This is a genomic window from Streptomyces tauricus (genome assembly GCF_014650955.1).
Taxonomy (GTDB): domain Bacteria; phylum Actinomycetota; class Actinomycetes; order Streptomycetales; family Streptomycetaceae; genus Streptomyces; species Streptomyces tauricus.
Genome location: NZ_BMVY01000033.1, coordinates 1 through 56913, shown reverse-complemented (window position 1 = coordinate 56913; position 56913 = coordinate 1). Strand labels below are relative to the sequence as shown.

Genomic DNA, 56913 nt, shown 5'->3' with positions numbered 1-56913 from the left:
ACGCCGGGGCTGCTGCGGGCCTGGGACCTGCTGCACGACAGCGTCTACGCTTCGGAGGGGCCGGGACCGCCCGGCTCGGTGGTCATCGGCAGGCCCACCCTGGACGGCGATCTGCGGCACGAGCTCCCCGTCCACCTCGCCGACCCCCCGTCGCCCGACGTACCACCGGCCCTGGCCGAGGCCTGGGCGCTGCTCGCCGACGAGACGACCCAGGAGGACAGCGCGGGACCGCTCGGCCGTGACCTGTGCGACGTCACCGCGCAGGTGCTCACCCATGTGGCGTGCGAACGGCAGTGGCGGGCGGCGGACGCGGCCCTGGCCCGGGACGCCGACGGCTTCCACCGGGCCGCCCGCGAACTGCTCGCCACCATCGAGGACCTGGACACGCTGCTGGCCACCCGGGCCGAACAACGACTGGACGCCTGGCTGGCCGACGCGCGCGGCTGGGCCACCACCCCGGCGGAGGCCGACCTGTACGAGAGGGACGCGCGCCGCCTGCTCACCCTCTGGGGCCACACCCACAGCAAGCTGCACGACTACTCGGGCCGCCACTGGGCCGGCCTGGTCGGCACGTTCCACCTGCCCCGCTGGCGCTCCTGGTACGAGCACATCGCCGGAGCGCTCGCGACCGGAACCCCCTACCGGGCCGAGGAGTTCGAGGCGTCGCTGCTCGCCCAGGAGGAGCGGTGGGTGGCCGGCCGGAACGGCACGGCGGCACCGGAAGCGGACACCGCCGGAACGACCCTGGACGTGGTGCGTACTCTGATGCCCCGCTACCGCGTCCTTCGGGGGCGGCGGAGATAGCGCAGACAGCGGACAGGTGCGAACCGCGGGGTGAATGTGACGGTCGAGGACAGGCTCACGAACGACGGCCAGACGACGGACTCCTTCAAGCATGAGGCGCTGCGGCGGCGTCTCCAGGCCGACATCGCCCGGATGCGGCCCGACGAGGCGCTGCCCACCGAACGCCGGCTCGCCGAGCGGTACGACGTCAGCCGGGCCACCGCCCGGCGCGCACTCCAGGCCCTCCGCGAGGACGGCCTCATCCGCAGCGTGCGCGGCGTGGGAACGTTCGTCTCCCATCCCCACGTCACCAAGACGTCGACGCTCACCTCGTTCTCCGAGGACCTGCGCTCACGCGGCTACCGGCCCAGCGCCGAACTCCTCGCCGCGGAACTCGTCGAGGCCGACCTGCACCACTCCACCGCCCTGGGCGTCGACCCCGGCACCACCCTCCACCGCATCGAACGGCTGCGCCTCGGCGACGGCTTCCCCATCTGCCTGGAGACCGTCTACCTCTCCGCCGAGCGCTTCCCCGACCTGGACGAGTCGCTGCTCAGGGGCTCCCTCTCGGAAGCCCTGCAGATCACCCAGGGCGTGCGGGTCGTACGGGCCACCCAGCAGATCCGCGCGGTCAACGTGACCGGCCGCCAGGCCGGGCTGCTCGGCGTCAAGGAGGGCTCCGCCGCCCTGCTGGTCCGCCGCACGGCGTTCGACGAGACGGGCCACGTCGTCGAGTACGGCGAATCGCTGTGCCGCGGCGACCTGTACGAGTTCTCGCTGGTGGTCACCAAGTGACGGCCCCGCGCCCGCTCTGCCGTCGGCGAATCTGCTGAGGGCCGAGATTCCTTCCGTGCCGCCACCGGCGGACCGAGGGTGGGGACACCGCGGCACACCGGGCCGCGCCACCACCAGGAGGAGCGATGGCACTCAGCAGCACCGGATTCCACCCGGGCCCCCGGGCCGAGGAGGGGGACACCCCTCCGTCACGGTTCGACGACCACCTCGCCGCACAGCTCCTCAACCAGCGCATCATCTTCCTCGGCACCCAGGTCGACGAGGTCTCCGCGAACCGCGTCTGCGCACAGCTGCTCCTGCTCTCCGCCGAGGACCCCCGCACCGACATCGGCCTCTACGTCAACAGCCCGGGCGGCTCCGTCCACGCGGGCCTCGCGATCTACGACACCATGCGGCTCATCCCGAACGACGTGTCGACCCTGGCCATGGGATTCGCCGCGAGCATGGGGCAGTTCCTGCTCACCGTGGGCACCCCCGGCAAGCGCTACTCGCTCCCGAACGCGCGGATCATGATGCACCAGCCCTCGGCGGGCATCGGCGGCACCACCGCCGACATCGCCATCCAGGCCGAGAACCTCCAGTTCACCAAGGAGACCATCGAGCGCATCACCGCCGAACACACCGGCCAGAGCGCGGAGACGATCTCCCGCGACGGCGACCGCGACCGCTGGTTCACCGCCGAACAGGCCAGGGAGTACGGCATGGTCGACCGGGTCGTCGAATCGCTCGACGACGTCCGCCCGGCCTCCTCGAAGCGACGGATGGGACTCTGACATGGACCGGTACACGCCGAGCATGAGCTCCTACACGATCCCGAACGTCGTCGAGCGCACCCCGCAGGGCGAGCGCGCGTACGACATCTACAGCAAGCTGCTCGCCGAGCGGATCATCTTCCTCGGCACCGAGATCGACGACGGCGTGGCCAACGTCGTCATCGCGCAGCTGCTCCACCTGGAGTCGGCGGCCCCCGAGCAGGAGATCGCGGTCTACCTCAACTCACCGGGAGGCTCGTTCACCTCGCTCATGGCGATCTACGACACGATGAGCTTCGTCAGCGCGCCCATCTCGACGTTCTGCGTCGGACAGGCCGCCTCGACCGCGGCGGTGCTCCTGGCGGGCGGAGACCCGGGCCGGCGCTTCATCCTGGAACACGCGCGGGTGCTGCTCGGCCAGCCCGCGAGCGGCGGTGCGCGGGGAACCGTCTCCGACCTGGGCCTCCAGGCCAAGGAGATGATCCGGATCCGCTCCCAGGTCGAAGAGGTCCTGTCCCACCACACCCACCACTCCGTCGAGACCCTGCGCGCCGACATGGACCGCGACAAGGTCTTCACGGCACAGGAGGCGGTGGCGTACGGACTCGCCGACGAGGTGCTGAGCCGGCGCCTGGCCGCTGCCGCCGCCTGACGCGCCTGCGCCTGAAGAGGCTGACGGGCCCGGGAGTCCGTCTCAGGCGGCGAGCCGGACCTCGCCGTACCTGCTGCTCGCCTCCGTGCGCCGCGGCGCGGTGCGGGACCTGAGGGGCCGGGGCTGCGCCCGGTGCACGAGGCGGCGGTGTGACAGGGCGAGCAGATCGGCGAGACCGAGCCCGAGCGCGTGCGCGGCGGCCGCGAGGACCTCGGAGGAGGCCTCCTTGCGGCCGCGCTCCAGCTCGGAGAGGTACGGCATCGAGATCCGGGCCGCCTCGGCGACCTCCTTGAGCGTCCGCTCCTGCGCGAGCCGCTCCCGCCGCAGGACCTCACCCACGACGTCCCGCCACAACGGCTCCCTGGGCTCCGGATCCACCGGTGCGGCCGGCTCCGAAGGCGCCGCCGGCTCGGCCGGGACGGGTCGCAGGGGAATGACGCGGGCTCGGTTCGACGCGTGGCTGCTCACGCCACCACCCTAGGAAACGCGGCCCGGTTCGGGGAGCCCGTGACGTTCTGCCCTCGGCGAATCACGGCTCCCGCCCCGGAGCCGGGCTCAGTGCAGGTGCGGTTCGTCCCGGTGCACCGGACCGTGCGCCGCCTCGCAGTGCGAGTCGTCGGCGGGGCCGCCGCCGGTGCGCACGTCCAGGACGTCCTCCGGGGCGTGGTCGACCTGGAGGGTGGTGTGGCTGACGCCGTAGTCGCACTGCAGGATCTTCTCCAGGTCCCGGCGCACGGTGTGGCAGTCCGCGACGGGTTCGACCAGGACGTGCGCGGACAGGGCGGGCGTCCCCGACGTGATGGTCCACACGTGCAGGTCGTGCACCTCGGCGACCGAGGAGTGCGCGGCCAGCCGGTCCCCGATGGCATCCGGGTCGAGATGCGCGGGCGCCGCCTCCAGGAAGATCCGCCCCGACTCCCGTACGAGCGCGTAGCCCGCCTTGAACATGAGGGCCACCACGACCAGGGTGGCGATGGCGTCGGCGCGGGCGAAGCCGGTCAGCAGGACCACGAGGCCGGCGATCGCGGTACCGATGAACGCGAACAGGTCGTTGAGTATGTGCTGGTAGGCGCCCTCCACATTGAGCGAGGTGCGGTTGGCCTTCGAGATGCACCAGGCCGCCGCCACGTTCACCGCGATGCCCGCGAGCGCCGTGTAGAACATCAGCCCGCCCTCCACCGCGGGCGGATCGAACAGCCGCCGCACCGCCTCGTACGCCAGCCAGGCACCGAGCAGCAGCAGCGTCAGCCCGTTCGCCTGGGCGGAGAGGATCTCGGCCCGCTTCAGGCCGTACGTGAAGCCGCCGCGCGCCGGACGCTCGGCGAGCCGCATCGCGATGAGGGCCAGCACGATGGAGACGGCGTCGGTGAGCATGTGCGCGGCGTCGGAGATCAGGGCGAGCGACTGGGCGATGACGCCGATGACGACCTCGATCGCCATGAACGTCGCGATCAGCGTCAGCGCGATCGCGAGCCAGCGGCGGTCCGCGTCCGCGGTGACACCGTGCGAGTGCCCCGCGTGCCCGCCCGGCCCGTGCTCGTGGCCGTGGTCCGCGCTCATGAGAGTCCCCCTCGTTGCGATGTCCGACGGGTGTCCGACACCCGCAGTGAAGCGCACCTCGCGGAGATCGGCAAAGGCTGCACCGGTGACCGTTGTCATCATCGTTAACATGCCTCTGACCTGCGACGATGTACAGCGGCGGCGGGGCTGTGGCGGGGGATCGGCGTCAGGCGCCGAAGAGCTGCGTCCAGTACGTGCCCGCCGGGCCGCCGCCCGCGAAACCGACGCCCAGGTGGGTGAAGGCGGGCTTGAGGATGTTGGCGCGATGTCCTGGACTGTCCATCCAGCCCTGTACGACCTCGGCGGCGGAGCGCTGGCCGCAGGCGATGTTCTCGCCGATGGTGCGGCGGGCGCTGCCCGCGGCGGCTGCCCGGTGCCAGGGCTCGCTGCCGTCGGGGGAGGTGTGGGAGTAGAACGCGCGCGCCACCATGTCCGCGCTGTGCGCCTGCGCCGCCCGGGTGAGCGGGGGGTCCTCGGCCAGCGGGAGCAGACCGGCCGCACGCCGCTCGGCGTTGGTGAGCGCGAGGACCCCGGCGGCGGTCCGCGCCAGTGCCCCGGGGGTCAGGGGGCTTGCCCACAACGCCGTCCAGTAGAGCGTGCCGGACCGGCTGTCGGGCACGCAGGCCACACCGGTCCCGGTGAAAGCGGGGTCCCGGACCGTCCGCCGGGTCCGCTCGCCCGAGAGGCAGTACTCCACGAACTCCGCCGCGTCCCGGGGCCCGGAGACGAGGTGCTCGCCGACCGTCAGGTACGCGTAGCCGGCGGCGGTCACGCGCTGGTGCACGGAGAGCCCGTCCGCCCCTTCCGAACCGAGGCGACCGCGCGCCGCCATGTCCGCGGCGTGGGCCCGCGCGGCGGCGGTCAGCCGCCTGTCGAGGACGACGGCGGGGGAGCCGACGGCGGCGCGGGCGGAGTTGACGAGCGCGAGGAAGCCGTCCGCGAGGGGTCCGCCCCCAGGGCCGTCGGCAGACCCGCCGGTGCCATGGGGGCGGTACGCGGAGGGGAGGCCGTGGGTGCCTCCGGAACGTGCGTCGGCCCCCAGGCTGAGGCTGCTGAGGGCCGACCCATGGGCGGGGCCCGTGTCGGTGTCCTCGGCCACCTCCACGCCGAAGTCCCGGGCGATCCCGGCCAGTCCGTCGGCGTACCCCTGGCCCAGGGCGCGCAGCTTCCAGGTGGTCCCGCGGCGGTAGATCTCCGCGAGCAGCAGTACGGTCTCCCGCTGCGGACGCGACGGTGTGAACCGGGCGAGGAGGCGACCGCCGGGTCCGGTGACCCGCAGGGTCGGGGCGGGCAGCCGTCCCAGCGGGGTGCCGGGCTCGGCGGGACTGACGACGACGGTGACGCGGCTCGCCCCGGCCCGCAGCGCGTTCGGATCGACCGTGAGGGTCTGCCCGCTCAGGCGCGCGCCGGGGGCGGCCGGCTGGTTGTAGAACACGAAGTCGCCGTCCCCGCGCACCGTGCCGCTGTCGTCGGTGACGAGCGCCGACACGTCGAACGGGCCGGGTACCTCGAGGGTCAGGGCGCCGCCGGGCAGGGGCAGATTGCCGCCGGGTACCAACTCGTTCATCGTGCCGCCTGTCCGGGTGCCGGATCACTGTGCGCGCCCCGTGGGGCGTCGAAAGGACAACGCCCCACGGGTGTGCGCGGGTTCCTGACACCTGCTGTCGCGGGACCCCTGGTACCGGACGGCCGGTACCAGGGGTCCCGGCGCCGGTCAGTCGAGGGCGACCTCGGGAGCGATGTCCTCGTACCGCTCCACGGGCGCCTGGCCGCGGGCCGCCGCGGCCTTGGCCGGCTTGCCGCAGAAGGCGGACTCCAGGGTGCGGGCCATGGTGTTGAGCACGGTCCCGTTGTTCGAGGTGTTGGCGAGCGCCGTGACACTGCGCGAGCCGTCCTTCGACGTGAAGGAGTACGTGTAGTAGCCCTGCACGGTGCCCGTGTGGCCGTACACCGAGACCCCGCACGACAGATCGCGCCGGCGCAGACCGAGTCCGTACCCCTGCGTGCTGTTGACGGGCGTCCACTGCTGCATCTGCTCAAGCTGTGCGGCCGAGGTCAGCCTGCCGCGCAGCAGGGCCGAGAAGAAGGTGTCCAGGTCCCGGGTGCTGGAGATGACCGCGCCCGCGCTCTGCGCCCACGAGACGGTCTGCTCGGTCGAGTCGACGAGCGTCCCGTCGGCCACGTCGGGCGGCAGGTAGCCCTTGGTGTGCCGGCCGGCGATCGCCGTGGTCGGGTGCACGTAGGAGGTATCCTTCAACCCGAGCGGCTTGATGATGCGGCTCTTGTACGCCGAGCGCACGGACTTCCCGGTGAGCTTCTCGATGAGCATGCCCCCGACGACGAAGTTGGTGTTGGAGTACGAGTAGGCGGCGCCCGGCGCGTTGCCGAGGGGCTGCTTCAGGGACAGGTCCACCAACTCCTGGTAGCTGAAGACCTTGTTGCGTACGGCCTCGAAGCCCGGGACCGTGTTCGCGAACATGTCGTTGGTGTAGTCGTACAGACCGCTGCGGTGGCTCAGCACATGGCGCACCGTGATCCGGTCGTCGGGCAGCAGGCCCGGGAGATAGGTGTTGACCGAGGTGTCCAGCGCGAGCACGCCCTCGTCGACCAGCTGCAGCAGGACCACGGCCGTGAAGCTCTTGGTGACGCTGCCGACGCGGAAGCGGTCGGCGTTGTCGATCGCCCGTCCGGTGCCCCGGTCCGCGACGCCCTCGGCGACCTTGTGGACCGTGCCGTTGTCGTCGATCCGCGCCATGGCGCCGGGCGCTCCCTGCGTCAGCGCCGTCCGCAGCACCTCGCGCAGCCCTTCCACGTCGGGCGCCGCCAGGTCCTGGGTCGCCGTCGAACTGCCGCTCACGGCACGGTCGTCGGCGCCGGCGGGTGCCGCGATCGCGTCGTGCGCCGGAAGCGCCAGCACGGACAGCAGGACCGCCCCCAGCGCCGCCGTGCTCCTCGCCGTACCCCTGCCCATCATTCTTGAGACCATCTGTGTGGTTCTCCCCGTAGTCGTCCGCAGTGCGGAACACGTGCGAGCGGCACCGCGGATCACGGTGCCGTCATCATCTCTACGCGCAGGACTCACCCGCGGGTTGCATCGGCGGGAGTGAATTTCCGCCGGTCGGTGTGCCGGTTCAGTGTGCCGCTCGGGCCAGCAGGCCGGACATCAGGACTTCGAGCGACTCGCGCAGGGCCGTGGTGAAGTCGATGCGCAGGACCGCCAGTTCGGGCTCGGACTCGTAGACCGCGAGCACGGCGGGCGACGGATGCGCGTGCGGCCAGGCCGCCGTGACCACCATGAGCCCCCCGGCGACGAACCGTACGGCGTCCCGCTCGTCCAGTTCCGGCACGTACAGGCGGACCCGGTGCGCCAGGGCGAACGCGTGGCCGACGGAGGCGCGTTTGTGCTCGGCGGCGACCTGCGTCGACACGTTCCGCTCCAGGACCGCGGCCTGGGCGCTGACCAGGTCGCACAGCACCGGGCGCGCGGCGAGGGCGTCCGCCAGGGCCGCGGCGACCCGGTCCCCGCGCTCGACGACGGGGGCGTCGGCGTCGACGGCCTCGGCGAGCGCGGTGTCGAGGTGATCGAGCAGCTCCTGCGAGGCGGTGGCGAGCAGCTCCAGCAGGACGGCCTCGCGGGACTCGAAGTAGCGCAGCACGTTCGACTTCGCGAGCCCCACCCGGCGGCTCAGTTCGTTCAGGCTCACCTGTGCCACCGGCATCTCGCCGAGCATCGCGGCCGTGGTGTCGAGGATCGCCCTGCGGCGAACGGCGCGCTGCTCCTCGCTGCGGGCGCGTTGGAAGGTGTCTGCCATGGCCGCAGTGTACAGAGCGGTGACCTGTGGACACGTTGCAGCAGACCCCCGGTCTGTTGTTATAAGACTGGCGGTCTGCTAGCGTCGAATGACAACAGACCACCGGTCTCCTGTGTCTGGGAGTGCCGTGCCCACCGAAGGAGTCACCGTGCCCACCTCGTACGTCGTCCCTGATCTGACGGGCAAGTCCGTCGTCGTCACCGGTGCCAACAGCGGCACGGGCAAGGAGGCCGCACGACGCCTCGCGGAAGCCGGAGCGCGCGTGGTGCTCGCCGTCCGCACCGTCGCCAAGGGGGAACAGGCCCGCACCGAGATCCTCGCCCGGCATCCGCGCGCACAGCTGGAGGTGCGGCGCGTCGACCTCGCCGACCTGGCGTCCGTCGAGGCGTTCGCCGACGGGATCCTCGCCGACGGCGCCCCGCTCGACCTGCTGGTGAACAACGCCGGAGTGATGGCCCCGCCCACCCGGCTGACCACCGCGGACGGCTTCGAACTCCAGCTGGGCAGCAACTACCTCGGCCCGTTCGCCCTCACCCTGCGCCTGCTGCCGGCCCTGCTCGCCGCACCGGCGCCCCGCGTGACGACCATGAGCAGTGGTATGGCCAACTTCGGCCGCATCCACTTCGACGACCTCCAGTGGGAGCGCCGCCGCTACAGCCCCAACCTGTCGTACGCCCAGTCCAAACTCGCCGATCTGGTGTTGGCCGTGCACCTGGCCGACCTCTCCGCCGAGCGGGGCTGGAACCTCCTCAGCACGGCCGCCCATCCCGGCTACACCATGACCAACCTCCAGACCGCGGGGGCCGCCCTCGGCCGCGACAAGCCCGCGCGCACGTTCATCAACCAGCTCGGCTTCCTCCTGCCCCGGCAGCAGGTCGAGGAGGGCACCGAACCGCTCCTGTACGCGGCCACCAGCCCCGAGGTGACGGCCGGCGGCTACTACGGCCCCGGCGGCAGGTTCGGCCTGGTCGGCCCGGCCGCCACCACCCGCGTCACCCGGCGCGCCCTCGACGCCGACGTGAAGCGCAGGCTGTGGACCGTGTCCGAGCGGCTGACCGGCGTGGCCCTGCCCGCCGCCGTCGCCTGAACGGCCCCCTCGCCCGGGGGCGGCGTCCGGCACAGCGCCGGCCGGGTGCCAGACTGACCCCATGGACGAGCGCGAATTCAGCAGGTCAGGACAGCACGCATCGGTCGTCGGACTCGGCACCTGGCAACTCGGTGCCGACTGGGGCGACGTGGACGACAAGGACGCCCTGGCGGTCCTGGAGGCCGCCGCGGAGTCGGGGGTGACGTTCTTCGACACGGCGGACGTGTACGGCGACGGGCGCAGCGAGGAGACCATCGCCGCGTTCCTCAGCGGCCGCCCCGATCTCCATGTGCTGGTCGCCACGAAGATGGGCCGCCGGGTCGACCAGGTGCCGGAGAACTACGTCCTCGACAACTTCCGTGCGTGGAACGACCGTTCGCGGCGCAACCTCGGCGTCGACCGGATCGACCTGGTGCAGCTGCACTGCCCGCCGACCCCGGTGTACTCGTCGGACGAGGTGTTCGACGCGCTCGACACGCTGGTCGAGGAGGAGCGCATCGCGGCGTACGGCGTGAGCGTGGAGACCTGCGACGAGGCGCTGACGGCGATCGCCCGGCCGGGCGTGGCCAGCGTCCAGATCATCCTCAACCCGTTCCGGATGAAGCCGCTGCAGCGGGTGCTCCCGGCGGCGCGGGAGGCCGGGGTCGGGATCATCGCCCGGGTGCCGCTGGCCTCCGGGCTGCTGTCCGGCAAGTACACGAAGGACACGGTCTTCGCGGCGAACGACCACCGGACGTTCAACCGTCACGGTGAGGCGTTCGACCAGGGGGAGACGTTCTCGGGCGTCGACTACGCCACCGGTGTGGAGGCGGCGGCGGAGTTCTCCGCGCTCGCCCCGGAGGGGGTCACCCCGGCGCAGCTCGCGCTGGCGTGGATCGTCCAGCAGCCGGGCGTGACCTCGGTCATTCCCGGCGCGCGCACGCCGGAGCAAGCGCGGGCGAACGCGGCGGCGGGGCGGCTCGCGCCGCTGCCGGCGGCTACGTTGGCGGAGATCTCGGCGCTGTACGACCGCCGCATCGCCCCCCAGGTCGAACCGCGCTGGTAGTCCCACCACCACACCCCGCGCCGCCCTGGGCGGGGGCCGCCGGCCTCGTACACGGCTGCGGGCCGGTGGGGGCTGATTGCGCCGTTCCCCGCGCCCCTCAGGGGTGGGGAACGGTGGGCTCGTACTTGGCTGCGGGCGGTGGGTGCTGGCCGCGCAGTTCCCCGCGCCCCTAAGGGGCGCGGGTCCCGGCGGGGTCGTGTGCGTAGCCCTTTCGGGTGGGGAAAGCGTGGGCGCGGGCCAGGCCCACCACCACGAGCGCCGGCACCAGCAACACCCCCGCGCTCCAAGGGAACGCCCCCGCGCCGAAGTGGTCCAGGAGGACGCCCCCCACCACCCCGCCCCCCGCCATCGCCGCGTTCCACAACGTGACCAGCATCGCCTGGGCCGCATCCGCGGACTCCCCGCCCGCGTCCGCCACCGCCGTCTGCAACAGCGTGGGCGCGCCGCCCCAGCCGAGCCCCCACAGCGCCGCCGCCGCGTAGACGAGCGCCGAGCTGCCGACCGGTACCGCCAGCAGGCCCGCCGCCACCGCGACCAGCAGAGCGCTCGCCAGTGTCAGAGCCCGCAGCCACCGGTCGATCCGCGCCCCCACGAACCAGATGCTCACCAAGGACGCCGCACCGAACACCAGCAGCACCACATCCGTCGACCCGCCCATGCCCAGCCGGTCCAGGAACGTGGCGATGTACGTGTACAGGATCGTGTGGGCCAGCACGAAGACCAGCGTCACGAACAGCACCGGTGCGACACCGGGCACCCGCAACGCCCCCAGCATCGGCTCCCGCCCCTGCCCCCGCCGGCCCGGCAGATCCGGCACCGCCACGGCGATCCACCCGATCAGGACGACGGCGAGCACGGTCATGAGCGAGAACGTCACCCGCCAGCCGAGCACCTCACCGAGAAAGGTCCCCGCGGGCACCCCCAACGACAGCGCGACGGGAATCCCGGTCATCACCACGGCGACGGCCCGCCCCTGCTGAGCCACCGGGACCAGCCGCCGCGCGTACCCCGCGAGCAGCGCCCAGGCCAGCCCCGCGGCCACCCCGGCGACGAACCGCGCCACCATGGTGAGCGGATAGTGGGCCGACATCGCGGTCACCGTGTTGGCGGCGGCGAAGCCCGCCATCGCCGTCACCAGCAGCCGCTTGCGCCGCCACCCCGCGGTGGCCGCGGACAGCGGGATCGCGGTGAGCGCGGTCCCGGCCGCGTAGACGGTCACCGACTGCCCCATCGCGGACTCGCCGACCCCGAGGTCGGCGCTCATCGCGGGCAGCACACCCGCGGGCAGGGTCTCGGTGAGACTGGTGACGAACACAGCGGTGGCCAGGGCCAGTAGAGCGGCCAGGGGAGTCCTAGTAGTCATGCCGCGTATGCTCGAACCCTCACATCGGTGTGAAGGTCAAGTGGCGAAGTGCGAGGTCGGTCGCATGCGGATCGGAGAGCTGTCGGAGCGCACGGGCACGCCCCCTCGGCTGCTGCGCTACTACGAGGAGCAGGGGCTGATCATCCCCGAACGCTGTGCGAACGGCTACCGCTCCTACGACGAACGCCTCGTGGACCGGGTCCAGCAGATCCGGGGCCTGCTCGACGCCGGACTGCCGACCCGCATCATCAAGCAGATCCTGCCCTGCCTCGACAAGCCCAGCACCATCCATTTCCCCGACCCGACCCCGGAGATGCTGGCCACCCTCGAATGCGAACTCGACCGTATGACACGGCGCATCGACTGTCTCGCCCGTAACCGTGATGCCATCGCCGCGTACCTCGCGACGGTACGCGGCGATGGCGTCACGGTTGCGGAGCCGAGCAGCGCCGAACAGGACCCGGCCCAACAGGACTGAGCCCAACAGGACTTCTACGAACGGCACTTCGGGGCTCGGCCGTCACGGTGGGCGGCGGCAGATGGGCCGCGTCAGGACGGGCCCCGTCAGGACGCCCGTTCCCGCGCCCGCCGCGCCGCCTCCCGTACCGGTCCGCGGTGCACGGGCCCGTGCCCGGGCAGCAGGACATCGCCCGACAGTGCCTCGAACGCGTCGAGCGAGGCCAGCGCCCCGCCCCGGTCGTGATGGAACATGACAGGCAGCAGCTGCGGCCCCGCCACGCGCGAGGTGGGGTGGCCGTTGACCAGCCCGTCGCCCGATATCACCACGCCCGCCTCCGGCAGATGGAAGGCGCAGTGTCCGGCCGTGTGCCCCGGGGTGTGCACGGGAACGGGACGGCCGGGCAGGTCGAGCGCGCCTTCGGCGGGGAAGGCCCGCGGCCGGGCGACCGGTACGTGAGCGGTGCCGCCGGATCGCAGCGCGTGCACGGCCCACGGCACCACACCGGGCCGCCAGGCGTTCTTCAGGACCTGTCCGACGGTCACCTGGTGGAGGAAGTCCCGGCGTGCGTGCGGGACTTCGGCCTCGTGGGTGTAGACGGGTGTGCCGTAGGTGCTGCTCAGGTATTCCGCCGACCCGAGATGGTCGTTGTGGGCGTGCGTCACGAGAACGGCCGTGACGGCCTCGGGTGAACTGCCCACGGCGGAGAGGGACGCGAGCACCTTCTCGCGGTCACCGGGATAGCCGGTGTCCACGAGGGTGACGGCGTCCCCCTCGGTGAGGATCACCCAGTTGGTGTTGCTGCCGTGCACGAGATGGATGCCGTCGGCGACCTGACGGATGTCTGCCTGCATGATCGTCCCGAACCTAGAGGTCCTTGTCTGACGGAGCCAGCCAAGCAGACTCGCGGGTGCCCCGGCGCAGCGGGGCGGACGAAGCGCGCATCGACCTCAGCGCCAGCAGCAGTACGGCGATGTCGTCGAAATAGGCCGGGTCGGGCATCAGGTCGGTCGGCAGCACGACATAGGCGATCGCTCCCCAGAAGACCCAGCGGGGGCCGGTCGGCAGCCCGGCGCGGCGCAGGTTCCGCCGGGTGCGGACGAGGCGGACGGTCAGCACGACCGCCGCCGCGAGTGCCGCCGCCAGTACGACCGCGGCGACGATGACCAGAATCCACAAGTTGGTGTCCATGAGCCCTTCCCTGACGCGTCCGGTGCTGCTGTCCGGATGCCCAGGTTCACCCTGTCATCACAGCAGGGCCGGTCCGACACGCGGCGCGGTGCGTCGGAGGGCCGCCCGCCGCACCCCTACTCTTTGCTGTCGATCGACGACTTTCAGTGACTCTCGACTGATGAATGGGGGATGTGCGCGTGAAGATCGCCTGCGTCGGCGGCGGGCCCGCCGGCTTGTACTTCTCGATCCTGATGAAACGGCAGGACCCGGACCACGAGATCACCGTCCATGAAAGGAACCCGGCCGGATCGACCTACGGATGGGGGGTGACGTACTGGGGGAGCCTGCTCGACAAACTGGAGGCGGGAGACCCCGAGTCGGCGCGGGCCGTGCGGGAGAACTCGGTCCGCTGGAGCGACGGTGTCGCACACATCGGCGACCGTACGACCACGCACCACGGCGACGAGGGGTTCGGCATCGGACGCGGACGACTGCTCGACCTCCTCGCCGAGCGGGCCCGCTCCCTGGGCGTACGCGTCGAGTTCGAGGACGAGGTCGCCGACACGGCCGCCCTGCCCGACGCCGACCTGGTCGTCGCCTGCGACGGCGTACACAGCGGGGTGCGCGGGCGCCACGCCGCCCACTTCGGCACCGAGGTCGCGCTCGGCCGCAACCGGTACATCTGGCTGGGCACCACGAAGGTCTTCGACGCGTTCACCTTCGCCTTCGTGGAGACACCGCACGGCTGGATCTGGTGCTACGCCTACGGTTTCGGCGACGACCGCAGCACCTGTGTCGTCGAGTGCTCGCCCGAGACGTGGACGGGTCTCGGCCTCGACCGGGCCGACGAGGCCGAGGGGCTCGCCCGCCTCGAAGGGCTCTTCGTCAAGCTGCTGGACGGCCACCGCCTCATCGGACGGGCGACCGCGGGCGGCAGCGCGCAGTGGCTGAACTTCCGCACCCTCACCAACCGCACCTGGTCCCACGGGAACGTCGTCCTGCTCGGCGACGCGGCCCACACCACGCACTACTCCATCGGCGCGGGCACCACCCTCGCCCTGGAGGACGCCATCGCCCTGGCCGCCGCGCTCGGCACGCGAACCGGCACCGGGTCCGGGTCCGAGTCCTGGTCCGGCACCGAGTCCGGGTCCGGGCGGACCGCGCTCGCCCCGGCCCTCGCCGCGTACGAGAAGGTGCGCAAGGCCGAGCTGCTGTCCGTGCAGAGCGCGGCCCGCCACAGCGCCCAGTGGTACGAGAGCCTGCCGCGTTACATCGACCTGCCGCCGGCGCAGATGTTCGCGCTCCTCGGCCAGCGGCACTCACCGCTGCTGCCGTACGTGCCGCCGCAGCTCTACTACCGGCTCGACCGGGCGGCCGGGCGGCTCGAATCCCTGCGCAGGCTCAAGCGCTGGCTGGGCCCGAAGCTGGCCCGGACCCTGCACGGCAGTAGTACCGGCAAAGGCTGACGCCTCGTCAACACGCGGCCCGGTGGCGGGAATGGCGGTGTTGCCCACGGGCCGGGTGATGCGCGAGCGTGCTGAGTCATGGACCGAGACCCGGGCGACGCCGCCCTCTCCCTCTCCCTCTCCCTCTCCCGCCGCCGGCTCCTCGCGGCCGCGGGCGCCGCCGGTGCCGTCACCGCCATCGGCCTCGCACCCGCCGCCGCACGGCCGCGTACCGGGCTCTCCCTGTCCTTCTCCGGAGCCACGAACGGCTCGGCGACCCTCGCGCCCGGCGGGGACCGGCTGATCGCCGAGATCCAGAACGTGCTGTGGTCGATCCCGCGCACCGGCGGCGAAGCCGTCCCGCTCACCCCGGCGGGCCTCGAACCGAACCGGCCCGTGTACGCGCCGGACGGCGGCCTCATCGCCTTCTGCGCCTACCGGGGCGGCGGCTTCCACCTCTGGACGATGCGGCCCGACGGATCCGACGTCCGCAGGCGCACCGACGGGCCCTTCGACGACCGCGGCCCGGCCTGGTCGCCCGACGGCACCCGTATCGCCTTCGCCTCCGAGCGCGGCGGCGACCCGGTGGCCGGCAGCCCGTACCGCATCCACGTACTGGACCTGCGCACCGGCGGCATCCGCCGGGTGACGGGTCTGCCCGGGCAGACCGGCCCGGTGCAGGACGGGGCCTGGGAGGACTTCGACCCCACCTGGTCGCCGGACGGGGAGCGCATCCTGTTCGTGCGCGCGAAGGGCGTCACCACCGCGAACGGCGCGGGGCTCGACGCCCGGACCGTCGCCGCCGTCCCCGCCTCGGGCGAGGGCCCGGTCGTCGTGGAGCACACCGACACCACGACCGCCCAGCTCATGACCCCCGCACTCGCACCGGACGGCCGCCGGCTGGCCTATCTGCGGACCACCGCCGCCCCCAACGGTTCCTGCACGCTCGTCGTCGACGGCGAACCCGTCGCGCTCGCCGGGGACGTCGCACCGGTACCGCCCCGCTGGACACCCGCGGGCGAGCTGCTGCTCACCGTCGACGGCGACTTCACCCTCGTACGACCGGAGAAGCCCGCGGAGAGGGACACCATCCCCTTCGAGGGTGTGCTGCCCGTGGACCGGCCGCGCTACGAGGTCAAGGAGTACGACCTGGGGGAGGGGCGAGCCCGTCCGGTACGGGGGATCCATCTGCCCGCGCTGTCGCCCGACGGCCGGCACATCGCCTTCGCCGCCCTCAACTCGCTCTGGCTGGCCGACAGTTCGGGAGGCAAAGCACCGAAGCGGCTGCGCCGGGCGGCGGCCACGGAGTATCTGCTCGGGCCCTCGTGGTCGCGCGACGGACACGCGCTGCTGTACGCGGACGACCGTGACGGCCTGCTCGGTGTGTACCGGCTGGATCCGGCCACCGGCGAGGAGAGCGCGCTCGCGACCGGCGGGCGGGTCCATCCCGCGCTCTCGCCCGACGGGACACGCCTCGCCTGCCTGGACCTGACCGGACGGCTCGTCGTCCGTGATCTCGCGGACGACACCGAGCGGGTGTTGGCGAACCCGCTCGGCGCGGGAGGGCTGCCCGGGCGGCCCAGTTGGTCACCCGACGGCCGGTACCTGGCGTTCTGCGACCGCAACCGCCTCAACCTCCGTTTCCGGGAGGGCTACAACCTCGTCCGCGTCGTCGACACCACGACCGGGCGGGACCGGCTGCACGCGGTGGCCCCTCATGTGTCGATCGCCGACCGGTACGACTCGGGCCCCGTCTGGTCGCCGGACGGCCGCTGGATGGCGGTCGTCGTCGAATCCGCGCTGTGCCTGCTGCCCGTCACGCCCGACGGGACCCCCCGCGGCGCCCCGCGCACCCTCACCACCGAACCGGCCGACCACCCCTCCTGGTCAGGCGACTCACGGACCCTGTTGTACCTCTCCGGAGCCAGGCTGCGGCTGATCGGCGTCGACGGCGGACCGGCCCGTACCGTCCGGGTGCCGCTGGACCTGCGCCGACCCGAACCCGCCGACACCGTGGTGCACGCGGGGCGGCTCTGGGACGGCACCGGCGACTCCGTACGCGAGGACGTCGACATCGTCGTACGCGGCGGACGCGTCACCGCCGTCGAACCGCACCGCAGACGCGCCGCGACGACCGGCGTCGACGCCTCGGACAAGACGGTCGTCCCCGGACTGTGGGACACGCACACCCACCCGTGGCAGGTCACCTACGGAGGCCGTCAGACGGTCGGCCAGCTCACCTACGGCATCACCACCGCCGTGTCCCTCGGCGGATTCGCCCATGAACAGGCCCGCATCCGCGAGGCGGTGACGGCCGGTCAGCTCGCCGGTCCACGGTTGCTGACCACCGGCGAACTCCTCGACGGGTCCCGGGTCGCCTACAGCATGGGACGCGCCCATCGGACGAGGGACGGGCTGCGGCGCTCGCTGGAGCGGGGCGCCGCGCTGGACTGGGACTTCGTCAAGACCTATGTGCGGGCGCCGAGTTGGGTGATGGAGGAAGCGGCACGCTTCGCGCACGAACGGCTCGGCGTGCGCTCGGGCAGTCATCTGCTCTCGCCCGGCGTGCAACTGGGCCAGGACCTGACGACCCATCTGCAGGCCACCCAGCGCTACGAGGTCGGGCACGCGACCACGTCGACGGGGCGTGCCTACCAGGATCTGCTGGAGATCTACACCGCGCGGGGCGTCGACTTCGGTCTGATCGCCACCCCCTTCACCTCCGCGCCCCTGCTAGGTGCGGATCCGGGGCTCGCGGACGATCCCAGGGTGACCGCGGTGATGCCGCCCTGGGACAGCGCCCTTGTCCGCCAGGGGGCGACCGTGCCGCCGACCGCGGCCCAACTCGCCACCCTGCGCACGGAGACCGACATCTACCGGCGGATCCTGGCCGCGGGCGGACTCGTCGCCCTCGGCACCGACCAGCCGCTCGTCCCGGTCGGCCTCTCCCTCCATCTCGGGCTGCGCGCCCTGCACCGGGGCGGCCTGTCCCCGGCCGAGGCCCTGCGTACGGTGACCGTGCTGCCCGCCCGGCTCTTCGGCCTCGAAGACGACCTCGGCACGGTCAGGCCCGGCCGGCTCGCCGACCTGACCGTGGTGGACGGCGACCCCTTCACCGACTTCGACGCACTGGTGCGTACGGTCGGCGTGCTCCGGGGCGGGGTCCCGTACACGACCGACGACCTCGTGGCCGCGTACGAGCCGGTGTCCGTGTCCTCGCCCGCCGCCCGTCGTGCGGCGGGCGAGGTGGACTGGCTGGAGGCCGGTCGGCTGATGCGGCTGGAGGGATGCTGCGACGCGGGTTTCTGAGTCACGGCTTCTGAGTCAGGGGCTTCTGGGACCGCCCCGCGCGCTCAGGGCCGCGGCGGACGCGTTGTCAGGCCGTGTCGAACGTGTAGTGGGCCGTGTGGTCCAGCAGATCCGCGGGCGCGGAGTCGTTCCACGGCTTCATGGGTTCGTCGCGGTCGACGACGTCCGGTGTGCCCGCGAGCGGAAGGTAGCCGGAGCCCGGGTGCCGGCGCTGCCACTCGGCCCACAGTTTGTCGACGTAGGCGTGGTGCAGCCAGAAGACGGGGTCGTTGGGGGAGACCCCCGTGGCCATCTGCCCGCCCACCCACACATGGACGCGATTGTGCAGGTTGACCCCGCGCCACCCCTCCAGGTGGTTGCGGAAGCCGTCGGACAGGCTGTTCCAGGGAGCCATGTCATAGGCGGACATGGCGAGTACGGAGTCGACCTCGGCGGCGGTGGGCAGTGGCCGGCCGTTGCCGCCGAGCGAGCGGCGCAGATAGGCGCGGGCGTCGACCCGCACGGTTATCGGCCAGTCGCCGGTGGACGCGGCGAACGGCCCCTCCATCACCCGCCCGTCGACCGCGCGCCCCGTGCCGCCCAGGAAGTCCGGCGCCCACAGCGCGGCGCGGGTCGTGCGGTCGGTGCTCCAGTCCCAGTACGGCAGTGCCACGGAGGCGTCCACGGACTGCAGCGCACGCTCGAACTCGAGCAGGAATCTGCGGTGCCAGGGAAGGAACGAGGGCGATCGGTGGCCCACCCGCTCGGCGGTGTCGGTGTCACTGAGGATGAAAGCGTTGTGGGTCCTGACGAAGGTGTCGTAGCGGCCCGCCCGCTTGAGTTCGAGGAGTGCGGCGACGAACCGGCGCTTCTCGTCCGCGGTCAGGTCGGCCTGGTTCTTGCGTACGGTCATGATAGGTGAACTCCGTTGCTGGGGCGGTCAGTTGAACGGAACGAGCCGGGCGCCGCGCAGTTCCTCCACGGCGGCACGGGCCGCCGCCCGAGGGCTCGGCACCGGGTCGTAGTGGCTCACGACGCTGATCCAGGTGCCGTCGGCGTTGCGCATCACGTGCAGCTCGACGCCGTCCACCAGCACCGTGTATCCGGCGCCGTGGTGATGGTGGCCGCCGGTCGGCCGGCCCTCTATGCGGCGGCCCTTGTAGACCTCGTCGAAGGGCGCGGGCCCGTCCTGGCGGTCCGCGGCGGAGCCGGGCGACGGGGCGGCGACGGCCAGGGTGCCCGCGGCGACGGCCAGTCCGGTGGCGTCGCGCAGGGCTCGGCGGCGGGTGGGATGCGGCATACGGAGACGTCCTTGTGCTCGGTCCGGCGGCATACGGGTCGCATATGCCGCCGGGAAAGGGGCCGTTGGTGTTTCGTATGCCTATCGACCCTTTGCGGGCACGGGGAAGCCGGGACCGTCCGGTTGGCTACGATCAGGACAATTGCCCACATGTCATGCAAGGTTGAACAAGCGTGATCTTGCTGCGGGAGGGTCTCCGGAGTGCGTCCCGGCGGAAGTTCGCCGCGCGAGGGCCTTCGCGGCGACGATCTTCCGGGTTCCCGGAGATGTCCGTGGTGTCGCTCACGTCCGAAGACTGACGTGAATGCCCGCCATCGATCCGGCTGCCCGGTTCTGTGTCGAACGGCCGGCCGTGGCGTTCGAACGAGTTGTGATGCCCGCCCCCCCCGGGGAGCCCGGGTCGGGTGCGCGCCCCCGCATACGCGTGCGCCCCCGCGGCGAGGTCCGGCCATGGCGTCCGGGTGATCAGTGGTCACACAGCGCGGAGGTGCGGCAAGGCGGTTGGAACGGGATCGTCCGCAAAACGCACCAAGCGTCTCCCGCCTTGACAGCACCGATCGTGCGCCGGCGCAACTAAAGTGACGAAAGAGCGCCACAGTGACCCCACGTCGGGATACGCTGCCCCGCGCACCCCACGTTCGAGTCCGCGCACGTGGGGGGCCGGTCATCCCGGCCTGCTCGTGTGCGGGTTCAGCAGAGCCCCAACGCGAGAGACATACCGTCCGGTCTGACGCTCCACCCCCTCACCGCAACCCGGTGAGAACCACGTCCAACCCGGAAGGCTCCACGCAGCCGGGCACCGATCAACCTTGGCGTCCGCCGTTGGTCCGTACACGCAGTGCGGTCCCTCAGGCAGGGCGTCCCGAACCCCCGTCAGGGCAGCCTCGGCTCGAACTCGGCACCGAAAAGAACGCACCACGGACTCCGCCAGGAACCGTGCGCCGCGGACGACTCCATCAGGGCCTGCCGGTCCGGCCGGGATCGGACGCCCTCCAGGTGCACAGCCGGCCGCCGAGTTCCGCCGACTGCCTTTCATCCAGTGAGGAACAATGAGCATGCGCGCCCGCACCACCGTAGCTGCGGCCATTTCGACGGTCCTGTCCCTTTCCCTCGCCGCCTGTGGTGAGGGATCCGACACCGGGAGCGACGGAAAGGCCGCGTCCGTGGGTATCGCCATGCCCACGAAGACGTCCCAGCGGTGGATCAACGACGGCCAGAACATGGTCGACGAGCTCAAGGGGTTCGGCTACACCACCACCCTCAAGTACGCCGACAACGACCCGAAGAACCAGGTCGCGCAGGTCGAGGCAATGATCGACAGCGGGGTCGACGCGCTGGTCATAGCCTCGGTCGACGGCAAGGTGTTCACCGACGTCCTGGAGAAGGCGAACTCGGCCAACGTGCCGGTGATCTCCTACGACCGGCTGATCCTCGGCAGCCCGAACGTCGACTACTACGCGACCTTCGACAACGTGAAGGTCGGCACCCTCCAGGCCGACTACATCACGGAGGGCCTCGGGCTCGTCAACGGCAGCGGCAAGGGCCCGTTCACCGTCGAGCTCTTCGCGGGCTCCCCCGACGACAACAACACCAAGTACTTCTACGAGGCCGCCATGGAGGTCCTGGAGCCGTACATCCAGAGCGGTGACCTGATCGTGAGATCCGGGGAGACCGAGCTCAAGGAGGTCACCACCCTGCGCTGGGACGGCCCCACGGCGGAGAAGCGCATGAACAAGCTGCTCGACGCCGAGTACTCCGACCAGAGCATCGACGCGGTCCTCTCCCCGTACGACGGTATGTCGCTCGGCATCATCAAGGCGCTCAAGGCGCACGGCTACGGCACCGCCGCCAAGCCGCTGCCCCTCGTCACGGGCCAGGACGCCGAGGTGCCCTCGATCAAGTCGATGATGGACGGCGAGCAGTCGCAGACCGTCTACAAGGACACCCGTGAGCTGGCGCTGGTCACCGCGTACATGGTCAACTCCGTGGTCCACGGCAAGAAGCCGGCGCTCAACGACACCAGGACGTACAACAACGGCAAGAAGGTCGTGCCGGCGTACCTCCTGGAGCCGGTGGGTGTGGACAAGGCCAACTACCAGCAGGTGCTGGTGGATTCGGGCTACATCAAGAAGAGCGACCTCAAGTAGGCCGTGCGAGCGAAGTCCGCACGGGTGCGGGGCAGGGAGACGGATCTCCCTGCCCCGCACCCGTGCGTGTGGGGTGCGCCGGCCGGTGTCAGTTGACGAAGACCGCCGGGCCGCCTGTCTGCGTGGTGTCGGTGACCGGGGCGTACTTGGCGGTGAAGTAACCGTTGCTGAAGCACAGGGATGAGCCCGAGAACTTCGTGAACTGCTGCTTGGTGAACGAGATGCTGTTGTCGGCGTTGTCGGCCGTGCCCGACAGGCTGGGCGCCCGGTAGACACAGGTGATGCTGCCGAGGAGCGTACGCAGTACGGCCGTTGTCTGGATGAACGATCCGGCGGCCGGTGTGATGGTGAGCGACCCCTCGGAGGTCACGGCCGTGCTGTAGGGCAGGTTGTCGACCTTGATGCTGGTGACGCCGAGGACGCCGACCACATTGCTGGTGCAACTGGCACTGTCGAAGGTGTGGCTGGTGACCGACTCGGTGGCCGTGCCCGGCGCGGCCGGGTTGTCGACGACCGTGGCGACGAAGGCGGACGACGAGCAGGAGATGCCGCTCGTACCGGTGGCGCTGGAGTAGAGCGTGGCGTTCGTACCGGCGGCCAGGGAGGCGCTGAGCACGTCGCCGGCGGCGACCGCCGTTCCGCCGGCGCCGCCGGTGGTGAGGACCGAGCCGTCGGCCGCGGAGGCCGGGCCGGCCGCCGACAGGGCGAGGGTCGTGACGGCGGCGGCCAGGGTGAGGGAAGTCCGAGTACGCATGCGGGTGCCTCGTTTTCCAAGTGGGGGTGGGTGAGGTGGCCGCCGCCGGCCCGTCACGCCTTCTCCGAACGCGACGGGCCGACGACGGCTGCCGGGAGGTCGGCCGGAGGCGTCGAAGGACGACCTCCGGCACATGACCGGCGGTCAGGGCGACCGGCGGCGGCCCAGGGGGGAAGCGGCCGTGCCGGTGCCGTGGAGGAGCGGACGCGGAGCGCGCGAGTGGTCGGTCCGCGAGTGAAGCGCTTGCGACCGAGTGCGGTCCGAAGCGCCGTGCAGTGGCGGTCCTGAGCGCCGTGCAACGGGATGAAGCCCGGGAACGACATACGCCGTCGATCGGATCCGGCGCCACGGATCCATGCGCAGCCAGGGAGAGTTGTAGACCTGACTGTTGTTCAACGTCAAGACACAGTACGCAAGTTGACGCTCAATCAGTCGACTGTGGCGGGCCTCCATCCCGTCGTCACATCTCCGACTCCCTTTTTGCACAGGATGCTTGACCCTCGCCACTTACCGCGGGTAACTTCCGTCGCGGCTACTGCTGCGTAACGTGAAAGCCCTTGCACCCGCCGGGAGTTGTGGGGAGACGTGCGCCGCATCCGCTGTCCGCGCCAGGACAACGTGCCGCCCCGAGCCCTGCCTAGCGTTGACCATGCCCCTGGGAGCAGAAAATGGCCTCGTCCTCGGACGTCAGCTCGTCCGCCGATTCCACCCCCGAGCCCTCCGGAGTGCCGGAAAGCGGTTCCACGGGAGAGACACCCGCGAGCCCCGCCAGACGGGGGCGGGTCCGTCCGCGCCGCGCCGCGGTGATGGCGGTCCCCGCCACCGTGATCGCCGCGGGCCTCATGATCCTCACCGCCCAGGGGGCCCTGGGCGTGCAGTTCGCGATCTCCGGTATGCCCTTCACGGTCACCGCCACCAATCTCGACGGCGAGGGCTTCGCACAGTTCGGCGGCCTCGACCAGATGGCCGAGGGCAGCCCGAACGAGGGCGACACCGGCGGCCAGGTCCTGGTGGTGGTCTCCGCGATCAAGAAGGCCACCCTGGAGAAGCTCTGCCAGAGCGTCGACCTCGGCGGCACCAACCTGCTCATCAGGGCCGGCGAGGGCAAGGACAAGGTGTCCGCGGTCAACCTCACCACCGACTCCACCGAGCTGTCGGGCAACGCGTCCTTCGACAACATCGAGATCGGCAACGACGCCAGCACACTCGACAAGTCCCACACCCGGGGCCCGAAGGGCGTCTTCAGTCAGCAGGCCGACACCGTCCACATCGGCAACCTGCGGCAGACCAACTACGCCACCACGGCGGCGGTGTTCAAGCTTCCCGGTCTGAAGCTGAGCTTCAGCGACAAGGGCTGCTGATGGCAGCCTTCCGGCGCTGGCGCGCGGACCGCCCGTTCCTGGGCGGGCTGCTGCTCACCCTGGGAGGGGCGGAGATCCTCCTCACGCAGAAGGCGTCGCTGAAGGTCGTCATGCACATCGGCATGCAGGGCCTGGCCGGCTATCTCCTGCCGGTCCTCATGGTGATCTGCGGACTGCTCATCCTCTTCAACCCCGCGCAGCGACTCTTCTACTCGATCCTGGGCGTCCTGTTCTCCCTGGGCTCCTGGATCACCTCGAACCTGGGTGGCTTCCTCATCGGCCTCCTCCTCGGTGTCGTCGGCAGCTGCCTCGCCTTCGGCTGGCTGCCGGACCAGGAGCCGCGCCGCCCCCGCAAGTGGTTCCGCCGCCGTCGGGAGCCGGCGAAGTCGGTCCGGCCGATGGAGCCGCTGGGCCACCCCTGACGCGTCACGGGGCGCCACCGGAACGGCGCCCCCACGGCCGCGGCATCCCGCGCTCACCGCACTTGGTATGTGCCGCACCTTGCGCGCGTGTGTTCACTGCACGCCGTGCGGCCGGAACTGGATGCTCACGCGAGGGCCCGCCGCCCGCGTGCTCTTGGGAATCGCGTGCTCCCAGGTGCGCTGGCAGGAACCGCCCATCACGATCAGGTCGCCGTGCCCGAGCGGACGCCGTACCGTGCTGCCGCCGCGCCGGGGCCGTAGAAGCAGATCGCGCGGGGCGCCCACGGAGACGATCGCGACCATCGTGTCCCGGTGTGCGCCGCGCCCGGTCCGGTCGCCGTGCCAGGCCACACTGTCCCGGCCGTCGCGGTAGTAGCAGAGCCCGGCCGTGGTGAACGGTTCCCCCAGCTCGTCCGCGTAGTGGTCGGACAGGGCGTCGCGCGCCTCGTCCAGCACGGGATGCGGCAGCGGGTGCTCCGCGCGGTAGAACGCCAGCAGGCGCGGTACGTCCACCACCTGCTCGTACATCTGTCGTCGTTCGGCCCGCCAGGGGACCTCCTCGGCGAGCCGGGTGAAGAGCGAGTCCGCGCCGTGCAGCCAGCCGGGCAGCAGGTCGATCCACGCCCCGTCGCCGAGCACGGTCCGGCGCAGCCCGGTGAGCGGGCCGAGCCGGACGGCGTCGCTCTGGTCGAACAGTGATCCCTGAAGGTGCGTGGACATGCCTCCAGGCTACCTGCTTATTCGAATGTGTGTACTAATCGCTTGGGAGGGGCAGTCGGCCGGGAGTTCCGGGGATGGCCGGACGCGTCCCGCTCAGTGATCGGCGGCGGGACGCGGGGCCGGGGAGTGGCGGCGGTGGCTGGTGTCGCACCAGGGGAAGATCCGGCTGCGCCGACACGTGCACAGGGCGACGCAGAAGCGGTCGGAGGACACCGTCGTGCCGTCCTCCAGGACGATCTCGACGGGTCCTTCGACGAGCATGGGGCCCTCGCGGCGGGCGACGATCCGGCGCGGGCGTTCGGCGGGGCTGTCCGGCACGGCCGATCACCGCCTCTCTCTCGACGACATGTTCCGACGGCGCCGTTCCACGGCGGTCATACGGCGGTGCGCAACGAGGACCGGCCCGACCGCCAGGCCTCCAGCAGCCGGTCCGCGAGCCGGTCCTCGACCCATCCGGTCGCGTCGACACCGAACGCGATGTCTGCGTCGAGATGGGGCTCCTCCTCCAGCAGCCCGGCGACGACCTCACGGCGGACGACCTGCTCGTGCACCGCGTCCGCCTCGACGTGCTCGGCGTAGAAGTGCTCGGCCGCCGGACCCGCCTCGGTACGCCGCATCGCGCTCGCGAGCCGCCTGGAGCCGGGGGAGGAGGTGGTCTCCACCGCGGCGAAATGGCCCACCAGCGCACCCCGCATTTCGCGGTGCAGACCGAAGAGGGACATCAGATTGACGACGGCCAGTGCCTCGGCGCCGCTCGCGTCGAGATAGCGCCCGTACGACGGGTCCAGGCCGAGGTCGGTCATGAGGTCGGCGAACAGTTGGGCGTGCACGCGCTCGGCGCGCCCCGCCCCCCATTCGTCGAACTCGATCGCAGCCATACCGGCCTTGGCGCGCCCCCACAGACGCGGCAGGACCCAGGCATGCGGATCGGCTTCCTTGAGGTGGTAGACCGAGCGCTGGGCGGCGTACTCACGCAGTTGCCACAACTCGCCCTTGTCCTGGAGGAAATGGGAGACGCCCTCGCCGTCGACGGGTTCCACCAGCAACTCGTCCAGCGCCTCGTCCGCGCGCGTGTGCCGGGTCGCCCCGGCGCGCAGTGCCGCCAGGAACGGCTTCTCCAGGGCCGCGCGGACCCGCAGCAGCTCGGGGTCCCACTCGCGGGCGCCGTCGACACCCGCGAAGCCGCGGTAGTGCAGTTCGTAGCAGAGGTAGAGGGCCAGCTGGAGGTCGTCGCCGAGCGGCTCGGCACCGGCGAGAACGGCATCGTCGGGCAGCGGGCCGGTGCCGCGCAGATACTCGATGAGCGCCGCGGAGATCGCTCCTCGGCTCGGCGGGAGTTCCGGTTCCGCGTACGGGCGCTTGACTGCTGGTTCCATGCGTCCCGGGTACCCGTGATCGAGGACCCCTCACCTGCGCGGACGCACTCCTGACGCGCTCCGGGATCTTTTCGCTTCCGAGGGATGTCTCAGAGACTCCGGGCGTCGCGTCATGGAGGCGGCCGGCCGATCATTCGCGCGCTGTGTCGATGACGCAGAAGCGGTTGCCGTCGGGGTCCGCGAGGACGACGAAGTCCGGATCCTCGGGATACAGGTCCCAGTCGACCCGCTGTGCGCCGAGGGACACCAGCCGCTCGACCTCGGCGGCCTGGTCGCCCGCGTCGTCGGCGTACAGGTCCAGGTGGACCCGGGGGTGCTCCTGTACGGGCGTCTCGCTCAGGCCGAGGGAGAGCTGGGGTCCGGTGCCGTCGACGGGGACCAGTACCACCCAGTCGTCCTCGATCGCCTCGCGCGGCTCGTAGCCGAGCGCCCGCGTCCAGAACGCGGCGGCGCGCCGGACGTCGGACACACCCAGTACAACGGATCCGATCTTCAGCATGGGCCGAGTGAAGCAGATGTCCGTGGCGTGCGGGTGGCCTTTTTCGTCCGGCGCACGGCTTCGTCGTCCTGGCGCTGCCAACCGCGGCGTTCCTGCTGCGGCACTGGGGGCGTCAGCAGGAACGAAAGCAGGAACGAAAGCAGGAACGGAAGCAGGAACGGAAGCAGGATCAGGAGCAGCAGCAGGGGCGGGGGCGAGCGCGCGGGTCAGGTGCGCCCGGGGCCTCCGCTGCCGAAACCGCCGCTGTCGTTGTCGCTCCAGGTCGGGCGTTCCTGGTCGGCCGCGCGGTGCGAGGTGTCGCCGCCCATCTGGTGCGGGGTCAGCCGGTCCTGGTCCTTGGTGATCCCGTCGGGCTCGCGCCGTTCGGTCACCGGGCCCACCGGACCGGAGTCGGGAAGACGGGGCTGCTCCTCGGGGCGGGGCGGCGCGGGCTGGTGGGCGCGCTGCCTACGGCCCCACACCACGGCCCAGATCAGGCCGCCGACGAGAACGACGCCGATCAGGAACGGCACGATCCCGCCCACGGCGGCGCCGGAAGCGGCCAGGGGTGTCGCGTTGAAGTCCATTGCGCACGAGTACCCCGTCCCACCAGCCGAAACAATGCTCTTGCCGCCGCGGCCCGCACGCTGCCCCTGACCGGGGCGAGCGGCGGCTCCTGGACGGGGTGTGCCCAGGAGCCGGCTCGATGAGGCTCTCCCTCACCATCTGTACCAGCGTGACCTGGCTCCCGAGCCCGTCGTGCCCCGCATCAGGAAGCCGAGCAACCAGATGATGAGCACCACGAGCGCGATCCACCAGAGCACCTTCACGGCGAATCCGGCCCCGAAGAGAATCAGGACCAGTAGCAGGACCAAGAGAATCGGAACCATGGCCTCCACCTCCTGGAGGCTGAGTTCCCCGATTCCAGCATCGCTACCGAGCTGCGGGGCCGCGCCGCTGCGGCCCACTTCCGCGCCCCGGGGGTCGGCGCGGCTCGTCACTCCGCATGACCGGCCGATCGGGTAGAGTCATGTTATGGAATGAATAGTTTGGAGATGTCCCTTTCGGGGGAATTCATCCATAGTGCTTCGGACTGGAGGCACGTCCGCGGGAGCTGGTGAGCCAGACCTCGGTTGTGTCCCGGCCGGGCCCGTTTGTGCGCCCTCCCACGGTGACTGTTTCCGTGAGCACCCCGTGAGCACCCTCTGAGGGAGATGCGACGCAGCATGCCAATCACCGTCAGGACGAAGCAGCATCCCCATGACGACGCCCCCGACACGGCCGCGGCCTTCGAACGGCTCGCCGCCCTGCCGGAAGGGGCCGACCGGCAAGCCCTGCGCGACGAACTGGTGCGGGACTGGCTGCCCATGGCGAACAGGATCGCCCTGCGGTACCGGGGGAGGGGCGAGTCCACGGAGGATCTGACCCAGGTGGCGGCGCTCGGCCTCGTCAAGGCCGTCGACCGTTACGACCCCGAGCGCGGGAACGCCTTCGAGAGCTACGCCATCCCGACCATCACCGGTGAGATCAAGCGCCACTTCCGCGACCACATGTGGGTCCTGCACGTGCCGCGTCGCGTCCAGGACCTGCGCAACCGGGTCCGCGCCGCCGCGAAGGACCTGTCGCAGACCATTCCGGGCCGCCGGCCGACCATCGCCGAGATCGCCGCGCACGCCCAGATGACCGAGGACGACGTACGGGCCGGATTCGAGGCACTCGACAGCTTCACCGCCCTGTCCCTCGACGCCGAACTGCCCGGCAGTGACGACGGGTACGCCCTCGGGGACGCCCTCGGCGCGTCCGACACCGGGTTCGACCTGGTCATCGACCGCGAGGCCGTGAAGCCCTGTATCGCCGCGCTCCCCGAGCGCGAGCGGACCATCCTCTATCTGCGCTTCTTCAAGGGCATGACCCAGGGGCGCATCGCGGAGCACCTGGGGATCTCGCAGATGCATGTCTCGCGGCTGCTCAGCGGCTGCTGCGCCAAGGTGCGCGACGAGGCGCTGGCCGACCAGGAGCACGAGGACGAGGGCGGTCACGGCGGGGCCGCCGGACCCCACGCACACAGCCGCCCGTCGCGGGATGCTCCCGAGCCGGGCGGCTGCGTGGCGAGCTCACTGCCGAACCCTCCCGGGAGCGGTTTGCCAGTGGACTGCCACTCACCGAAGTAACCAACAAGGCCTGAACAAAACACCCTTGTCGTGGTGTGGGTCACATCCCGGCCGCGCGGCGGACCCCTCTCCTCCTCGGGCGGACCGCGGCCCCGGTCGGCTGCCGAAGGGCACGGTGATCGTTCCCGACAAACCTCCCTCACTCAGGGTGACGATACCTCACGGATTGCGAAGGTCGTCCGTCGGGCGCAGGGTGAAGACGGCAGTCCAACCCTCGTACGAAGGCGGAACACCATGAGCAAGGCGAAGAGCAAGGCCAAGCAGATGAAGGGCAAGATGAAGGAGGCCGCCGGCAAGGCCATGGACGACCAGTCCATGGAGGGTCAGGGCCGGGGTGAGCAGATGACGGGCAAGGCCGAGGAGCTGAAGGACAGAGCGGCCGGCCACATGAAGAAGTCCGGCCGCTAGAGCGCCGGTCTCGCGCGTACGCCCCCGAACGGTCACCGGTTCCCACCGCGACCGCCGGGGGCGTTCCCGTGTCCGCATGGCGAGGTGCCACGTGTCCGCGTGGCGGGGTGCCACGTGTCCGCATGGCGGGGTGCCGTGCGTCCGCATGGCGGGGCGTCACCACGCGCCACCTGCGGGGCACCCGTGGCGGAAGAGGTGTGGAGAAGTGATCCATGGGCACTCGGCTGCTGAAAAGACGTGCCCGACCAGGCGTTCCGCGGCCGTGTGCACTCACCTCCCGCACCCCGACAGGGGCGCCCGGACGGAGGACCTCCCTCATGGCCTTTCTCGTCGACCCGACACGCCCACCCGGCCCCGTACTGGCACCCCCGGGCGTCTACGCGCCGCAGGCCGACACCTTCCTTCTGGCCCGGGCCCTCTACCGCGAGGGCCCCGCCCCCGGCATGGACGTCCTCGACCTCGGGACCGGCACCGGAACCCTCGCGATCTGTGCCGCCCGCAAGGGTGCCCGCGTCACGGCGGTCGACATCGCCTGGCGGGCCGTGCTCACCGCCCGGCTCAACGCCCTGCGGTCGCGGCAGCGCCTCACGGTCCACCGCGGTGACCTCCTCGAACCGGTACGGGGGCGGTCGTTCGACCTGGTCATCAGCAACCCGCCGTACGTTCCCACGCCGCCGTCGGAGCCGTCGGTCGGCCGGGGCCGGGCGCGGGCCTGGAACGCCGGGCTCCACGGACGCACGATCCTGGACCGCATCTGTGCCGATGTGCCACGCGTCCTGCGGCCCGGCGGTGTCCTGCTCATCGCCCAGTCGGGGCTGAGCGGCACCGACGAGACCCTGGACCGGCTGGCCGAATCGGGACTGCGGGCCACGGTCGGCGACCGGGCGTACATCCCGTTCGGGCCCGTACTCCGCTCGCGGCTGCGGTGGCTCAGGGACACGGGCCGGATCGCGGCTCGCGAGGAGAACGAGGAACTGGTGATCATCCGGGCCGAGCGGACCTCCTGACGGCCCAGGGGTCCAAGGCTGCGCCGCCCTACAGCGGCCTCTCGCGGACGACCTCCCGGGCCGGCTTGTCGTAGCGCAGGCCGAGAAAGCGCGGGTGGCGGAGCATGCCGTCCCGGGTCCACTCCGTGAACGCGATCTGCGCGACCAGCACCGGCTCGGCCCAGTGGGCGCCCGCCTCCCGTACGCGGTCGGTGAACGGCGAGGCGGGCAGGGCGAGTTCGTCGAGGGCGCCGCGCAGCGCGAGAAGCGTACGGCGGTCGAATCCCGTCCCCACCTTGCCCGCGTAGCGCAGTCCGTCGTTCTCGAAGTGGCCCAGCAGCAGCGCGCCGAACCCGGCGCGGCTGCCGCCCGGTTCGGTGTAGCCGCCGATCACGAACTCCTGCTCCAGGGAGCACTTCAGCTTGAGCCAGTCCGGTGAACGGCGGGGCGCATAGGGGCTGTCGGCCCGCTTCGCGATGAGCCCCTCCCAGCCCCGGGCGCAGGCGTCGGCCAGCAGCTCGGCGCCTCCCTCGTTGCGGTGTGTCGTCAGGCGCAGCGGCGCCCGGTACGTCAGGGCGCGACGCAGCAGGGACTTGCGTGCGCGCAGCGGCAGCCGTGTCGTGTCCGCGCCCTCCAGCCTGAGCAGATCGAAGAGGCAGTACGTCACGTCGACCGCGCTCGCCTCGACGTCCCGGTGACGGGTCAGTCCCATGCGCTGCTGAAGACGGCCGAAGTCGGTACGGCCGTGCGTGAACGCCACGATCTCCCCGTCCACGGTGAAATCCGCGCACGACTGGGCGGCGAGCGCGGCCACGATCTCCGGGTACGTGTCGTCGAGGCGGTTGCCGGTCCGCGAGAGCAGCCGGACCCGTCCGCCCTCGCGGACCGCCAGCACCCGGACGCCGTCGAGCTTCCGCTCGAAGACCCAGTCGCCGGGGAAGTCGCGCCGATCGCTGAGAGTGGCGAGCATCGGCCGGGAGGCCAGCTCCACGCCGGGAACCGCGTCACGGAGCAGCCGCGCCTGGTCCTCGGGCAGGGAGCCCAGAAGGTCGGTCATCGCCGCTCGCTCCTTCGTCCGCCCCCTTCCCCTGCCCTCTACGCATCGTCCCGCAGGCCCAGGGGCCCCGCGACCGGGCGGTCGCGCCGGTGAGCCCGGGCGCCGGGGGACGCGCCGATCACCGGCAACCCCTTCCTGTCCGGACGGATCTCAGCATCATGTGAGGAGAACCGTGCCCCGCCCCGGCACGCGGGGAGGGCCCGGCCTGATGGGGGAGGATCCGTGGACAGGACAGGGACCACCGGCCACATACCCGACGGCGACGCGGATCCGGCAGATCTCACGAAGCGTACGGATCCCGCGGATCTCGCGGAGCTGCGGCGCCGGGAGTTCGGCTATCTCGACGCCGACGGCCACACGTACCTCGACCACACGGGAGCCGGCCTCGCACCGGCCTCACTCGTCCGGGGGAGCGCCGCACGGATCACCGGCGGTGTCTTCGGGAACCCGCACTCCGAGAGCCCCGCCTCCCGCGCCTCGGGACTGCTGCTGGCCCGGGCGCGCCGGGCCGTGCTCCGCCACTTCCACGCCGACCCGGCCGAGTACGCCGTGATCTTCACCCCGAACGCGACGGGTGCGCTGCGCCTGGTCGGCGAGGCGTACCCCTTCGGCCGCCGGAGCAGGCTGGTCATGCCGCTCGACAACCACAACTCGGTCAACGGCCTCCGGGAGTACGCGCGTTCAGGCGGTGCGCGCACGACGTACGTACCCGTGGGCGGCCCCGGTCTCCGAGTGGACGAGCAGCGGCTGCGGGCCGCTCTGCCCGAGCGGGGACGCGGCGTCGGCCGACGGCCACCACGAGCGGGCGAGCGCGGGCAGGGGCTGCTCGCGTACCCGGCGCAGAGCAACTTCACCGGCGTCCAGCATCCGCTCGACTGGATCGCGACGGCCCAGGCGCGCGGTTACGACGTCCTGCTCGACGCGGCCGCGTTCGTCCCCGCCAACTCCCTCGATCTGAGCCGGTACCACCCCGACTTCACCGTCGTCAGCTGGTACAAGGTCTTCGGCCACCCCACCGGAGTCGGCAGTCTGATCGCCCGCCGGGACGCGCTCGCCCGGCTGCGCCGGCCCTGGTTCTCCGGCGGCACGATCTACGCGGTCAGCGCACAGGCGCAGTGGCACGTCCTCGCCGACGACGAGGCGGCCTTCGAGGACGGCACGGTCAACTTCCTCTCCATTCCCGACGTGACGGCCGGGCTGGAGTGGATCGACGCCGTCGGCATGGACCGGGTGCACGCCCATGTGACCGCGTTGACCGCCCAACTCCTAGCGGGGCTCGGCGCGTTGCGGCACAGTGACGGTTCCCCGCTGGTCAGGGTGTACGGCCCGCGCGACCTCGTGGCCCGCGGCGGAACCGTCGCGCTCAATCTGCTGGACGCCGACGGCCGGGTCGTCGACGAACGGGTCGTCACCCGCGACAGCGCCTCGCGGGGCATCTCGCTGCGCACGGGCTGCTTCTGCAATCCGGGCGCGGGCGAGGCGGCCTTCGCGCTGCCGCTCCGCCTGCTGCGCTCGGCAGCGCGCCGTCGGCTCACCTCCCTGGAGGAGTACCTGGAGCTGCTGCACCTGCCGTCGGCGGGCGCGGTCCGTGTCTCGCTCGGGCTGTCGTCACAGCCCAGGGACATCGACACGTTCCTGAACTTCGTACGCGAGACCTACCGGGACCGGGTGCCGGGCGCATCCGGCCTGAAGGCGAGAGCGGGCTGCTGACGCGGGGCCCGCGCCCCGCGCCCCGTGCCCCGGGTTTTGGGCCTCGCGCTCCGGGCCCTGCGCTCTCTGCTCCGGTCCCCGGTCCCCGGTCCCCGGTCCCCGGTCCCCGGTCCCCGGTCCCGGGGCTCCGGGCTCAGGGGCCTGGGCCCAGGGCCCGGCCCAGGGGCCAGAGCCCAGAAGCCAGAGGCCTCAGCCTCCCGTCCGGGCGCGCGCCGCGCCGTCCCGGCATTTGCGCGCCAGTACCGCCCATGTCGCGGCCAGGAACACCAGCGTGAAGCCCGTGAGGATCAGCCAGTCGTGGGCGGCGGGGCCGGCGAACGAGTCGTCGTACGAGTCGAGCAGGGGCGGGCCCAGCCGGGAGGCCCCGTCGCGCCACAGCGCTTCGAGGCCGGCTCCGGCGCCGAGTGCCTCGAACGCCCAGCGGTTCGTCATCGCCCAGCTGATCGCCTCCCCGGCCGCCGTCATCCGGGGAACCGGCACGAAGGCCCCCGAGAAGAGCACCTGCGGGAAGCACAGCAGCGGCAGCATCAGCGTCGCCTGCCCGGGATCGGTCACCGCGGCCGAGGCGAGCAGGCCCAGGGCGAGCGCCGCCGCCGAGGCCAGCACGCTCGACACGAACAGGGAGAGGTAGGTGTCCCAGCCCGCCGCGGGCAGCCGGTCAAGGGCGCGCAGTACGGCGAGCAGCAGGGCGTCCGCGGCGGCGAGCACCGGCAGCATGATCGTGAGCTTCGAGGCGACGTACGGGCCGATGCGCAGGCCCGCCAGCCATTCGCGGCGCAGCACGGGCAGTTCCGTGCAGATCTGCAGCAGTCCGTACGTCAGCCCGAAGAAGAAGGCGCCGAAGGCCGTCCAGAACACGATCATCGCGGTCGACCCCGGATCCGGGTCCGCCGGGTCGAACGCCCCCGGGCGGAACAGCACCGCGAACATCGCCACGATCATCACGGGCGAGCCCGCCAGCACGGCGACCGAGAGCCGGTTGTGCACCAGCAGGGCGGTGCCGCGGCGCGTGAGCAGGGACCACTGCCGTACGGCACCGACACGCCGCCGTGGGACGGGCCGCGCCGCCGGGCCGGTGCGGGGGACGCCCGGCCCGTCCGGCGCCGGTCCGACCCGTACCCCACCGGAGACCGGGCCGTCGGGCGTGCCGCCGGCGGTCACGCCACCGGCGGGCCGGGCCCCGACGGGTACGGCACCCTCGGCCACCACGCCGTACACGTCCTCCACCGTGTCCACCCCGAACGCCCCGCACAGGCCGCCCGGTTCACCCGCGTACGCGACCTGCCCGCCGGGGGAGAGGAACACGACATGGTCGCCGCGGAGCAGATCGGCGAGGGTGTGGGTGGTCAGTACGACGGTGGTGCCGTCCTCGGCCAGCGAACGCAGGGTCCGCAGCAGGGCGGCGCCGGTGACCGGATCGAGCCCGGAGGTCGGTTCGTCGAGGAAGAGCGCCCGCGGGCCGGTGAGCAACTCGGCGGCGATACCGGCCCGTTTGCGCTCCCCGCCGCTGAGCGCGCGCACCGGGGTGCCGGCCCGGTGGGACAGTCCCAGGGTGACCAGGACCCGGTCCACGGCCGCGGTGACCGACGCGGCGGAGGTCCCCGCGGGCATCCGCAGACCGGCGGCGTACACCAGGGTCCGGCGCAGCGGGAGGTCCCGGTGGAGGATGTCCTCCTGCGGGACGAACCCGAACTCCGGTCCCGGCGCGCCCGGTCGGGCGCCGTCGTGCAGTACCGCACCTTCGTCGGCCGCGCGTAGTCCCGCCAGTGATTCCAGCAGTACCGTCTTGCCCGCCCCACTGCGGCCCGCGATCACGACGATCCGTCCGGGGGCGATGTCGACCGACACGTCGTGCAGTACGCGCCCCGCGCCGCGCACCCGCTGGGTGAGCCGACGAGCCTCGATACGCAGTCCTGTCGATGTCGTCGGCATGAGGGCAGCATGCCAGGGGGACGCCGACGGCGGACCCGTATTCCCGCATTCGGAAGTCGGGCCAGCAAAGCCTTCGTTCTATCGGCAACTCGGCAGTTCGTATGCCTACTTGCAAGCCGTGAAGGTCAAAGTGCCTCACTAAAAACGATCTTTGTTTCTTTCATTGACGGCGGAAAAGAATCAACCTAGGTTCCGGGCATGCGCTCGACTCCTCGCACCGAGGCGTTCCCGGCCCACACGCCGGCCGCTGCCCAGATCTTCACCACCGTGCTGTCCCACGGCCCGCTCACCCGGTCCGACATGGCCGCCCGGGCGGGGCTGTCGGCGGCCGCCGTCACCAAGGCGGTCCGGCCGCTGATCGAGGCCGGATACCTGGTGGAGGAGGCCGGTGACGAGGCGCGTCCCGCGCTGGGACGGCCCGCCAACTCCGTCCGGGTGGACGGCGGCCGGGCCCTGTTCATCGGTGTCAAGGTGACCGGCGACGAGATCATCGCCGTACTGACGGACCTGTGCTGCCGGATCAGGGTCGCCCGCCATGTGCCCCTGCCGGCCCGTGAACCGCAGCCCGTACTGACCGCCGTCGCCGACCTCGTCCACGAACTCCTCGCGGAGGCCGACGGGTTCGGTGTCCAGGTCCAGGGGATCGGCGTCGCCGTCTCCGGTGACGTGGACCGCGCCGCGGGCGAGGTGCGGCTGTCGCCCTTCCTGGAGTGGCGCGATCTGCCCCTCGCCGAACTGGTGGAGATGACGACCGGACTGCCGGTCACCGTCGACAACGACGTGCGGGCCCTGACCGTCGCCGAGCAGTGGTTCGGCGCGGGCGTGGGCCTGTCCGACTTCGCCGTGGTCACGGTCGGAGCGGGCATCGGCTGCGGGCTGGTCGTGCACGGCAAGGTCGTCTCGGGGGCCCACGGCGTCGCCGGTGAGATCGGGCACGTGGTCATCGACCCCACGGGCCCCCTCTGCCACTGCGGAAACCGGGGCTGCGCGGAGGCGATCGCCGCCGACCCCGCGATCGTCGCCGCGGTACGCGACGCGACGGGTCTCCCGGTGGCCGACGCGGCGCAGGCCCTCGAACTGGCCCGCCGGGGCGACCCCGGCGCGCGCGAGGTCTACGCACGGGCCGGGGACGCGATCGGCCGGGCCATCGCGACCGTGGCCAACCTCATGGGACCCGAACGCGTGATCATCTCCGGCGAGGGCCTGGCCGCGTACGACCTGTTCGCCGAGCAGATCCGCGACGCCTTCGCCGCCTCCGCCTTCGGCACCGCCGCCCGCTGCGACCTGCTGACCCGGCCGTTGCTCTTCGACGAGTGGGCCCGCGGCGCCGCGGCCACCGCGATCCAGTCCTTCATCGGCGGCCCGCCCCACGGCACGGGTTGAACCGCCGTCCCCCGACCACCACACCCCCGCACAGCCCGACCCCTCACAGGAGGTTCCGACCCATGCGGTCATCCTCGTACGCGCCCACAGCCCCCGCCCGCCGTTCGCTGAGAGCCCTTCTCGTCCTGGCGCTCACCGCCGCGACGGCCGCCGCCCTCCCGTCGGCGCAGGCTGCCACGCCGACCCCCGCCCCCACCTCCACGTCGGCCGCCGGTACGTCGGCCCTCGCGGCCAAGCCGTACATGGGCTGGTCGAGTTGGAGCATGCAGTCCTCGAAGTACCCGGGGCTCAACCCCGACGGCGACTACAGCTACCTCACCGAGAAGAACGTCCTCAAGCAGGCGGACGCGCTGGCGGCCAAGCTCAAGCCGTTCGGCTACGAGTACGTCAACCTCGACGCCGGCTGGTGGATGGACCAGGCCTGGAAGCCCGGCTTCGACGAGTACGGCCGCCAGAAGGCGGACCCGGGGCGCTTCCCGCGCGGGATGAAACCCGTCGCCGACCACATCCACGGCAGGGGTCTCAAGGCGGGCATCTACCTGCCCGTCGGTCTGCAGAAGGAGGCGTACGGCGAGGGCAAGGTGCCGATCTGGAACGCCGGTGACTGTACGACCGCCGACATCGTGTACGGCGACCTGCGCACCACCAACGGCTGGGACAGCGCCTACAAGCTCGACTTCGCCAACCCCTGCGCGCAGAAGTACGTCGACTCGCAGGCGCGGCTGTTCGCCGACTGGGGCTACGACTTCCTGAAACTGGACGGCGTCGGGCCGGGTTCCGGCAAGAACGGCGACCAGTACGACAACGTTGCCGACGTCGCCGCCTGGAACAAGGCCATCGCCGCCACCGGCAGGCCCATCCACCTGGAGGTCTCCTGGTCGCTGGACATAGGCCGGATCGCCGACTGGAAGAAGTACTCCAACGGCTGGCGCATCGACACCGACGTCGAGTGCTACTGCAACACCCTCGTCAGCTGGGAGAACTCGGTCGACGACCGCTGGGACGACCTCCCCGGCTGGACCCGCCACGCGGGCCCCGGCGGCTGGAACGACCTGGACTCCCTGGATGTCGGCAACGGCGAGATGGACGGCCTCACCAAGGCGGAACGCCAGAGCTACGCCACCCTGTGGGCCATCGCCAAGTCCCCGCTGTACACCGGTGACGACCTGACCAAGCTCGACTCCTACGGGGTGTCGCTGCTGACCAACCGCGAGGTCATCGCCCTCAACCAGGGCAGCATGCCGCCCGCGCGGCCGATCACACCGTCGAACCCGCAGCAGGTGTGGGCCGCGAAGAACGCCGACGGCAGCTACACCGTGGCCCTGTTCAACCTCGCCGACAAGCCCGCCGCCGTCTCCGCCGACTGGGCCGCCCTCGGCTTCACCGGCAAGGCAGCCGTACGGGACCTGTGGAACCGCGAGAACCTCGGCACCTACAAGGACAAGGTGAGTCAGGCACTGCCCGCGCACGGCTCCCGGCTGTTCACCGTGACCCCGCGCGGCGCCGCGCTCGCCACGACCGGTTACGAGGCCGAGGCCGCCGCCAACACCCTCAGCGGGAACGCCTCCGTGGCCGACTGCTCCGCCTGCTCGGGCGGCAAGAAGGTCGGCAACCTCTACGTCGGGGGCAAGCTCCGCTTCAACGACGTCGTCGTCGCCAAGGCCGGCACGTACCAGGTGAAGGTCGCCTACGTCAGCGGTGACCCCCGCTCCGTCGAGGTCTCCGCGAACGGCAACGGCTCGACGAGCCACAAGATGCCCTCCACCGGGGACTGGGGGACCGCCGAGACCGTCAGCGTGCCCGTCTCGCTGAAGGCGGGCACCAACACGATCACCTTCGACAGCGGCTCCGGCTACGCCCCGGACATCGACCGCATCGACGTACCGAAGTCCTCCTGACCGCCGCTCCCCGACCCTCTCCTCACCTCTCGTCACCCCTCTTCCTCCTGGAGCCGCACCATGGACAAGAGCCGCCCCGCCGAGCCCAGCCGACGAAGACTCCTCTCCCTCGCCGCCACGACCGGCGTCGCCACCGCCCTCGGCGGCCTGCCCGCCTTCACCGCGTCCGCCGCGCCGCGACGGCCCACCGACGCGCCGCTCCCGAAGGGCAGTTCGCGCGATCAGTTGTGGTGGCAGGCGCCCGCCGACGAGCACTCGATGATCGAGCAGGGCCTGCCCATCGGCAACGGCCGCCTCGGAGCCCTCGCGAGCAACGACCCCGGCCGTGAACTGCTGCTCATCACCGACGCCACGATGTGGACCGGCGGACTCAACGACACCCTCGACTCCGACGGCCAGTTCCCCTACGGCCGCGACGACTTCGGCTCCTTCACCCTGCTCGGCCGTCTCACCGTCGACATCCCGGACCACGACCTGTCCGCCGTCTCCGGCTACCGGCGCACCCTGGACCTCGCGCAGGGCGTGGTCAGCACGTCGTACGTCCGCTCCGGAGTCACGTACGAGCGTCAGGTCTTCGCCAGCCGCCCCGACGACGCGATCGTCCTGCACTTCACCCAGAGCGGCGGTGGCCGCTACACCGGCAGTGTGACCCTGGACGGGACGCACGGAGAGACCGTCCGGGGCACCTCCTTCGGCGCCGCCTTCCCGAACGGGCTGCGTTACGGGGCGGCCGTGAAGGCGTACGGGACCGGTGGCAGTGTCCGGGTGAAGGACGCGCTGATCGAGTTCAGCGAGTGCAAGGACCTCACCGTGGTGGTGAGCGGCGGCACCAACTACGCGCCGGACGCCTCGGCCCACTACCGCGACCCCTCCCTCGACCCGGAGAAGCTGGCCCGCACGAAGGTCGCCGCGGCGGCGGCCCACTCGGCGGGCACGCTCCTGCGCACCCATGTGGCCGACCACCGGGCGCTGTTCGAGCAGATGGAGCTGTCGCTCGGCACCTCGTCCGACGAACAGCGCTCCCTGGACACCTGGGAGCGGATCAGGGCACGGGCCCTGGACGACACGCCCGATCCCGAACTGGAGGCGTCCTACCTGCAGTTCGGTCGCTATCTGATGATCTCCGGGTCCCGTGGCAGCCTCCCGCTGAACCTCCAGGGGCTGTGGCTGGACGGCAACGACCCGGACTGGATGGGTGATTACCACACCGACATCAACATCCAGATGAACTACTGGATGGCCGACCGGGCGGGCCTGTCCCAGAGCTTCGACGCGCTCACCGACTACTGCCTCGCGCAGTTCCCGTCCTGGAAGAAGCTCACCCAGGACCTCTTCAACGATCCGCGCAACCGCTACCGCAACTCCACCGGGAAGGTCGCCGGCTGGGCCGTCGCGTTCTCCACCAACATCCATGGCGGCAGCGGCTGGTGGTGGCATCCGGCGGGCAACGCCTGGCTGTGCGCGAGCCTTTGGGAGCACTACGAGTTCACCAGGTCGCGCTCGCATCTGGTGAGGATCTACCCGCTCCTGAAGAGCGCCTGCGAGTTCTGGGAGGCGCGGCTGATCACCACGACCCTCCCCGGCACCTCGCGGGAAGTGCTCATCGACGACCGCGACTGGTCGCCCGAGCACGGCCCGCAGGACGCCCAGGGCATCACCTACGCGCAGGAACTGGTGTGGGCGCTCTTCGACAACTACCGCACGGCGGCGAGGGAGTTGAAGAAGGACTCCGCCTACGCGGAGACCATCGGCGGCCTCCAGGAGCGGCTCTACCTGCCGAAGGTGAGTGAGAAGACGGGCTGGCTGGAGGAGTGGATGTCGCCCGACAGCCTCGGCGAGACCACCCACCGGCACCTCTCCCCGCTCATCGGGCTCTTCCCCGGCGACCGCATCCGCCCCGACGACTCCACCCCGCCGGAGATCGTCAAGGGCGCGACCGCCCTTCTCACCGCGCGCGGCATGGAGAGCTTCGGGTGGGCGAACGCCTGGCGCAGCCTGTGCTGGGCCCGGCTCAAGAACGCGGAGAACGCCTACCAGCTCATCATCAACAACCTCCGCCCGTCCTTCGACGGCGGCAACGGCTCCGCGCCGAACCTCTTCGACATCTACGAGGTCGAGAAGGGCCGCGGCATCTTCCAGATCGACGCCAACTTCGGCACCCCCGCGGCGATGATCGAGATGCTGGTGTACTCGCGTCCCGGTCACCTGGAACTGCTCCCGGCCCTGCCCGACGCCTGGGCGAAGTCGGGTTCCGTCACGGGAGTCGGCGCGCGGGGCGGCTTCGTCGTCGACCTGCGCTGGCGCGACGGCAGACCGACCGAGGCCCGTATCCGCAGTGTCGGAGGGCGGACGACCACGGTCGCGTACGGCCGCTCGTCCCGCACGGTGACGCTGAAGTCCGGTGGTTCCGTCACGCTGCGGGACTTCGCCCGATGAGGGCCGGTCTCTTCCGAGCGAGCTGCCTGTTGGCGGTCCTGGTGAGCGCCGCCGCCGTCCAGACCACGCCCGCGACCGCCAACGCCGGTGGGAGTGCGACCGCCGCCCCGGCTGCCGCCGCGGGCCGGCACGACGTGGTCACCTGGGGTGCGAGCGCGGACCGGGTGGGAGACGCGGTCGCCGACCGCAGCTACCGCCTGATCGTGCGCACCAGCGTGGCGGGGGACAACCTGCGCGTCCGGCTCTCCAACGCCCTCGGCGACCGGCCGCTGACCTTCGACAGCGCCTACGCCGGCCTCAGGAAGTCCGGTGCGGAACTGGTCCCGGGCACCAACAGGCGGCTGACCTTCGGCGGCACCCGTTCGGTCACCGTCCCGGCGGGCGCCACCGCGTACAGCGACCCACTGCCCGGCAAGCTGGCCGCCGCGGCCGATCTGGTCGTCAGCGTGCACACGCAGGCGGCGGGCGGCCCGGCGACCGGCCACGGCATGGCGATGCAGACGTCGTACGCGGCCGACGGCGACCACACGGGTGAGGACGGGGCGGTCAACTGGACCGAACGCGTCGGCTCCTGGTTCTACCTCGACGCGGTCACCGTGCGGACGAGCACCGCCGTCGGCGCGGTCGTCGCGCTCGGGGACTCCATCACGGACGGCTGGCAGTCCAGCGGCGACCTGAACCGCCGCTGGCCCGACTATCTCGCCCGTCGACTGGGAGCAACCAGCGGTCCGATCAGGGGAGTCGCCAACGAGGGGATCTCCGGGAACAAGGTCCTCGCGGACGGTGCCGGGCAGAGCGCCCTCAACCGGCTGGACCGTGACGTCCTGTCCCACCCGGGCGTCCGTACGGTCTTCCTCTTCGAGGGCGTCAACGACATCAAGGCGCACACGGGCGTCACGGGCGCCGACATGATCGCGGGCTACCGGGAGATCATCGCCCGCGCCCACCGGGCGGGCAAATGTGTCGTCGGTGCCACCGTCGCGCCCTTCAAGGGCTGGTCCGAGTGGGACGCGGCGGCCGAGTCCGTACGCCAGGAGGTCAACGAATTCATCAGGAGCAGCGGGGAGTTCGACGCGGTCACCGACTTCGACCGCATCCTCCGCAGCCCCTACGACCACGAGCGCATCCTGCCCGTCTTCGACGGCGGTGACCGGCTGCACCCCAACGACAAGGGCATGCAGGCGATGGCCGACTCGGTCGACCTCGACAGCCTGCGCTGCGACCGGACGTCCACGGCGGACGTCCCCTGATGTGAACTTCGGCCGGTGTGGTGAACTCGATTTGGTTCAGGCCAAGTTGACCAAGTCGAGTCCGGACCGTGGACACCGGTGGGGCGGGAGTTCAGGATGTGCTTCACATGGATTTCATATGGAGGAGTCGTTCATATGGATAGACGCCAGCTGCTGGTCGGTGGTGCCGCTCTCTCGGCCTCCGCCGCTCTGCTCCCCACGTCCGCGTCCGCCGCCGAAGCTCCCGCCCACCCCGCACACCCCTCGCTTCCCGCCCGCCTCGCGCCGACCCTCCCGTCCAGAGCCGCGATCATCAGGGACCTGCGCCGGGTCGCCGACCACTGGATCGGCGCCCACACGGACCCCGGCGACAACGGCTGGGCCAACGCCACGTTCTTCAGCGGGCTGCTCGCCCTGCACCGCCTGACCGGCAGCGCCCGCTACCTCGCGTACGCACGCGGCTGGGCCGAGAAGCACGCGTACGGGCTGCGTGGCGGTGTGACGACCCGGCACGCCGACAACCACAACGCCGGACAGGCCTACCTCGACCTCTACGAGATCGAGCCGGAGGCGCAGAAACTCGCCGCGATCGAGGAGTCCCTGCACCGCATGGTGTACACGGACCAGCCGGCGAAGAACGACGACTGGTGGTGGGACGACGCCCTGCACATGGCCATGCCGCCCTTCGCCCGCATCGGCGTCCTGCGCAAGGACCCCCAGTGCTGGGAGAAGGTGTACGCCCTCTACCACCACACCAAACGCGTCGAGGGCGGACCAGGGCTGTACGACACCGCCACCGGCCTCTGGTACCGCGACAAGCGGTTCCTGCCCGGCGGGATCCTGTCCCCGTCCGGCAAGCCCGTGGTCTGGTCGCGCGGCAACGGCTGGGTGGCGGGCGGACACGTCAAGACCCTCAAGGCCCTGCCGGGCAGCGAGCGGCACACCGGCGAGTACAAGGAGACCCTGACGAAGCTGGTCACGGCCCTGGCCGGCGTCCAGCGCGCGGACGGCTTCTGGAACGTCAACCTCGCCGACGCCGCGCATCTGCCGGGACCCGAGACGAGCGGCACCTCCTTCTTCGTCCACGGCACGGCCTACGCGATCCGTTCCCGCCTCGTGGACCGGGCCGCGTACCTGCCGGTGGTGGCGCGGGCCTGGCAGGGCCTGGTCACCACGGCCGTCCACCCCGACGGATTCCTCGGCTACGTCCAGAACGTGGGCGACCGCCCGGAGTCCAGCCAGCCCGTCACCTACGACACGACGTCCGACTTCGGCGTCGGAGCCTTCCTGCTGGGCGGCACCGAACTCGCCCTCCTGGCAGGCTGACGGCACCGCCGCGCGGGCGGGCCGAGGCGCTGGGTAGCGTGGGCCCCTCGACCGACGCTACGGAGGCCATCACATGACCCGCCCGATCACCGTGGGAGCAGACGGTACCGCCGAATCCCTGGCCGCCGTCCACTGGGCGGCCAGGGAAGCGGTACGCCGGGACCTTCCGCTGCGCATCGTGCACGCCCGGCCGAAGGCCGAAAGCGACGAGCGGACGACGGATGCCCAGGAGGCGGACGTCCGGGAGGCACTGACGCGGACCGCGGGCGAGGTCACCGGACACCACCCCGGTCTGGCGGTGGCCACCGACCTCGTCGACGGCGTGCCGGTCCAGGCGCTCCTCGTCGCCGCCGCCGAGGCCGAGACACTGGTCCTCGGCTCGCGCGGCCACGGCGCGATCGTCGGCTTCCTGCTCGGCTCGGTCGGCCAGCAGGTCATCGCCGAGTCGACGCGGCCCGTCGTCCTCGTACGCGCCACGGACCAGGCCGAGCCGGAGGCCGCCGGCCGCGAGATCGTCGCCGGTCAGCAGGGCGGCCCCGACGACAGCGCGGGCGCCCTGGGGTACGCCTTCGAGGCGGCGGCGGCACGCGGCGCCGACCTGCGCGTCGTACGGGCCTGGGCGCTGCCCACCGTCTTCACCTACAGCCCCGCCTCCCTCGCACTCGCCGACGAGGCCGGCGGTCTGGAGCAGTACGAGAAGAAGGCGCTCGCCGAAGCGCTGCGGCCGTGGCTGGAACGCTTCCCCGACGTGAAGGTGACCCAGCACGTCGAGATGGGCAGCGCGGGCGAGGTACTGCTCTCCGCGGCGGCCCGCGCCCAGCTCGTGGTGGTCGGCCGGCGGGCGCACCGCTCGGCCGTGGGCTCACGGATCGGTTCGGTCGCCCACGCGGTCGTCCATCACGCGCCCTCCCCGGTGGCGGTCGTCCCGCCGGCCTGAGCGTCCGCCGCGCCGCCCGCCGGGGGCGACAGCCCGTCCCGCATCCCGGGCAGGATGTTCGTGACGTAGTCCCGGACGACCGTGTCCAGGTCGATGTCGTGCTGCGCCCGCTCGGACAGGTACCAGCGGTGTTCGAGCAACTCGTGGTAGAGCTCGGCGGGATCCATGGAGCCGCGCAGGTCCAGCGGTATGGCCCGCACGGTGGGCCGGAAGACGTCCCGGACCCACCGGTGGGCCAGTACCTCGGGCCGGGCGGCGTGGGGGTCCCCCCTGCTCGAACGAAGTTGAGAGCCCGGGGGAGGGTCGCCCGGCGCGTAGTCGTCCTGGGTGGCCATCCAGCTCTCCAGGTCGTTCAGCAGCCGCCGGGCCTGGTTCTCCTCGGTGTCGAGGCCGGTCAGGCGCAGCAGTTGGCGCTGGTGGTGGCCGGCGTCGACGACCTTCGGCACGAACGTGACGGTGTCGCCGTTCGAGGAGTGCGCGATCTGCATCTCGGCGACGTCGAAGCCGAGTTCGTTCAGGCGCCGGATCCGCCGGTCGATGTAGTGGTGTTTGCCCGCCGGGTACACGGACGTGCGGGTCAGCTCCTGCCACAGCCCGTTGTAGCGCTTGCAGATCTCCATGCCGAACTCGATGGGGTCCACCGAAGGGTGCAGCGCGCCCGAGGCCTCCAGGTCCAGCAGCTCCCCGCTGATGTTGACACGTGCCAGATCGAGGTCGTACTCCCGCTGCCCCGGGCTCAGTTGCGGATGCACCTCGCCGGTCTCCGCGTCGACGAGATACGCGGCGTACGCCCCGGCGTCCCGGCGGAACAGCGTGTTGGACAGCGAGCAGTCGCCCCACGCGAACCCCGCGAGATGCAGCCGGACCAGCAGCACGGCCAGCGCGTCCATGAGGCGGTGCATGGTGGCGGGCCGCATGGTCGTCTCGAACATCGACCGGTAGGGCATCGAGCCGCCCAGATGCCGGGTGATGAGCACGGACTCCAGCGGATCACCGGCCTCGTCGGTGCGGCCGGTCACCACGGCGAGAGGGTCCACCGAGGGGATGTTCAGCCGGTCGAGTCCGCGCAGCAGTTCGTACTCGCGCAGCGCGGGCCGTTCGGCCAGCTCCTTGACCGCCACGACCTCCGTACCGGCGCGCGCGTACCGCACCACGTGCCGCGAGATGCCGCGCGGCAACGGCACCAGATAGTGCTCCGGCCACTCCTCCAGAGGCAGCTGCCACGGCAGGTCGAGCAGGAGCGCGGGATGCTCCGGGTTGGTGGCGCTGATCCGCAATGCCATCGCTCGCTCGCCCTGCCTCACGTTCGGCCGTCATGTCGCAGGAGCATCTCCGCACCTGGACGGCCCCTTCGTCAACACGACAGTCCGATTTGTCAGCAGGTGGGAGGGGCCCGGCACTCCCGCAGCCCGGGCCGCCGACAGGCTCCGGGCCCGGGGCGCGGGACGTGATGTGCAGCACGTCGGCAGGGTGCCCGGGACCCCTGGGGCGAGGGTTCTGGCTGCGCACGGCTTGATCGGTGATCAAGTGGGTCGAAATCCCTGGCCAACGCCCATTCCGCTCATTTGACACCCCGTCTTCCGCCCAGATAGGAAGCAGCCCTCTGAGGTCGAGAGGTGGACTGTGTACGAGCCGAATGTGGTCGGTGACTGGCAGGAGTACGACGACGGGCATGCCGGCCTGCGCGTTCGCGTTCATGGTCTGGAGAAGGCCGAGCCGCCACGGGGGCGTGACGACGCGGCCGAGGGCCTCGTCTACTTCCGGTTCCGCGTGACCGTCGAGAACCGTACGACCGTGCACTTCGGCATTCATCTGGAGGACGGCCAACTCGACGTCCGGGTCGGGACCGACGGCGAGAGCGCGTTCCTGGACTGGCGCAACTCCCAGTTCATCGAGGGCTTCGACGTCTATCCGCTGCGCCGCGTCACCTCCGTCCTGTACGCCGCCGCGCCGGAGAGCTGCCTGTCATTGGTCGACATCCAGGTGCAGTTGAAGGTCGACGACGAATGGACGGAGCGGTACCTGTGGTCGGGCGGCATCGGCCCGCAGGAGCCGGCCGTGGGAGTCGGCGCCCGAACCGACTCCGCGCAGGACAGCCTCGCCGCCCAGGTGATCAGCTACCTGGAGCGGGAGACGGGGCCGGGTTCGGCGGCCTGAGCCCAGACCGGGAGGGGCGGGCGACGCGACCGGCCGCCCCTCCCTCCCGCCCGCCGGAGCTTGGCGCCGAAGACGGCCCCGGGGGAGCCCGGCCCCGATCCGACGGCCCCGGCGGAGCCGACCGCTCGGGCTCAGCCGCCCAAGCCGCCGTCCAGGGCCTCGGCCGCCTCCGCCGAGACGGCCTCGGCGACGGCCGCGAGAGCCGGGAAGTCGAGTTTCCACTGCTGCCAGAACAGGGGGACGTCGATCTGCCGGTCCGCCGAGAGCCGGACGAGCCGCCCCGCGCCGAGCAGGGGCGCCGTCTGTACTTCGGGGACCATGCCCCAGCCCATCCCGGCGGCGACGGCCTCGACGAAGCCCTCGGAGGTCGGCACGAGATGCCGTACCGCACTCGCGCCCCGAGGCCCGTGCGCACCCCGTGACCCGCGCGAGCCGCGTACGAGCTCCCGGACGAACGCGTCCTGGATGTCGTCCCGCCGGTCGAAGGTCACCACGGGCGCGTCGGCGAAGACCTCCCACAGCGCCGCGCCCGGCGGGCCCTCGAACCACCGCGCGGCGAAGGCAGGGCTCGCCACCGGGACGTACCGCATACGTCCCAGAGCGCGCACGGAGCAGCCCGTCACCGCGTCCGGCGACGAGGTGACGGCCGCCATCACGAGCCCCTCGCGGAGCAGCGCCGCCGTGTGGTCCTGGTCCTCGCGGCGCAGTTCGTAGCAGACGGGCAGCCCCTCGGGCACGCGGGAGAGCGCGGGCAGGAACCAGGTCGCCAGCGAGTCGGCGTTCACCGCGATCGACAGCCGGGCCGGTTCATCCGTGCCGGACATGCCCAGTTCGGCCCGTGTGTCGCGCTCCAGCCGGGCCAACTGGCGTGCGAAGCGCACGACGGCCTCACCGGACTCGGTCGGCCGGACCGGCTTCGTACGCATCAACAGCACACGCCCCGTGCGCTGTTCGAGGGCCTTGACCCGCTGGCTCACCGCGGACGGTGTCACATGGAGCACGGCGGCCGCGGCGTCGAACGTGCCCTCGTCCACCACGGTCAGCAGGGTCCGCACCTGGTCCAGGGGAAGGTCTGTCATCACAATCGCTAAGGATACGTAAGAATCTTTAGCTGTACTTTTCCGTGTCCTGCTTCCTAGCGTGGACTCCGTGAACAGCGCTCTGACCGCCGCGGCCGCCGGGTTCGGCACCGGCCTCTCCCTGATCGTCGCCATCGGCGCCCAGAACGCCTTCGTCCTGCGCCAGGGCGTCCGCCGGGACGCGGTACTGGCCGTGGTGGCCATCTGCGCCCTCTCGGACGCGGCGCTCATCGCGCTGGGCGTCGGCGGTGTCGGCGCGGTGGTGGTGGCCTGGCCCGCGGTGCTCACCGCGGTCGGACTGATCGGCGGCCTCTTCCTGATCGGCTACGGCTGCCTGGCCGCGCGCCGGGTCCTGAAACCGTCGGCGCTGACCGTGGAGCCGGGGGCGGCGGGGGCGGCGGGGGCGACGGGATCCGCGGTGCCGGCGGGATCGTCGGTGTCGGTCGGGGCGCCGGGATCGGCCGGATCGGCGGGGTCGGCGGGGTCGGCTGGGGTGCCGAGTGTGGTGGGAGCGGCCGGGGCGCCGGGGGTGCCGGGGCCGTCGGGGGTGGCGGGCGTGGCGGGGAGGGCGGGCTCGCGGCGCCGGGCCGTGCTCACGTGTCTGGCGATGACCTGGCTGAACCCGCACGTCTACCTGGACACCGTGTTCCTGCTCGGCTCCATCGCGGCCGACCGCGGCCCCTGGCGCTGGACCTTCGGCCTCGGCGCGATGCTCGCCAGCCTGGTCTGGTTCGCGGCCCTCGGCTTCGGCGCCCGGCTGCTCAGCCCTCTCCTGGCCCGGCCCTCGGCGTGGCGGGTACTGGACGCCCTGATCGCCGTGACGATGATCGTGCTCGGGGCCACGCTGATCGCCGGGGTGTGAGCGGACCGCCCCTGTCGTGCCGCTCGCCACGGTCACCTCGGCCGCCACGGTCGCCGCGGTCGCCCCGGTGCACGACCGCGACGGCCAGCAGCCCGAGTCCGAGTCCCGCCGCCGTCTGCGTCCCGAAGTGTTCGCCGAACATCAGCGCGCCCCACACGGCGGTGACGGGGGCCATCAGGAACATGAGCGTGTTGACCTTGGTCACCCCGGAGCGCCTGAGGATCAGCCAGTACAGCCCGTACCCGCCGAACGTGGAGAGCGTCACGAGCCACACCACCGCGGTCCAGAAGGAACCGTCCGCCGGGGGCGTCAGGCCTCCGCCGAGGGCGGCGAGCACCGTGAACACGACGGCACTGGTGAGGGCGTGCACCGTCATCGACACCATCGGGCGGACGTCCGTGCGCGACCTGCGGTCCAGGAACGTCGCCGCGACCATGCTGAGCATGCCGAGGAACGGCACGAGGTACGCCCACCACGCGACGCCCGTCGCGGCGCCCGCGTCGGCCGTGGTGACGACGGCGACACCGGCCACACCCAGCCCCAGCCCGAGCCACTGCGTACGCGACACCGCCACGCCGAGCAGCGGTCCGGCCAGCGCGCCGGCCACCAGCGGCTGCGTACCGTCGATGAGGGCCGTCGTCCCGCTGGAGACGCCCAGTTCGATGGCGTAGTAGACGGTCAGCAGGTAGCCGCTCTGCGACAGCAGTCCGACGCAGGCCTGCCGGAACAGGTCGCGGGCTCCCAGTCCGCGCCAGGAGGACCGGGCGGTGGTCAGGGCGACGACGCCGAGGACGAGGGCCAGCGGCAGGAAGCGCCACATGAGGAGCGTGACCGTCGAGGCACTGCCCGACCCGAGCTTGGCCCCGATGAAGCCGGAGCTCCAGGCCCCCACGAACGCGATCGACAGAAGGATGTTCACAGCACCGCACACCTCCAGAACTAGACCGATCTGTATACCTGACTTCGCCGAGTATACAGATCGGTCTACAATGGGCGGATGAGCAGCACGGAGACGCCCCGCCGAGTACCGCTGACCCCCGCTGCCCGCCGCGCCCTGGTCGCGGCCGGGCGACTGTTCTACGAGCGGGGGATCCACGCCGTCGGCGTCGACCTCATCGCCGCCGAGGCCGGCGTCACGAAGAAGACGCTCTACGACCGGTTCGGCTCCAAGGAGCAGATCGTCGTCGAGTACCTCGCCGACCGCGACGAGCGCTGGCGCGCCTGCCTCGCCGCCCGCCTCGACGTCTGCGAGTCGCCGCTGGACAGCGTCCTGACCGTCTTCGACGTGTCGCGCGAGTGGATGGACGCGAACAGCCCCAGGGGCTGCAGCATGGTCAACGCCCATGCGGAGATCGACGACCCGTCGCACCCGGCGTACGGGATCATCACCGGCCAGAAGCAGTGGATGCTCACCCTCTTCACCGACCTCGTACGCCCGCTGGCGCCCGACTCGGCCGACTCGCTGGGCCGGAGCCTGATGCTGCTCCACGAGGGCGCCCTCGTCGCTTTCGGCCTGCGTATCTTTCTCGGGGCACTGGAGCACGCCCGCGAACAGGCGGCGGCCCTCCTCACCCGCTGACCGGTCGGCCCGTCCACGGACCGACCCCTCCTCGCGGAGATCGCTCCGCATCGGCGATAGTGAATCTCTGATCGAAAGATGTATCTAGCAATCAGAGCGCGCAGAGCAAGCGGGACGGGTGTGGACACCAGCAAGGGCAGTGCGGACAGCAGGCCGGACAGCGGCGCGGAGCGGCACGTCGAGGACGCCGGGACGGTGGAGCCGCCGCCCACGGCCGACACGGGCGACGGGCCGCGGAGCGGGTGGCGCCGCTTCGCCATGGACACCCGGCCGCTGCGCCGGCCCGCGTACCGCCGCCTGTGGTCCTCGACCATCGTCACCGCCGTGGGCAGCCAGCTCACCGCGGTCGCCGTACCCAAGCAGATCTACGACATCACCGGCTCCTCCGCCTGGGTCGGCTACGCGAGCTTCGCGGGACTGCTGCCGCTGGTCGTCTTCGCGCTCTGGGGCGGCGCGATCGCGGACACCGTGGACCGGCGCAAGCTCCTCCTCGTCACCAACATCGGCATCGCCGTCACGTCCCTCCTCTTCTGGATCCAGGCCGTCACAGGGCTCGGCTCGGTGGCCGTCCTGATGGTGCTGCTCGCCGTCCAGCAGGCGTTCTTCGGGCTCAACTCCCCGGCCCGCCAGGCCTCCATCGCCCGGCTCGTACCCAAGGAGGAACTGGCCGCCGCGAACGCGCTCGGCTCGACCGTCATGCAGACCGGCCTGGTCGCCGGGCCGCTGCTCGCCGGAGCGCTCATACCCGTCGTCGGCCTCGCCGAGCTCTACCTGATCGACGCCGTGGCCCTGTGCGCCACGGTCTGGGCCGTCTACCGGCTGCCCGCGCTGCCGCCCCTGGCCACCGCCACGGCGGCGGCCGGCCGGGCGGGCCGGGCCGGGCTGAAGGGCATCGCGGAAGGCTTCCGCTACATCTCGCTCAACCAGGTGCTGCTGCTGTCCTTCCTCGCCGACATCATCGCGATGGTCTTCGGCATGCCCCGCGCGCTCTTCCCCCAGCTCGCCTCACAGACGTACGCCCCGTACGGCGAGGGCCTGGCGCTCGGACTGCTCTTCGCGGCGGTCCCCATCGGCGCGGTGCTCGGCGGACTCATGTCGGGCACCTTCTCGCGGGCGCGCCGGCACGGCCGCATGGTCATCGTCGCGGTGGTCGCCTGGGGAGTGGCGATCACCGGGTTCGGACTGAGCGCCAACCTGTGGGTGGCCGTGGCGTTCCTCGCCGCCGCGGGAGTCGCCGACATGGTCTCCATGGTCTTCCGCGGCGCCATCCTCCTCTCCGCGGTCACCGACGAACTCCGCGGCCGGATGCAGGGCGTCTTCACGGTCGTCGTGGCGGGCGGCCCGCGCCTGGCCGACGTGCTGCACGGCACGGCCGGGTCGGCGCTGGGCGCCCGTACGGCGGTCGCGGGCGGCGGCCTGCTGGTCGTCGTCTCCATGCTGGTACTGGCGGCGACGATGCCGGCGCTGCGCCGCTACAGCGCGAGCGCCTGAGCCCCCAGGGAATTACGTCGACTCCTCGGCGCGCGGCGAACTAGCCTCGCCGTCCATGAACACCTTGCGGACGATCCACGACGTGCCCGTCTTCCTGTGCGCCGCCGAGGGCGAGCCGATCGCCGGCGAACGGGAAGCCCTGGACCTCATCGGCGATGCCTCCTACCAGGGCGCGCGGTGGGTCGTCGTCCCCGCCGAGCGGCTGGACGAGACGTTCTTCCGGCTCAGCACGCGCGTGGCCGGGGACATCGTCGGTAAGTTCGCGAACTACCGCCTCGGGCTGGTGATCCTCGGGGACATCTCCCGTCACACGGCCGACAGTTCCGCGCTGCGCGACTTCGTGCGGGAGTGCAACCGGGGGCGGCAGACGTGGTTCGTCGCCGATGCGGGGGAGTTGGAGGAGCGGTTGCGGGGCTGACGGGCACGGGCGGCCGGCGTCCCGGCCCCGTGTCCCTCCGCTTACACCGCTCTCGCCGCTCTCGGCCTCAGACCTTGACGCTCTCCGCGGCCTGGGCGATCAGCTCCTGGAGGTACAGGCCGCGGCGGGCGTCCAGTTCGCCGGACACCCCGGTGCGCACCGCCGAGGCGAAGGCCTGGCGCAGTACCGGCCAGCACTCGTCGTGGTCGAGGTCCGCGTTGTCGTACACGAGCCCCGGTCGGGGGCCGAAGAGTTCGACCCGCATGATCCCGGGCTCCACGGCGACCGACCCGGACAGCGAGGCCTGGCTGACCGCGCCGCTCTCGTGCTCGCAGGTCAACTCCACCCACTTGCGCGGATCTCCGGTGGCGCGGACCCGCACGATCGGCCCCATGGCGGCGTCCAGCAGGTCCAGGATGTGAGGCCCGAGATCCAGCAGCGCGCCGTGCTCAAGACGCCAGGGGGTCGCGAAGTCGCCGCCGAGGAAGGCGCCGCTCAGACAGGCCGAACGGGCGCCCGCCACCTCGATGTCCCGCGCTGCCCGCAGGAACTCCTGCGCGACGGGGTGATAGCGGTTGGTCAGGACCACCTGCGAGACGACCCCGGCCTCGTCGATGGCGTCGACGAGCCGCCGCGCGGACGGTACGTCCAGGCCGATCGGCTTCTCCAGCAGCAGGGCCTTGCCCGCCTTGGCCGCTCGCCCGGCGAGGTCCGCCTGGATGTCCGGCGGCACCGCGAAGGCCACGGCCTCGCACTGGTCGAGCAGGTCCTCGAAACGTGCCACCGCGACGGCTCCGTGCGGGGCGGCGGTCTCCTGTGCCGCTGCGGGGCGGCGGGCCCAGACCGCGGTCAGTTCGGTCTCGGGGCCGGTGGCGAGTACGGGGGCGTGTACTCCGCGGGCCCAGGGGCCGGCGCCGACCAGGCCGACCTTGACGGGGGAGTGGGGCCAGGGGGAGGTGGTGTCGGCCACGGGAGTCCAATCTGGGTTACGGGATCACTGCCGGGAGCGGCGACCGTGCAACGAACGGCCCCGGCGGTACGTGCCCGGGGCTCCCTCGCCCCCGCCGCCCCTACCCGTCCCGTCCCTGTCATGGGGGCTGCGCCCCCTCGCCCCCCGTATCGCGCTTCGCGCTCGTCCTCAAACGCCGGACGGGCTAACAGTTAGCCCCTCCGGCGTTTGAGGAGCGGGGGTTCGGGGGCGGAGCCCCCGAGTACGTGACGGGAACGGGTAGGGGCGGCGGGGGCGAGGGAAAAAGGCCCTATGCCGGGCGGAGCCACACCGTCGACAGGGGTGGCAGGGTCAGGCAGAGGGAGGCCGGGCGGTCGTGCCAGGGCAGGTCGTCCCGCTTCACCGCCCCGGCGTTCCCCACCTCACTCCCGCCGTACCGCCCCGCGTCCGTATTGAGCACCTCGCGCCACGCAGGCACATCATCCGGCACCCCCAGCCGGTACTCGTGCCGCACCACCGGCGAGAAGTTGGACACGGCGAGCAGCGGCACCCCGTCCACCCCGAAGCGCAGGAAGGCGAACACATTGTCCTCGGCGGCGCCCCCGGCGACCCACCTGAACCCGGCGGGATCGGTGTCCAGCTCCCAGAGCGCCGGCACCTCCCGGTACACGGCGTTGAGGTCGCGGACGAGATCCCGCACCCCCCGGTGGTCCGCCTCCGCGCCGTACTGCGGATCCAGCAGCCACCAGTCGGGCCCCTGCGCCTCCGACCACTCCGCGCCCTGCGCGAACTCCTGCCCCATGAACAGGAGTTGCTTGCCGGGGTGCGCCCACATGAAACCCAGATAGGCGCGATGGTTGGCGCGCCGCTGCCACCAGTCGCCGGGCATCTTCGACACCAGCGCCTGCTTGCCGTGCACGACCTCGTCGTGCGAGATCGGCAGGACGTAGTTCTCGCTGTACGCGTACACCATCGAGAACGTCATCTCGTCGTGGTGGTACTTGCGGTGCACGGGCTCGTGCTTGATGTACTCCAGCGAGTCGTGCATCCACCCCATGTTCCACTTCAGCCCGAAGCCGAGACCGCCGTCGGTGGTCGGCCGGGTCACCCCGGTCCAGGCGGTCGACTCCTCCGCGATGGTCACGATCCCCGGCACCCGCCGGTACAGCGTCGCGTTCATCTCCTGGAGGAACGCCTTCGCGTCGAGGTCCTCCCGGCCGCCGAAGACGTTCGGGGTCCACTGGCCGGAGTCCCGCGAGTAGTCGAGGTAGAGCATGGAGGCGACCGCGTCGACGCGCAGTCCGTCGATGTGGAACTCCTCGCACCAGTACACGGCGTTGGCGACGAGGAAGTTGCGCACCTCCACGCGGCCGTAGTCGAACTCGTACGTGCCCCAGTCCGGGTGCTCGGCCCGCCGGTCGTCCCCCGGCTCGTACAGCGGCTCCCCGTCGAAGCGGCCCAGCGCCCAGTCGTCCTTCGGGAAGTGCGCGGGCACCCAGTCCATGATCACGCCGATGCCCGCCCGGTGGAGCGCGTCGACCAGGTACTTGAAGTCGTCCGGGGTGCCGAGTCGTGAGGTGGGGGCGTAGAAGCCGGTGACCTGGTAGCCCCACGAGCCGCCGAAGGGGTGCTCGGCGACCGGCATCAGCTCGACGTGCGTGAAGCCCAGGTCGTTGACGTACGCGGGGAGTTCGTCCGCCAGCTGACGGTACGTCAGCCCCGGTCGCCAGGAGGGCAGATGGACCTCGTACACGGAGAACGGCGCCTCGTGCACCGGTGTGTCACCCCGGTGGGCCAGCCACTGCGCGTCGCCCCACTCGTAGTGCGAGGCCGTGACGACGGACGCCGTGTCGGGCGGCACCTCGGCACGGCGGGCCATCGGGTCCGCCTTGAGGAACCGGTCGCCGTGCCGTGACGTGATCTCGAACTTGTACCGCGCGCCCTCGCCGACACCGGGCAGGAACAGCTCCCACACCCCGGCCGCGCCCAGCGAGCGCATCGGGAACTGCGTGCCGTCCCAGAACGTGAAGTCCCCGGCGACCCGTACCCCCTGGGCGTTCGGCGCCCACACCGTGAAGCGGGTGCCCGTCACACCCTGGTGCTCCATCGGCTCGGCGCCGAGCGCCCGCCACAGCTGCTCGTGCCTGCCCTCGCGGACGAGGTGCAGATCCAGCTCGCCGAGCGCGGGCAGGAAGCGGTACGGATCCTCCACCTCCAGCTCGACCCCGCCCGCGTATCTGACCAGCAGCGTGTACTCGGGAACCGCGTCCAGCGGCAGCACCCCGGAGAAGAGTCCGCCGCCCTCGCTGTCCAGCAGCATCCGCAGCCCGTCCGGCAGCGCCACCGCCACGGACTCGGCGAACGGCCGCAGCGCACGGACGACGACACCCTCCGGCACCGGATGCGCCCCGAGCAGTGAGTGCGGATCGTGATGGGTCCCCGACAGCAGCCGCTCGCGGTCCGCCACCTCCATCGAGGACACCGGCGGTCGCCCGCCGGGTCCCCCCGGCCCCGGTTCGGCGGGAGCGGCCTCGACGGGCCGGGCCTCCTCGGACGGCGGCGGGGTCAGGGGTACGGAGATATCGCGGGCTGCCACGGTTTTCAGCCTCCTTGAGCGCTGTGGAAAGAGTGGAAGGAAGGGACCGGCGTGTGCGGACCGCCGGACGGGGTCGGGGCGTGCTCGGCTAGCCGGGCGATCGCCGCCATCGGCACGGGCAGCCAGTCGGGCCGGTGCCGTGCCTCGTACAGGGCCTCGTACACGGCCCGGTCGGTCTCGTGCGCCCGCAGCAACTCGCGCTGGGCGCGCGGGTCCCACCGTGCCTGTACGGCGTATCCCGCGCAGTAGGCGTCACGGCAGCGGCGGGCCCACTCCGGACGCCACGGGTGGCGGCTGTGGGCCGCGTAGTCGAAGGACCGCAGCATGCCCGCGACATCGCGTACGGGGGACTGCGGCTGCCGGCGTTCGGCGATGGGGCGGGCCGGTTCGCCCTCGAAGTCGATGACGGACCAGCGTTCCCCGGCCCACAGCACCTGACCGAGGTGCAGATCGCCGTGGATCCGCTGCACCGGACGGCCCGAGTCGAGGGCGGCCAGCTCGTCGAAGGCGCCCCGCAGCCCGGCCACGTAGGGCAGCAGTTCCGGCACCGACCGGCTCGTCGTGTCGAGGCGTTCGATCATCGCGGCCGCGAGCCGTCTGCTCCCGTCCCCGGTCGGTGCGCCGAGGGCGAACGCGGCGGCCAGCGCGAGATGCACCTCGGCGGTCGCGCGCCCCAGTTCGTACGCCTCCTCCCGGAAGTCCCGTCCCTCGGTGAGCGATTGGAGGGCCAGGGTCCAGCCGTCGACGGCGTCCGGCAGGAAGGGCTGGAGCACACCGAGCGTCGCCGGCAGCGGCTCCGAGGTACGGAACCACGCCACGGGGGCCGGTACCCGGGTGCATCCCTGGCGGGCCAGGGCCCAGGGCACCTCCAGGTCCGGATTGATGCCGGGCCGGACCCGCCGGAAGATCTTGAGGATGTACGCGTTGCCGTACACCAGGCTGGTGTTGGACTGCTCGGCGTCGAGGAGACGCGGTGTCAGTCCGGCGGGGACGGACACCTTCGCGTCGCGCTCGAACCGCAGCGGGCCCGCCGTTCCCGGGGTGCGCAGCCGCTCCAGGAGCAGGTCGGCCGACCGCGGCTCCTGAAGGGCGTCGTACACCGTCAGGCCGGCCAGCGGCCCTTGGCTCGCGCGCCCGATGCGGGCGTGGGCCAGCCGCGGCGGCAGGGTCTCCCCGAAGCCGAGGAGCAACTGGTAGCAGTCCCCGGGCCGGGACGGGGAGGAGCCGTCCCCGGTGCTGACCAGGAGGTGCAGACACGCCGGATGCAGTTCGGTCACCGAGAGCAGGGAAAGGTCCGTGACCCGCCGGCCCTTGCCCGCGAACCACCGTTGCTCGGGCAGCCATGCCTGAAGCAGGTCGGCGAGCGATGTCAGCAGGTGGGCCGGACTGTGGCCGCTGGGGCGGGGTGCTACGACCTTGCACATGTCGACCCGTCCTTTCAGGAGCACACCGTCAATCGGCGACTGGTGAGCGGAGTGGCGTCCTTGCGGAGGCGGAACCAGTAGAAGCCGTGGCCGGCGAGGGTGAGGAGGTAGGGGA

At 71.6% G+C, this 56913-nt stretch carries 51 protein-coding genes and 1 pseudogene (1 of these 52 only partly in view); 27 read left to right on the top strand and 25 right to left on the bottom strand.

The window, feature by feature from the left end; all coding sequences use genetic code 11:
• From IE278_RS33755 to IE278_RS33740, 4 genes are all read left to right on the top strand, one after another.
• A protein-coding gene (locus tag IE278_RS33755; protein WP_189777961.1) for an alpha-N-acetylglucosaminidase crosses the window boundary here: on the top strand, nt 1-804 show its final stretch. It extends 1380 nt beyond the left edge of the window; 804 of the gene's 2184 nt are visible here — the last part of the coding sequence; the start codon falls outside the window, past its left edge; the stop codon is at nt 802-804.
• Nucleotides 805-834: 30 nt separating this feature from the next.
• Nucleotides 835-1578 (top strand): GntR family transcriptional regulator, encoded by a 744-nt coding sequence (locus IE278_RS33750; RefSeq protein ID WP_189777959.1) that lies wholly within the window; start codon nt 835-837, stop codon nt 1576-1578.
• Between the two features lie 125 nt (nt 1579-1703).
• Entirely contained in the window at nt 1704-2351 is a 648-nt protein-coding gene (locus tag IE278_RS33745) for an ATP-dependent Clp protease proteolytic subunit (RefSeq protein WP_189777957.1), read from the top strand.
• Nucleotides 2352-2373: 22 nt separating this feature from the next.
• Nucleotides 2374-2982 carry a ClpP family protease gene (locus IE278_RS33740; RefSeq protein ID WP_189777955.1) on the top strand — a complete coding sequence of 203 codons (609 nt, stop codon included), beginning with the start codon at nt 2374-2376 and terminating at the stop codon, nt 2980-2982.
• A gap of 42 nt (nt 2983-3024) precedes the next feature.
• On the opposite strand, the gene IE278_RS33735 is transcribed toward IE278_RS33740, so the two are convergent.
• The 5 genes from IE278_RS33735 to IE278_RS33715 all read right to left on the bottom strand — a co-directional run bounded on the left by IE278_RS33735 (nt 3025) and on the right by IE278_RS33715 (nt 8354).
• Nucleotides 3025-3450: a helix-turn-helix domain-containing protein gene (locus IE278_RS33735; RefSeq protein WP_189777953.1), complete on the bottom strand. Its 426-nt coding sequence runs from the start codon at nt 3448-3450 to the stop codon at nt 3025-3027.
• A gap of 87 nt (nt 3451-3537) precedes the next feature.
• Entirely contained in the window at nt 3538-4542 is a 1005-nt protein-coding gene (locus IE278_RS33730; RefSeq protein ID WP_189777951.1) for a cation diffusion facilitator family transporter, read from the bottom strand.
• Nucleotides 4543-4708: 166 nt separating this feature from the next.
• On the bottom strand, nt 4709-6109 hold the full coding sequence (locus tag IE278_RS33725) for a CAP domain-containing protein (protein WP_189777950.1): 1401 nt from the start codon (nt 6107-6109) through the stop codon (nt 4709-4711).
• A 147-nt stretch (nt 6110-6256) separates the two neighbouring features.
• Complete coding sequence (locus tag IE278_RS33720) at nt 6257-7528, bottom strand: serine hydrolase domain-containing protein (RefSeq protein WP_189777940.1); 1272 nt, start codon at nt 7526-7528, stop codon at nt 6257-6259.
• A 145-nt stretch (nt 7529-7673) separates the two neighbouring features.
• Nucleotides 7674-8354: a TetR/AcrR family transcriptional regulator gene (locus tag IE278_RS33715; RefSeq protein WP_189777938.1), complete on the bottom strand. Its 681-nt coding sequence runs from the start codon at nt 8352-8354 to the stop codon at nt 7674-7676.
• 148 nt (nt 8355-8502) lie between these two features.
• Between IE278_RS33715 and IE278_RS33710 the strand changes: the two genes are divergently transcribed.
• Nucleotides 8503-9441, top strand: a complete 939-nt coding sequence (locus IE278_RS33710) for an SDR family oxidoreductase (RefSeq protein ID WP_246571050.1) — start codon at nt 8503-8505, stop codon at nt 9439-9441.
• A gap of 61 nt (nt 9442-9502) precedes the next feature.
• On the top strand, nt 9503-10486 hold the full coding sequence (locus IE278_RS33705; protein WP_189777935.1) for an aldo/keto reductase: 984 nt from the start codon (nt 9503-9505) through the stop codon (nt 10484-10486).
• A gap of 169 nt (nt 10487-10655) precedes the next feature.
• Here the strand turns inward: IE278_RS33705 and IE278_RS33700 are convergent, their stop codons facing one another.
• The gene (locus tag IE278_RS33700; RefSeq protein ID WP_189777933.1) at nt 10656-11849 is read right to left on the bottom strand and encodes an MFS transporter; all 1194 of its coding nucleotides are present in this window, start codon (nt 11847-11849) and stop codon (nt 10656-10658) included.
• Nucleotides 11850-11913: 64 nt separating this feature from the next.
• On the opposite strand from IE278_RS33700, the gene IE278_RS33695 reads away from it, so the two are divergent.
• Nucleotides 11914-12327, top strand: a complete 414-nt coding sequence (locus tag IE278_RS33695; protein ID WP_189777931.1) for a MerR family transcriptional regulator — start codon at nt 11914-11916, stop codon at nt 12325-12327.
• Between the two features lie 86 nt (nt 12328-12413).
• Here the strand turns inward: IE278_RS33695 and IE278_RS33690 are convergent, their stop codons facing one another.
• Together IE278_RS33690 and IE278_RS33685 are read right to left on the bottom strand one after the other, a co-directional pair.
• The gene (locus IE278_RS33690; RefSeq protein ID WP_189777929.1) at nt 12414-13160 is read right to left on the bottom strand and encodes an MBL fold metallo-hydrolase; all 747 of its coding nucleotides are present in this window, start codon (nt 13158-13160) and stop codon (nt 12414-12416) included.
• Nucleotides 13161-13173: 13 nt separating this feature from the next.
• Nucleotides 13174-13497: a YkvA family protein gene (locus tag IE278_RS33685; RefSeq protein ID WP_189777927.1), complete on the bottom strand. Its 324-nt coding sequence runs from the start codon at nt 13495-13497 to the stop codon at nt 13174-13176.
• 179 nt (nt 13498-13676) lie between these two features.
• On the opposite strand from IE278_RS33685, the gene IE278_RS33680 reads away from it, so the two are divergent.
• Together IE278_RS33680 and IE278_RS33675 are read left to right on the top strand one after the other, a co-directional pair.
• Nucleotides 13677-14945: an FAD-dependent monooxygenase gene (locus IE278_RS33680; protein WP_189778057.1), complete on the top strand. Its 1269-nt coding sequence runs from the start codon at nt 13677-13679 to the stop codon at nt 14943-14945.
• 78 nt (nt 14946-15023) lie between these two features.
• Entirely contained in the window at nt 15024-18233 is a 3210-nt protein-coding gene (locus IE278_RS33675; protein WP_189777925.1) for an amidohydrolase family protein, read from the top strand.
• A gap of 67 nt (nt 18234-18300) precedes the next feature.
• Here the strand turns inward: IE278_RS33675 and melC2 are convergent, their stop codons facing one another.
• Together melC2 and melC1 are read right to left on the bottom strand one after the other, a co-directional pair.
• The gene (gene melC2, locus IE278_RS33670) at nt 18301-19125 is read right to left on the bottom strand and encodes a tyrosinase MelC2 (RefSeq protein ID WP_189777923.1); all 825 of its coding nucleotides are present in this window, start codon (nt 19123-19125) and stop codon (nt 18301-18303) included.
• A gap of 27 nt (nt 19126-19152) precedes the next feature.
• Entirely contained in the window at nt 19153-19512 is a 360-nt protein-coding gene (melC1, locus tag IE278_RS33665) for an apotyrosinase chaperone MelC1 (protein WP_189777921.1), read from the bottom strand.
• A gap of 1049 nt (nt 19513-20561) precedes the next feature.
• Between melC1 and chvE the strand changes: the two genes are divergently transcribed.
• Nucleotides 20562-21659, top strand: coding sequence for a multiple monosaccharide ABC transporter substrate-binding protein (chvE, locus tag IE278_RS33660; RefSeq protein ID WP_373312163.1), 1098 nt, complete (start codon nt 20562-20564; stop codon nt 21657-21659).
• Between the two features lie 88 nt (nt 21660-21747).
• Here chvE and IE278_RS33655 read toward each other — a convergent pair whose 3' ends face one another.
• Nucleotides 21748-22413 (bottom strand): Tat pathway signal sequence domain protein, encoded by a 666-nt coding sequence (locus IE278_RS33655; protein ID WP_189777919.1) that lies wholly within the window; start codon nt 22411-22413, stop codon nt 21748-21750.
• Nucleotides 22414-23081: 668 nt separating this feature from the next.
• Between IE278_RS33655 and IE278_RS33650 the strand changes: the two genes are divergently transcribed.
• Complete coding sequence (locus tag IE278_RS33650) at nt 23082-23774, top strand: DUF6230 family protein (protein WP_189777917.1); 693 nt, start codon at nt 23082-23084, stop codon at nt 23772-23774.
• On the top strand, nt 23774-24196 hold the full coding sequence (locus IE278_RS33645; protein WP_189777915.1) for a DUF6114 domain-containing protein: 423 nt from the start codon (nt 23774-23776) through the stop codon (nt 24194-24196). The genes IE278_RS33650 and IE278_RS33645 overlap by 1 nt, the downstream gene beginning before the upstream one ends.
• Before the next feature lie 93 nt (nt 24197-24289).
• Here the strand turns inward: IE278_RS33645 and IE278_RS33640 are convergent, their stop codons facing one another.
• The 6 genes from IE278_RS33640 to IE278_RS33615 all read right to left on the bottom strand — a co-directional run bounded on the left by IE278_RS33640 (nt 24290) and on the right by IE278_RS33615 (nt 27660).
• Complete coding sequence (locus tag IE278_RS33640) at nt 24290-24916, bottom strand: alpha-ketoglutarate-dependent dioxygenase AlkB (RefSeq protein WP_189777913.1); 627 nt, start codon at nt 24914-24916, stop codon at nt 24290-24292.
• Nucleotides 24917-25009: 93 nt separating this feature from the next.
• Entirely contained in the window at nt 25010-25234 is a 225-nt protein-coding gene (locus tag IE278_RS33635; RefSeq protein ID WP_189777910.1) for a CDGSH iron-sulfur domain-containing protein, read from the bottom strand.
• Between the two features lie 56 nt (nt 25235-25290).
• Nucleotides 25291-26292: an iron-containing redox enzyme family protein gene (locus tag IE278_RS33630; protein ID WP_189777908.1), complete on the bottom strand. Its 1002-nt coding sequence runs from the start codon at nt 26290-26292 to the stop codon at nt 25291-25293.
• Nucleotides 26293-26422: 130 nt separating this feature from the next.
• Nucleotides 26423-26791 (bottom strand): VOC family protein, encoded by a 369-nt coding sequence (locus IE278_RS33625; RefSeq protein ID WP_189777906.1) that lies wholly within the window; start codon nt 26789-26791, stop codon nt 26423-26425.
• Nucleotides 26792-26997: 206 nt separating this feature from the next.
• On the bottom strand, nt 26998-27357 hold the full coding sequence (locus tag IE278_RS33620; protein WP_189777898.1) for a DUF6479 family protein: 360 nt from the start codon (nt 27355-27357) through the stop codon (nt 26998-27000).
• 132 nt (nt 27358-27489) lie between these two features.
• The gene (locus IE278_RS33615; RefSeq protein WP_189777896.1) at nt 27490-27660 is read right to left on the bottom strand and encodes a hydrophobic protein; all 171 of its coding nucleotides are present in this window, start codon (nt 27658-27660) and stop codon (nt 27490-27492) included.
• Between the two features lie 336 nt (nt 27661-27996).
• On the opposite strand from IE278_RS33615, the pseudogene IE278_RS33610 reads away from it, so the two are divergent.
• The 3 genes and pseudogenes from IE278_RS33610 to IE278_RS33600 form a co-directional block, all read left to right on the top strand.
• Nucleotides 27997-28782: pseudogene (locus IE278_RS33610) on the top strand (RNA polymerase sigma factor SigF); the annotation flags it as partial.
• Nucleotides 28783-29175: 393 nt separating this feature from the next.
• Complete coding sequence (locus tag IE278_RS33605; protein ID WP_189777892.1) at nt 29176-29349, top strand: CsbD family protein; 174 nt, start codon at nt 29176-29178, stop codon at nt 29347-29349.
• 317 nt (nt 29350-29666) lie between these two features.
• Nucleotides 29667-30356 carry a HemK2/MTQ2 family protein methyltransferase gene (locus IE278_RS33600; RefSeq protein ID WP_189777890.1) on the top strand — a complete coding sequence of 230 codons (690 nt, stop codon included), beginning with the start codon at nt 29667-29669 and terminating at the stop codon, nt 30354-30356.
• 28 nt (nt 30357-30384) lie between these two features.
• On the opposite strand, the gene ligD is transcribed toward IE278_RS33600, so the two are convergent.
• Nucleotides 30385-31392 carry a non-homologous end-joining DNA ligase gene (gene ligD, locus IE278_RS33595; RefSeq protein WP_189777888.1) on the bottom strand — a complete coding sequence of 336 codons (1008 nt, stop codon included), beginning with the start codon at nt 31390-31392 and terminating at the stop codon, nt 30385-30387.
• Between the two features lie 222 nt (nt 31393-31614).
• On the opposite strand from ligD, the gene IE278_RS33590 reads away from it, so the two are divergent.
• Nucleotides 31615-33102 (top strand): aminotransferase class V-fold PLP-dependent enzyme, encoded by a 1488-nt coding sequence (locus tag IE278_RS33590; RefSeq protein WP_189777886.1) that lies wholly within the window; start codon nt 31615-31617, stop codon nt 33100-33102.
• 189 nt (nt 33103-33291) lie between these two features.
• On the opposite strand, the gene IE278_RS33585 is transcribed toward IE278_RS33590, so the two are convergent.
• Nucleotides 33292-35034 (bottom strand): ATP-binding cassette domain-containing protein, encoded by a 1743-nt coding sequence (locus IE278_RS33585; RefSeq protein ID WP_189777884.1) that lies wholly within the window; start codon nt 35032-35034, stop codon nt 33292-33294.
• Nucleotides 35035-35232: 198 nt separating this feature from the next.
• Between IE278_RS33585 and IE278_RS33580 the strand changes: the two genes are divergently transcribed.
• The 6 genes from IE278_RS33580 (at nt 35233) to IE278_RS33555 (ending at nt 44243) form a co-directional block, all read left to right on the top strand.
• A complete protein-coding gene (locus IE278_RS33580) occupies nt 35233-36417 on the top strand; it encodes an ROK family protein (protein WP_189777876.1) in 1185 nt (394 codons plus the stop codon).
• A 62-nt stretch (nt 36418-36479) separates the two neighbouring features.
• The gene (locus IE278_RS33575) at nt 36480-38315 is read left to right on the top strand and encodes an alpha-galactosidase D (protein ID WP_189777875.1); all 1836 of its coding nucleotides are present in this window, start codon (nt 36480-36482) and stop codon (nt 38313-38315) included.
• Nucleotides 38316-38375: 60 nt separating this feature from the next.
• The gene (locus IE278_RS33570) at nt 38376-40751 is read left to right on the top strand and encodes a glycosyl hydrolase family 95 catalytic domain-containing protein (protein ID WP_189777873.1); all 2376 of its coding nucleotides are present in this window, start codon (nt 38376-38378) and stop codon (nt 40749-40751) included.
• Entirely contained in the window at nt 40748-42001 is a 1254-nt protein-coding gene (locus IE278_RS33565) for an SGNH/GDSL hydrolase family protein (RefSeq protein WP_189777871.1), read from the top strand. The genes IE278_RS33570 and IE278_RS33565 overlap by 4 nt, the downstream gene beginning before the upstream one ends.
• 135 nt (nt 42002-42136) lie before the next feature.
• Entirely contained in the window at nt 42137-43306 is a 1170-nt protein-coding gene (locus IE278_RS33560) for a glycoside hydrolase family 88 protein (RefSeq protein ID WP_189777869.1), read from the top strand.
• A gap of 73 nt (nt 43307-43379) precedes the next feature.
• Nucleotides 43380-44243: a universal stress protein gene (locus IE278_RS33555; RefSeq protein WP_189777867.1), complete on the top strand. Its 864-nt coding sequence runs from the start codon at nt 43380-43382 to the stop codon at nt 44241-44243.
• Here IE278_RS33555 and IE278_RS33550 read toward each other — a convergent pair.
• Nucleotides 44204-45526 (bottom strand): DUF4032 domain-containing protein, encoded by a 1323-nt coding sequence (locus tag IE278_RS33550; protein WP_189777865.1) that lies wholly within the window; start codon nt 45524-45526, stop codon nt 44204-44206. The two genes, IE278_RS33555 and IE278_RS33550, sit on opposite strands and share 40 nt — an antisense overlap.
• Nucleotides 45527-45866: 340 nt before the next feature.
• Between IE278_RS33550 and IE278_RS33545 the strand changes: the two genes are divergently transcribed.
• Entirely contained in the window at nt 45867-46400 is a 534-nt protein-coding gene (locus IE278_RS33545) for a hypothetical protein (RefSeq protein WP_189777863.1), read from the top strand.
• A 131-nt stretch (nt 46401-46531) separates the two neighbouring features.
• Here IE278_RS33545 and IE278_RS33540 read toward each other — a convergent pair whose 3' ends face one another.
• Complete coding sequence (locus tag IE278_RS33540; RefSeq protein WP_189777861.1) at nt 46532-47482, bottom strand: LysR family transcriptional regulator ArgP; 951 nt, start codon at nt 47480-47482, stop codon at nt 46532-46534.
• A gap of 67 nt (nt 47483-47549) precedes the next feature.
• On the opposite strand from IE278_RS33540, the gene IE278_RS33535 reads away from it, so the two are divergent.
• Entirely contained in the window at nt 47550-48341 is a 792-nt protein-coding gene (locus IE278_RS33535) for a LysE/ArgO family amino acid transporter (protein ID WP_246571047.1), read from the top strand.
• On the opposite strand, the gene IE278_RS33530 is transcribed toward IE278_RS33535, so the two are convergent.
• The gene (locus IE278_RS33530) at nt 48241-49260 is read right to left on the bottom strand and encodes a DMT family transporter (RefSeq protein ID WP_189777859.1); all 1020 of its coding nucleotides are present in this window, start codon (nt 49258-49260) and stop codon (nt 48241-48243) included. The two genes, IE278_RS33535 and IE278_RS33530, sit on opposite strands and share 101 nt — an antisense overlap.
• Nucleotides 49261-49338: 78 nt before the next feature.
• Here IE278_RS33530 and IE278_RS33525 point away from each other — a divergent pair, with 78 nt between their 5' ends.
• The 3 genes from IE278_RS33525 (at nt 49339) to IE278_RS33515 (ending at nt 51829) form a co-directional block, all read left to right on the top strand.
• Entirely contained in the window at nt 49339-49920 is a 582-nt protein-coding gene (locus IE278_RS33525) for a TetR/AcrR family transcriptional regulator (protein WP_189777857.1), read from the top strand.
• Between the two features lie 78 nt (nt 49921-49998).
• The gene (locus IE278_RS33520) at nt 49999-51411 is read left to right on the top strand and encodes an MFS transporter (protein ID WP_189777855.1); all 1413 of its coding nucleotides are present in this window, start codon (nt 49999-50001) and stop codon (nt 51409-51411) included.
• A gap of 55 nt (nt 51412-51466) precedes the next feature.
• Entirely contained in the window at nt 51467-51829 is a 363-nt protein-coding gene (locus IE278_RS33515; RefSeq protein WP_189777853.1) for a DUF4180 domain-containing protein, read from the top strand.
• Nucleotides 51830-51896: 67 nt separating this feature from the next.
• On the opposite strand, the gene IE278_RS33510 is transcribed toward IE278_RS33515, so the two are convergent.
• The 3 genes from IE278_RS33510 to IE278_RS33500 all read right to left on the bottom strand — a co-directional run bounded on the left by IE278_RS33510 (nt 51897) and on the right by IE278_RS33500 (nt 56798).
• The gene (locus tag IE278_RS33510) at nt 51897-52799 is read right to left on the bottom strand and encodes a Gfo/Idh/MocA family protein (RefSeq protein ID WP_189777851.1); all 903 of its coding nucleotides are present in this window, start codon (nt 52797-52799) and stop codon (nt 51897-51899) included.
• 289 nt (nt 52800-53088) lie between these two features.
• Nucleotides 53089-55374 (bottom strand): 1,4-alpha-glucan branching enzyme, encoded by a 2286-nt coding sequence (glgB, locus tag IE278_RS33505; protein ID WP_373312162.1) that lies wholly within the window; start codon nt 55372-55374, stop codon nt 53089-53091.
• A 5-nt stretch (nt 55375-55379) separates the two neighbouring features.
• Nucleotides 55380-56798 (bottom strand): maltokinase N-terminal cap-like domain-containing protein, encoded by a 1419-nt coding sequence (locus tag IE278_RS33500; protein WP_189777849.1) that lies wholly within the window; start codon nt 56796-56798, stop codon nt 55380-55382.
• Nucleotides 56799-56913 lie beyond the last annotated feature (115 nt).

Bases quoted from the DNA above. Each gene is read 5' to 3' on its own strand.
- IE278_RS33575 (WP_189777875.1), top strand. From the start codon at position 36,480: ATGCGGTCATCCTCGTACGCGCCCACAGCCCCCGCCCGCCGTTCGCTG.
- IE278_RS33705 (WP_189777935.1), top strand. From the start codon at position 9,503: ATGGACGAGCGCGAATTCAGCAGGTCAGGACAGCACGCATCGGTCGTC.
- IE278_RS33565 (WP_189777871.1), top strand. From the start codon at position 40,748: ATGAGGGCCGGTCTCTTCCGAGCGAGCTGCCTGTTGGCGGTCCTGGTG.
- IE278_RS33685 (WP_189777927.1), bottom strand. From the start codon at position 13,497: ATGGACACCAACTTGTGGATTCTGGTCATCGTCGCCGCGGTCGTACTG.
- IE278_RS33650 (WP_189777917.1), top strand. From the start codon at position 23,082: ATGGCCTCGTCCTCGGACGTCAGCTCGTCCGCCGATTCCACCCCCGAG.
- IE278_RS33730 (WP_189777951.1), bottom strand. From the start codon at position 4,542: ATGAGCGCGGACCACGGCCACGAGCACGGGCCGGGCGGGCACGCGGGG.
- IE278_RS33580 (WP_189777876.1), top strand. From the start codon at position 35,233: ATGCGCTCGACTCCTCGCACCGAGGCGTTCCCGGCCCACACGCCGGCC.
- IE278_RS33630 (WP_189777908.1), bottom strand. From the start codon at position 26,292: ATGGAACCAGCAGTCAAGCGCCCGTACGCGGAACCGGAACTCCCGCCG.
- IE278_RS33500 (WP_189777849.1), bottom strand. From the start codon at position 56,798: ATGTGCAAGGTCGTAGCACCCCGCCCCAGCGGCCACAGTCCGGCCCAC.
- IE278_RS33625 (WP_189777906.1), bottom strand. From the start codon at position 26,791: ATGCTGAAGATCGGATCCGTTGTACTGGGTGTGTCCGACGTCCGGCGC.
- IE278_RS33695 (WP_189777931.1), top strand. From the start codon at position 11,914: ATGCGGATCGGAGAGCTGTCGGAGCGCACGGGCACGCCCCCTCGGCTG.
- IE278_RS33725 (WP_189777950.1), bottom strand. From the start codon at position 6,109: ATGAACGAGTTGGTACCCGGCGGCAATCTGCCCCTGCCCGGCGGCGCC.
- melC2 (WP_189777923.1), bottom strand. From the start codon at position 19,125: ATGACCGTACGCAAGAACCAGGCCGACCTGACCGCGGACGAGAAGCGC.
- IE278_RS33740 (WP_189777955.1), top strand. From the start codon at position 2,374: ATGAGCTCCTACACGATCCCGAACGTCGTCGAGCGCACCCCGCAGGGC.
- IE278_RS33615 (WP_189777896.1), bottom strand. From the start codon at position 27,660: ATGGTTCCGATTCTCTTGGTCCTGCTACTGGTCCTGATTCTCTTCGGG.
- IE278_RS33600 (WP_189777890.1), top strand. From the start codon at position 29,667: ATGGCCTTTCTCGTCGACCCGACACGCCCACCCGGCCCCGTACTGGCA.
- IE278_RS33640 (WP_189777913.1), bottom strand. From the start codon at position 24,916: ATGTCCACGCACCTTCAGGGATCACTGTTCGACCAGAGCGACGCCGTC.
- IE278_RS33675 (WP_189777925.1), top strand. From the start codon at position 15,024: ATGGACCGAGACCCGGGCGACGCCGCCCTCTCCCTCTCCCTCTCCCTC.
- IE278_RS33645 (WP_189777915.1), top strand. From the start codon at position 23,774: ATGGCAGCCTTCCGGCGCTGGCGCGCGGACCGCCCGTTCCTGGGCGGG.
- IE278_RS33715 (WP_189777938.1), bottom strand. From the start codon at position 8,354: ATGGCAGACACCTTCCAACGCGCCCGCAGCGAGGAGCAGCGCGCCGTT.
- IE278_RS33520 (WP_189777855.1), top strand. From the start codon at position 49,999: ATGTATCTAGCAATCAGAGCGCGCAGAGCAAGCGGGACGGGTGTGGAC.
- IE278_RS33585 (WP_189777884.1), bottom strand. From the start codon at position 35,034: ATGCCGACGACATCGACAGGACTGCGTATCGAGGCTCGTCGGCTCACC.
- IE278_RS33560 (WP_189777869.1), top strand. From the start codon at position 42,137: ATGGATAGACGCCAGCTGCTGGTCGGTGGTGCCGCTCTCTCGGCCTCC.
- IE278_RS33525 (WP_189777857.1), top strand. From the start codon at position 49,339: ATGAGCAGCACGGAGACGCCCCGCCGAGTACCGCTGACCCCCGCTGCC.
- IE278_RS33555 (WP_189777867.1), top strand. From the start codon at position 43,380: ATGACCCGCCCGATCACCGTGGGAGCAGACGGTACCGCCGAATCCCTG.
- IE278_RS33605 (WP_189777892.1), top strand. From the start codon at position 29,176: ATGAGCAAGGCGAAGAGCAAGGCCAAGCAGATGAAGGGCAAGATGAAG.
- IE278_RS33570 (WP_189777873.1), top strand. From the start codon at position 38,376: ATGGACAAGAGCCGCCCCGCCGAGCCCAGCCGACGAAGACTCCTCTCC.
- IE278_RS33620 (WP_189777898.1), bottom strand. From the start codon at position 27,357: ATGGACTTCAACGCGACACCCCTGGCCGCTTCCGGCGCCGCCGTGGGC.
- melC1 (WP_189777921.1), bottom strand. From the start codon at position 19,512: ATGCCGCATCCCACCCGCCGCCGAGCCCTGCGCGACGCCACCGGACTG.
- IE278_RS33550 (WP_189777865.1), bottom strand. From the start codon at position 45,526: ATGGCATTGCGGATCAGCGCCACCAACCCGGAGCATCCCGCGCTCCTG.
- IE278_RS33655 (WP_189777919.1), bottom strand. From the start codon at position 22,413: ATGCGTACTCGGACTTCCCTCACCCTGGCCGCCGCCGTCACGACCCTC.
- IE278_RS33720 (WP_189777940.1), bottom strand. From the start codon at position 7,528: ATGGTCTCAAGAATGATGGGCAGGGGTACGGCGAGGAGCACGGCGGCG.
- ligD (WP_189777888.1), bottom strand. From the start codon at position 31,392: ATGACCGACCTTCTGGGCTCCCTGCCCGAGGACCAGGCGCGGCTGCTC.
- IE278_RS33690 (WP_189777929.1), bottom strand. From the start codon at position 13,160: ATGCAGGCAGACATCCGTCAGGTCGCCGACGGCATCCATCTCGTGCAC.
- IE278_RS33745 (WP_189777957.1), top strand. From the start codon at position 1,704: ATGGCACTCAGCAGCACCGGATTCCACCCGGGCCCCCGGGCCGAGGAG.
- chvE (WP_373312163.1), top strand. From the start codon at position 20,562: ATGAGCATGCGCGCCCGCACCACCGTAGCTGCGGCCATTTCGACGGTC.
- IE278_RS33515 (WP_189777853.1), top strand. From the start codon at position 51,467: ATGAACACCTTGCGGACGATCCACGACGTGCCCGTCTTCCTGTGCGCC.
- IE278_RS33700 (WP_189777933.1), bottom strand. From the start codon at position 11,849: ATGACTACTAGGACTCCCCTGGCCGCTCTACTGGCCCTGGCCACCGCT.